The organism is Myxococcus virescens (assembly GCF_900101905.1).
Lineage (GTDB): Bacteria > Myxococcota > Myxococcia > Myxococcales > Myxococcaceae > Myxococcus > Myxococcus virescens.
Window position 1 is genome coordinate 227,321 of the sequence record NZ_FNAJ01000009.1, and the last position, 57,410, is coordinate 284,730.

Sequence of the window (57,410 nt, forward strand, 5' to 3'; positions counted from 1 at the left end):
GCAGAAGAGGCGCGTCTTGAAGAAGAACGCCGCCTTGAAGAAGAGCGTCGTCTGGCGGAGGAGGTTCGTCTCGCGGAAGAGGCGCGGCTGGCAGAGGAAGCGCGTCTCGAAGAGGAGCGTCGTCTCGCTGAAGAGGCCCGGCTAGAAGCGGAGCGTCTGGCGGAGGAAGCTCGTCTGGCAGAAGCGGCTCTACTTGAGGCGGCGCGCCTCGCCGAAGAAGCTCGCCTGGCTGAAGAGGCTCGGCTGGCGGAAGAAGCGCGGCTCGAAGAAGAGCGTCGTCTGGCCGAAGAGGCTCGGGCTGAAGAAGAACGCCGCCTTGCAGAAGAGGCTCGGCTCGCGGAAGAGGCTCGTCTCGCGGAAGAGGCTCGTCTCGCGGAAGAGGCTCGTCTCGCGGAAGAGGCTCGTCTCGCGGAAGAAGCGCGGCTCGAAGAAGAGCGTCGTCTGGCGGCAGAGGCCCGCGTAGCGGAAGAAGCGCGGCTCGAAGAGGAGCGTCGTCTCGCCGAAGAAGCTCGTCTCGAAGAGGAGCGCCGCCTCGCGGAAGAGGCACGTCTCGCCGAAGAAGCGCGCCTCGAAGAAGAGCGCCGCCTCGCGGAAGAGGCGCAGCGTGCGGAGGCCGCTCGGCTCGAGGCAGAACGCCTGGCGGAAGAGGCGGAGCGGCTTGCGGAGGAGGCCCGTCTCGCGGAAGAGGCTCGGCTCGAGGCGGAACGCCTTGCCGAAGAAGCCCGCCTCATCGAGGAGCGCCGTCTCGCGGAGTCCGCCCGCCTTGCGAGAGAAGCCCGCCGCGCGGAGGAGATCTGGGCCGCAGAGGAGGCCCGCCTCGCAGAGGTCGCGCGCGTCGAGGCAGAGGCCCGTCAGGCCGAAGAAGCCCGCCAGGCCGAAGAACTTCGCCTGGAGGTCGAACGCCGCCGCGCCGATGCCGTCCGTCGCGGCAAGGAAGCTCGCGCCGCCGAGCAGGCCCGTCAGGCAGACGAAGGCCGTCCCACCGAAGAGTCCACGCAGTCCGACTCCATCCCCGAACTCGCGGCCGAGGACGTCGAGGCCCTCACGCTCGATGTGGGCGACATCCTGCTCACCGAGCTTCCCGCTCAGCCCTCCGGGCCGGATTCCTGGGCGGACTCCGTCCAGAACACCGGTGCATCCGACCTGGACCTGGCCGCTCTGCCCGAAAGCGCGGACGCCCTGCGCGTGGCGCGGCAGAAGGCCCAGGCCGAGCTCCTCCACGACATGGAGGAGGCCCTCCGCCGCTCGAAGTCCCAGCCGCTCGAGCCATGGCTCGCGGACGAGCCGCCCCTGTCGACACCGCCCACGCGGACGCAGGACCGCGTCCCCGTCCAGGACGAGCAGTGGCACACCGAGGCCATCTCCCTCGGCACTGCGTCCGACACCGAGTCGGAACTCCCGCTGCTGGAAGTCGAACCCGAGCCCGAGCTTTGGGCCGTCGCCGAGCCACTGCCCGCGCCAGCGACCCGTCCCGCCGCGGGCGAACCTCCGGTCCTCACGCCTGTCGCCGAAGACGACGCGGACATCCTGCTGGAGGCGACCCCCGACGAGGAGGACGATGCCAGCTGGGCCACCCAGCCGTCCTCGCCATCGCCGCGCCCGGCCGCACCCAAGACAGGGGACGAGGACCTCTGGCGCATCGTCGCCTTCGACAAGGACGAGGGCGCAGACACCCTGACGGCGTCGTTCGAGGCCGCGCTCCTCCAGGTCGATACGCACCTGGAGTCGCTCGTCCGCTCGGATGTCAATCAGGCGAACGTCGATTTCGACGAGCCTCCTGTCGAGGCCATTGTCGAGGCGACCATCGAACCGGTAGCACCCGATTCATCGGGGGCCTTCCCCGGTGACAACTCATGGCCAACTGGCCAGACTGACTGGGACGAGCCGTCCGGAGACCTGGACGACTGGGACTTTGACGAGGACGACTTGGCGGCAGATCCCTCCAACCCCGACGAGGCAGCAAAGCTCCGGCGGCAGCGTCTCCTGCGCCGCGCCATGGAGAACATGGGGGTCCTCGGTGGGCGCCCGCCCTCCGCACCGGGCGCCACGCCCTCGCCCACGAGCGAACCCGCCGCCGCCCCGGCCCCCGCGGCCTCCGAGCCACCCAGGCCCGACGAGGCCCGCCTGGCCCAGCAGCTCGAGCAGCGCTTCGCGGACGTCCAGGCCAAGCGAGACCACTTCTACGTGCTCGGCGTTTCGCAGGACGCCTCGCGCGACCAGGTGAAGAGCGCCTTCCTCAACCTGGCCAAGATCTTCCATCCGGACCGCCTGCCGCCGTCGCTGCCCCACATGGCGCCGAAGATCACCGCCGTGTTCGAAGCCATCCGAGAGGCCTACGAGGTCCTCTACGACGACACCCGGCGCAAGACGTACCAGCAGAACCTCCAGGCCCAGCAGACCCTGCCCAAGGCGCCCGCGTCCGCGCCGACCGCTCCGGTGCTCCGCCCGCAGGGCCGCGCCGACAGCAACGCTGACGACCTCTACAAGATGGGCGAGGTCTTCTTCCGCAAGCGCGACTTCACCACGGCCTCCGACCACTACGACCGCGCCCACGCGCTGGAGCCCAAGCCCCTGTATCTGGCTGCTCGGGCCTGGGCCATCTACATGGACCCGGCGCGCAAGGCGGACATGGCCAAGGCCAAGCAGATGATGGTGGACGCGGTGCGCGCCGACCCGAATTGTGATCGGGCGCACTACCAGCTCGGCGTCATCGCCCGGGTCGAAGGCGACATGGACCGCGCGGAGCGTTGCTTCCGCGAGGCCGTGCGCGCCAACCCCAAGCACCTGGAGGCGAACCAGGAGCTGCGGCTCATCGACATGCGCAAGAAGAACCCTCCGAAGAAGGGAGGCTTCTTCCGCTGACGCGGCAGGCCTCACGCTGGGTACGGGTGCTTCAGCCCGGCCCGTTTTGACTCTCCCCCGCACCTGACTCGAGCCGCCTGTCCAGCAGGAGGCCAGTCAGGTTCCCCACCGGCCCCAGCCATTGACATGCCTGGAAAGCGGGCAGGATGCTCCCGCGTCAGGCTCCCTGGGCCGTCTGCAGTGACGAAAGGCATGGAACGTGGCCAAGCAGCACCTGCTCCTGGTCGATGGTGACGCGAAGAGCCTCCGGGTCATGGAGGTCAGCCTGAAGAAGGCCGGCTTCTCCGTGACGACGGCCATTCACGGCAAGGATGCGCTCGAGAAGGTCCAGATCAGCCCTCCGGACCTCGTGCTCGCGGACACGAAGATGCCGGAGATGGACGGCTTCGAGCTGTGCAAGACACTCAAGTCCGACGAGCGCTTCAAGTTCATCCCGTTCGTCTTCCTGACGAGTCAGAAGTCGGTCGAGTTCAAGGTGCGCGGCCTGGAGCTTGGCGGTGACGACTACCTGACCAAGCCGATCTACATCAAAGAGATCGTCACCCGCGTGAAGATGATCCTCCAGAAGGCGGAGAAGGAGAGGATCGAGAAGCGGGAGACGACGAAGGGCGGTTTCGCCGGCAGCCTCGCCGACATGGGCGTGGTGGACCTGGTGCAGACCTTCGAGATTGGCCGCAAGACGGGTCTCATCAACATCCAGGGCGAGCGCACCGGCACCGTCTACTTCAAGGACGGACGCGTCATCGACGCGGAGCTGGGGCGGCTCAAGGGCGAGAACGCCTTCTACCGGATGCTGAACACCTTCGAGGGCCAGTTCGAGGTGCAGTTCAGCGCGCTGGACCGTCCGGAGCGCATCGAAATCTCCACGCAGGGCCTGCTGATGGAGGGCATGCGCCGCCTCGACGAGTGGGGCCGCATGCTCGAGCAGCTGCCCCCGCTCGAGACGGTGTTCGAGATTGACTACCACCAGCTCGCCGACCGCCTGTCGGAGATTCCGGACGAGGTGAACGGACTCCTGCGGCTCTTCGACGGCAAGCGCGCGTTGAGCCGCGTGGTGGAGGACTCGGACTTCGAGGACCTGGCCGCGCTGGGCATCATCAGCAAGCTGTACTTCGAGGGCCTCATCCGCGAGCTGGGCAACGCGCCGCAGGAGCCGGTGCAGAGCAGCAAGCCCGGCATCGAGCAGTGGCTCAACACCGCGCCGCCCGCCAGCGCGACCGTGGAGCCCGCGCCTCCCGCGCCGGAGAGCCCACCGCAGCCCGTTCCCGAAGCCGCCGTTCCCGAAGCGGCCCCCGAGCCCGTGGCCGCCGCGCCGGAGCCTTCTCCGCGGCCCATGCCGCAGAGCGTGCTCGCGCCTCCCGCGGGCGTGGAGGACGAGCCGGCCGCGCCGCCGCCCGCCGCGCCTGCGCAGCCCGCCAACGTGGTCGTCTTCCACGCGCGGCCCAAGCGCTCGGACACGCCTGAGTACACGCCCGAAGTTCCGGTGACCGAGCCGGTCCCGGAGGTCCCCGCGCAGGAGGCTTCGGCGTTCCTGGTCGAGCCGCCGCCGGCCCACCGCGCCGTGGAGCACGCACGCCGCAGCCTGCTGCTGGACTGGAGCCGGGTGGACACCGAGGGCATCAGCGCGCCCACCACGTGGGGGCCGGGCTCTGGCTGGTCGCACACGCCGCGGGCCCATGGCGCCGCCTCCTCCGCCTTCGCCGCGAGCGCGCCCGCCTTCGAGCCCGCGCCCTCGCCGCGTGCCCCCATCTTCGGTGGCGCGGCCGTGGCACCCAATCCGTTCCCGCCCGTGCCCCCGCCGACGCCGGCACCGCCGTCATCCGAGGTGACGCTGGTGAGTGGCAGCGGCTACGTGACGCCGCCCATCCCGTCGGTGCAGGTCGATGCGGAGTTCGTGGCCGAAGAGGTCCCCGCCACGCCCCAGCTCGCGCTGCCGCCCTATTCGGGCCACGGCGTGCCCGAACTGTCCGCCGAGCCGCCCACGCCCAGCGCGCCACTGGCCAGCACGGTCGAACCGTCTCTCGCATCCCCGGTGCCGGCTGTCGTGGAGACGCAGCCCGCCGAGCCGGCCGCCACCGCGTCCGCGACGCCCGGGGAGATTGCCCCGGATGCCTCCGCGACGCCCGCGGACGCCGGAGTCGTCACGTCCGTGAAGGCAGCGGACGCCGCCCCGGTTGCGCCCGCGACGCCCGTTTCTTCCGTGCAGTCGGCCGAAAGGAAGCCGGCGGCCACTCACACCAGCGACGCAGCCGTGGCCAATGCGGGGCGCTCCAGTCGCACCGGGCTCATCATCGGCGCGGCGGTGGTCCTCATCGGCGCGGTCGCGGCCGTTGTCGCGGGGACGGGCAGCGGTCCGTCGGAGACGCCTCCGTCGAAGCCTCCCGTGGTGGAGACGCAGGCGCCCGTGAACGACGCCGCCAGGCCGACGCCACCTCCGGAGAAGGCGCCACCGCTGGAAGAGGCCACGGCCAAGGCCCCCGAGGCTCCGCCGGAGCCGCCCGCCGCTACACCGGATGCGGGCACGGCCATTGCCGAGGCGCCGAAGCCGCCCGAAGCGACCCCCACCGAGACCACCACTCCGTCTGCGCCCGCCGTGGATCCGGAGGTCGAGTTCGCCACGTTGGTGAAGCAGGCGAAGGCGGCCATCGTCAGTCAGCGGTTCCGGTCGGCGGCAGGAAGCTATCGCAAGGCGCTGGCGCTCAAGCCGACGGCCACGGAGGCGAAGGCGGGCCTGGGCATCGCGCTGGTGAACGGCTTCACCACGGACGGGGCCTACCGTGAGGCGGCCAAGCTGTTGCAAGAGGTCGTCAAGGAAGAGGGCTCCAACGCCCGTGCCTGGCTGTCGCTGGGCATGGCGCTACAGTTCACCGGCAAGAATTCCCAGGCGGCCGACGCCTACAAGCAGTACTTGTTGCTGGAACCGACGGGGTCTTCCGCCGAAGAGGTCCGCACGTTGCTCAGGGGGCTGGGCAACTGAGCGGGGGCGGCCCCACTTCCTTCATTGGCCCCCTGAGAAGTGAGCCGCCTTGCTCGTCCTAGGACTGGAAACCTCGTGTGATGAGACTGCTGCCGCCGTCGTGGAGGACGGCCGCCGCGCGTTGTCGGATGTCGTCTCCACGCAGGTGGACATCCACCGGCGGTGGGGTGGGGTGGTGCCGGAGCTGGCCAGCCGCAACCACATCGTCCAGGTGCTGCCCGTCGTCCACGAGGCGCTGACGCGGGCGAACAAGACGCTCGACGACGTGGACCTCATCGCCGTCACGTCCGGCCCGGGCCTCATCGGCGCGCTGCTGGTGGGCGTGCAGGTGGCCAAGGGCCTGAGCTTGGCGACGGGCAAGCCCTTCGTGGGCGCCAACCACCTGGAGGGCCACCTGCTGGCCATCCGACTGCTGGAGGTGGCGCCGGAGCCGCCGTTCCTCGGGCTCGTTGTCTCTGGTGGGCACACCAGCCTCTACGAGGTGCAGGCCTACGGGCAGTACCGGCTGGTGGGCAGCACGCGCGACGACGCGGCCGGCGAGGCGTATGACAAGACCGCTCGCATCCTCGGCCTGCCATATCCGGGTGGGCAGCCCATCGACCAGCTGGCGCAGCAGGGGAACCCGGAGGCCATCCGCTTCCCGCGCGCGCTGCCGGGCGACAACTTCGACGTGTCCTTCTCCGGGCTGAAGACGGCGGTGCTGCACCACGTGCAGAAGCACGGCGTGCCGCAGGGGCAGGCGCTGGCGGATTTGTGCGCGTCCTTCCAGGAGGCCGTGGCGGACGTGCTGTCGAAGAAGCTGGTGGCCGCCGCGCGCCGGTTGGGCCACAAGCAGCTGGTGCTGTGCGGCGGCGTCGCCGCGAACTCACGGCTGCGGGCACTGTGTCAGGCGCGGGCCGAGGAGCGGGGGTTGAACATGTTCCTGCCCCCGGTGCGGCTGTGCACGGACAATGGCGCCATGATTGCGGTGGCGGGGTATGAGGCGTACCGCCGCGGCCTGCGCGGAGATTTCCGCCTCGCCGCCGACCCGGCCTGGCGCATGTAGAGGGGAGCAGACGGGTGGAATCGCCTAGAGACATCCTCAAGCGGCATGGCCTGCGCGCCAAGTACAGCTGGGGGCAGAACTTCCTCGGAGACGAGGACGCGCTGGAGGCCATCGCCGACGCGCTGAACCTGCGCGCCGATGAGCCGGTGGTGGAGCTGGGCCCGGGCCTGGGCCACCTCACGCGCTTCCTGGCCGCCACCGGGGCTCGCGTCACCGCCGTGGAGCGGGACCGGGACATGGTGATGGTGCTGGAGAAGGAAGCCATCCCCGGCGTGCGTGTGGTGTCCGGCAACGCGGCCACGGTGGACTTCGCCCAGGTGGCTGGCGCGCCCGACGTCGCGGTGGCGGGAAACCTCCCGTACCACCTCACCAGCCCCATTCTCTTCCGAGTGTTGGAGCAGCGGGCCCATGTCTCGCGGGCGGTCTTCACGCTCCAGAAGGAAGTGGTGGAGCGGCTCGCCGCGGAGCCCGGCAACCGAGACTACGGCCTGCTGACGGTGCTGCTGGGCATGCACTACGACGCGGACAACGTCCTCACGCTGGAGGCCTGGCGCTTCCATCCGCCCCCGAAGGTGGACTCCGCGGTGCTGCGGCTCACCCGCCGCAAGTCGCCGCGCGCGCCCATCATCGACGAGGCCCGCTTCACCCGCGTGGTGAAGGCGTCCTTCGCGCACCGGCGCAAGACGCTCATCAACTCCATCAAGTCGGACCCGACGCTCGGGACGACGGAGACGCTCATCGCCGCCCTGGAGGCCGCGGGGGTGGATCCGCAGCGCCGCGCGGAGACGCTGACTCCCGAGGAGTTCGCCGCCATCGAGCGCGCGCTCGGCCCCGTGACGCCGGCTTCGGCCACGCCCGCGGAGTAGGGCGCCGCTAGCGTCCGCGCATGCCCAGTGCCTGGAGCAGGCCGCCTTGCTGCTCCAGGTAGGCGAAGAACTCGGCTTCGGGGATGCGCATCCGGGCGAGCACGCCGCGGAGGATGTCCTCCACGGTGCCGTCCTGCCGGCGCTTCAGCTCCATGGCCGTCTTGAGCAACACCACGCCATAGAGCGGATCCGGCTCCACGGGAGGTGTGGGCGCTCGCTGGGTGGGCGTGCTCTGGCGGGCCTCTTCCAGCCGCACCACTGTCTTCGCCCGCTGTCTGCCGCTCATGTCCGGAGACCACCCCGCGCACACGCCAAGAAGTCGCGCGGACCGTAGGAGATGCGTCTCGGAGCGTCAAGGGACGCGGGACGCCGTGGAAAATTGCCGGATTCCAGCGGCCGTGTTGTGTTATCCGCCCGCGTGCGTGGCCGCGCCTTCGCGCGATGTCTCGCGCGCGCGGTCTCAAAGCGCATTCCGCGGGCGGGAGGCCTCGGGCGGATGGACTACCGGTATATCGTGGTGGAAGGGCCCATTGGCGTGGGCAAGACGAGCCTCTCCAACATCCTCGCGGAGCGTCTGGCGGGACGGCGCATCCTCGAAGTGGTGGAGGAGAACCCCTTCCTTTCCAGCTTCTACACGGACCGGCAGAAGTTCGCGTTCCAGACGCAGATCTTCTTCCTGCTGTCGCGCTTCCGTCAGCAGCAGGAGCTGTTCCAGCAGGACCTCTTCAGCTCGATGACGGTCAGCGACTACCTGTTCGCCAAGGACCGCATCTTCGCGCACCTCAACCTGGACGCGCACGAGCTGGCCCTCTACGAGCGCGTCTTCGAGGCGCTGGGGCCCCGCGTGGCCAAGCCGGACCTGGTCATCTACCTCCAGGCCCGCCTGGACGTGCTCCTGCACCGCATCAAGAAGCGCGGCCGGGAGTTCGAGCGCAAGTTCGACCCCACGTACCTGGAGGGGCTCGTCCACTCCTACAACAACTTCTTCTTCCACTACACGGACACCCCGCTCCTCGTCGTGGATACCTCGGACATCGACTTCGTGAATGTCGAGGCAGACAGGGAAGACCTGCTTGCCACCATCCGGAAGGCGAAGCCGGGCACGCAGCATTACGTTCCGAAGGCTTCCCGCCGGGGCTGAAAGTCAGGCTCCTGGTGGGACGTCCGCCTTCAATGCCCCCACGACAGGCGCGGGGGCGTTAGAGTGCGGTGGCGGGCCCAGGGCTCCCGGCGATCCCCAGTGGGGACGGCGAGGCGCGAATGGGCCCGTCAGGCCGTTCAACCCGTAGCCAATAGGAGGTGAACCGTGAAGGACAAGGTCACCATCCACACGCTGAAGCGCTTCAAGCAGATCGGTCAGAAGATCTGCATGGTCACCGCTTACGACGCCACGTTCGCCCACATCCTCGAAGAGGCCGGCGCGGACGTGCTGCTGATAGGCGACTCGCTGGGCATGGTCATCCAGGGGCATGACTCCACGCTGCCGGTGACGATGGACCAGATGGTCTACCACACGGCCGCCGTGGCCCGTGGCGCGCGCCGGGCGCACGTCGTGGCCGACCTGCCGTTCATGAGCTACCAGGTGTCGAACCAGGAAGCGGTCCGCAACGCGGGCCGGCTGGTGGCGGAAGGCGGCGCGGGCAGCATCAAGCTGGAGGGCGGCGCTGAGTTCGCGGACACGGTGCGGGCCATCGTCCGCGCGAGCATCCCCGTCATGGGACACCTGGGGCTGACGCCGCAGTCCGTCCACAAGATGGGCGGCTACGTCGTCCAGGGCCGCGGCGAGGACCAGGCGCGGCAGATTCTGGAGGACGCGCTGGCGCTGGAGCAGGCCGGGGCCTACGCGCTGGTGCTGGAAGGCGTGCCCATGGACCTGGCGCGCACCGTGACGCAGCGCCTGTCCATCCCCACCATCGGCATTGGCGCCGGCGTGGACTGCGATGGCCAGGTGCTCGTCTGCTACGACCTGCTGGGCATGAACCCGGACTTCAAGCCGAAGTTCGTGAAGCGCTACGCCAACCTCCACGGCTCGATTACCGAGGCCGCGGGCGCGTACTTCGCGGAGGTCCGCCAGGGCGCGTTCCCGGACGAGGAGCACTCCTTCAAGGCGACCAAGAACATCCGGCTGGCGCCGGGGGCTCCGGCTCCGGCGGCCCGGGTGGAGCCGTCCGCGCCCGCCGAGGCGGGCGACAAGCTGGGCCCCGTCTACGGGAGACCCGCCTAGTCATGGCTCCCGCCGTCCTGAAAACCATTGCGGACGTGAAGGACTGGACGGCGGGGCTGCGCCGGGAGGGGCACCGGCTCGCGCTGGTGCCCACCATGGGCTTCCTGCATGAAGGTCACCTCTCGCTCATTCGCGAGGGGCGGCGCCGCGCGGACGTGGTGGCCGTGTCCATCTTCGTGAACCCCACGCAGTTCGGGCCGAAGGAGGACTTGTCCCGCTACCCCCGCGACTTCGAGGGTGACGTCGCCAAGTGCATCAGCGCGGGCGCGCAGGTCATCTTCGCGCCCGCGGGCCCGGAGGTGATGTACCCGCAGGGCTACCAGACGTATGTGGAGGTGACGGACGTCAGCCAGGGCCTGTGCGGGGCCCGGCGTCCGGGGCACTTCCGCGGGGTGGCCACCGTCGTCACGAAGCTGCTGACGCTGTTCCGCCCGGAGGTGGCGCTCTTCGGGGAGAAGGACTACCAGCAGCTCCAGGTCATCCGGGCGCTCAACCAGGACCTGCACCTGGGCGCGGACATCGTCGGCATGCCGACGGTGCGCGAGCCGGACGGCCTGGCGATGAGCAGCCGCAATGCCTACTTGTCCCCCGAGGAGCGGCAGCGGGCGCTGGCCCTGTCCCGGGGGCTCAAGGCCGCCCAGGCGCTGCTGCGCGAGGGCACGCGGGAGTCGGAGCCCCTGGTGGCGGCCGTCCGGCGCGAATTGGAGGCGGCGGGGCTCCAGGAAGACTACGTGGAACTGGTGGATGCGGAACGGCTGACGCCTCTGGCTTCGGTGGCGCCCGGGCAGCCTGCCCGGTTGCTCGTCGCGGCCTTCAGTGGCACGACGCGCCTCATCGACAACATGCAGTTGGGTGGTGAGGAGAACGCGGGACGCGTATGACATCCGGAGGGAAGTCAAAGGGAGTGGGCAGTGAGCCCGGCGTGAGGGTCATCGCGGAAAACCGTCGTGCGCGTTTCGACTACACGGTCGACGAAAAGCTGGAGGCCGGGCTGGCGCTCACGGGGAGCGAGGTGAAGTCTCTGCGAGACGGAATCGCCAATCTGTCGGACGCCTACGCGCTCCCCAAGGGGGACGAGCTCTTCCTGCTCAACGCGAACATCGGCTCCTACAAGGCGGCGAGCTTCTTCGACCACCTTCCCACTCGGGGCCGCAAGTTGTTGATGCACCGAGGAGAAATCGACCGTTGGACGGCGAAGGTGCGTGAGCGGGGTTATTCGATCATCCCGCTTGTGCTGTACTTCAGGAACGGCCGTGCCAAGGTGGAGCTGGGGCTCTGCCGGGGCAAGACGCACGAGGACCGGCGCCACGACATCAAGGAGCGGGAGACGAAGCGGGAGATGGACCGGGCGATGCGCCGACGTTGAGAGGGGCGCCCGAAGTTCTTTCGCCGTACACCGATGGACGACAAGAAGGTTCTCGACAAGAAGGAGCGGCTGCTGGCCGCGCTCGACCAGGGCATGGTGATGATTCACCTGGACGCGCGTCGTCCGGGCGTGCTCGTCCCAGCCTCCGTCAAGACGGAGGCGCACCTGCGCCTCAATCTCTCGTACCGGTTCGACCCACCGGACCTCACGGTGGGCGAGTGGGGCGTGCGCTCCACGCTGAGCTTCTCCGGCTCGCGCTTCACCATCGCGGTGCCGTGGTCGGCGTTGTTCGCCATCGCCAGCCACGTGACGAAGGAGTTCTGGATGTACCCGGAGGACATGCCGCCGGAGTTGCTCCAGCAGACGGCCGCGTCACGTCCGGCGCAGCCCCTGCCCGTCGCTCCCGTGCCGGTGGCGGCGGAGCGCCCGCGCACCTTCCTCCGGGAAGTGCAGGGCGAGCGGCGCGATGAGCCGCCCGCGGATGTTCCGCCCGCGGACGGACCGCCGGACGAGCCGCCGCCGCGTCGTGGCCACCTGCGCCTGGTGAAGTGAGGCGCGTTCAGCGCTTCAGCTTCGCCTCGATGTGGGCGGCCTCGCCGCCGGAGAACGTCCCCTTCCATGTACGGTGGCCTTTGAGCCGGACCTGGATGGGGACGCGTCCCGCTGGAAAGCGGTTCTCGAGCAGCAGCGGCGTCGTCCCCAGCTCCGCGTCTCGGACCCAGACGGTGGCTCCAGGCGGGTCGCTGTCGATGCGCAGCATCGGGGCCGACAGGCGGAGCCCCGTCGCCGACATCACCCGAATGAGCAGGGTGGAGCGCTGAGGCCACAGCCAGATGCCGGTGCCCACCAGCAGCGCCACGAGCAGCAGTCCCAGTGCCCGTTTCAGGCGCGAGCGCCGGAGGAGGGCGGCCTCATCGGGCCAGTCGCTCGCTGGTGAGGGCGGCCGCTCCGCCAGCTCCAGTGCATCGGCGTCGGTCTGGAGCACGCTCTTCGCTCCCGGCGTGACGTGTGTCTGGGGGACACTCTCCGCGAGCGTCTGATGCGCGGTGAGCTCGAGGCCCGCGGATGGCGCGAAGGCGCCCGGAGCGGTGGGCGTGCGAGGCGTTGCCGCCGCGCCCGTCGAGGCATCCGGCCACATCGCGCAGTGTGAGCACCGCGCTCGGGGCGAGGAGAGCACGTGGTTGCATCGAGGGCAGCGATGCACCATCCGCCCACTGACGCTGAGCGCCGCGCCGCCCGGCATGGAGAGAGGCTCTTCTTCCGGCGCAGCGGCCTCGGCGGGCGACGGCGTCTGCACGGCCATCGCCAGCGAACCCGCGTCAGCCTGTGCCTGCGTCACGGGGGGCCTGGCCGCCGTTGCCTGTTCACTCAGGGGCGGCGGCAATCCCAGCCCGCGAAGGAACGCGGCCAGCGTCTGCGACGTCGCGGGCTCGCCGGCTTGGGCCAACCACCGGGCAAAGCCTTGGGCCAGTGACTCCGGCGAGTGGAAGCGCTCCTGGGGCGCCCTCGCCAGCATGCGAATGACGGCGCCCGCCAGGGGTGTGGGCACGCCCGGCGGTGGCTCCACGGGCCGCGTCAGGATGGCGTAGGCCACCGCGCTCGCGTCCTGCTCGGTGTGGAACGGATGCCGCCCCGTGAGCAGCTCGTAGAACACGATGCCCAGGGAGAACTGGTCGCTCGCGGCGGTGGCGGGAGCGCCTTGCAGCACCTCGGGCGCGGTGTACGCCTCCTTCCCTCGGAAGACGCCGGGCGCGGTGTGGGCCGGGCCGGCCATCCGCGCGATGCCGAAGTCCGTCAGCTTCACCTCGCCCTCGCGAGACACCAGCACGTTGGAGGGCGACACGTCGCGGTGGGCCACCATCACCGGCCGCCCGTCATGCACCTTCCGGTAGGCATGGCCGAGCCCCGCCAGGGCCTGATGGACGATGAAGGCGGCCAGGTGCGGAGGGAAGCGCACGCCCCGGAGCGCGGCCGAGCGCAGCAGCACGCCCAAGTCCCACCCGTCCACCAGTTCCATCACCAGGAAGAGCCCTTCGGGGCCCTGGCCCACGTCATGGACGGTGGCGATGTTCTGGTGTTGCAGCAGCGTGGCCAGCCGGGCCTCTGCCAGGAACATGCGCGCGATGTCCGGCTCGCGAGCCAGGTGGGGGAGCACCCGCTTGATGGCCACCGGCCGCTCGAACCCCTCCGCGCCGCGCGCGACGCCGAGGAAGAGCTCCGCCATGCCTCCAGAGGCCAGCGGGCGAACGAGCCGGTAGCGTTCGTTCACGGAGCGCTCAGGCGGCGGGCTGGGTGATGTCGCGCAGCAGCTTCCAGGGATAGATGCCGGTGGTGTGGCCGTCGCTGAAGCTGAAGGCCAGCGCGTAGTTGCCCACGGGCTGCACCTGCTTGATGCGCAGGTCGGCGGGGACCTTCGACGGGTCCAGCGTCCGCTTGTTCGTCCATTCGTCCACGCACGCGGCGCAGGGGCACTGCTGGCGCAGCACCTGTGCGGTGGCGCCCGTCTTCACCCCGTCGTCCCACGTCAGGTCCAGGCGCGCGCCATCCGAGGACAGCTGTGCGTCCGTCGCGGTGACGGCTTGGGGGGCGGGCTTGATGCGGTCCCAGAAGCTCAACGTTTCACCTTCCAGAGTCTCAACAGTCTTGCGCCCTCCCTACCATCCTTCGGCCCTCAGGAGGCGAGCTTCACGGGCAGCCGGTGGCCCTCCAGCCGCACGCCCTGCTTCGCCAGCACCTGCTTCAGGGCCTGGACGACCTTCGGGTCCAACTGGGCGCCGCTGAGGTTGTCGAGGATTTCCATCGCCTTCTCCAACGGCATGGCCTTCTGGTACGGGCGGGTGGAGGTGCAGGCGTCGAAGGTGTCCGCGCACGCGACGATGCGGGCCAGCAGGGGAATGTCCTCGCCCTTGAGCTTGTCCGGGTAGCCGGTGCCGTCCCAGCGCTCATGGTGGTGGCGGACGCACGCGCGCACCGCGCCCAGGAAGCTCACCGGACCGATGATGGCGTCACCGATGGCGGGGTGCTCGCGCATGATGGCCATCTCCTGGTCCGTGAGCTTCGTCTGCTTGCAGAGGATGGACTCCACGATGCCAATCTTCCCGATGTCGTGGAGGATGCCGCCGTACTGCAGCTGCCGCAGCTCGCGCTCGGTGAGGCTCAGCTCCCGGCCAATCTGCACGGAGACGTCGCCCACGCGCTGGCTGTGGCCGCGGGTGTACGCGTCCTTCGAATCGATGGAGTTCGCCAGCGCGACGATGGTCTCCAGGTAGCCCTTCTCCAGGCTCTCATAGAGGCCGCGGTTCTCCATGTCGTACGCGAGCAGCTGCTTGCTCATGTAGTTGAACGTCTGCGCCAGCTCGCCCAGCTCGTTCTTCTGCTGGATGTCCACCTCGACGCCGAACTTGCCGTGCGCCAGCTCCAGCGCGCCGCTGATGAAGCCCTTGAGCGGCCGGGTGAGGTTCCGCGAGAAGAGCGCCGCCAGCACCACCGCCACCAGGATGGCCGCCCCCAGACCCAGGAGGATGCGCTGCTCCATGGTGTCCACCTGACGGTAGGCGTGCTCCACGGGTTGTTCGGAGACGATGGCCCAGCCCGTCTCGGGCAGCACCGTGTACGCGGCCACCACCGCGTCCCGGCCCTCGCCGAAGTTGCCGACGTGGAACAGCTCCATGTCCGACTTGCCCACCAACTGCTTCAGCAGGTGCGCCACCGGGCCGCGCTGCGCCACGTCCTCGCCCAGGCCGGCGACGCCGCCACCGCCCGCCACGAGGTGTCCGTGCCGGTCCGCCAGATAGGCGAAGCCGGTGCTGCCCACGCGCTCCTGCTCCAGCATCTTCCGCAGGTCGGCCAGGGACAGGTCCGCCGCGATGTACCCCCGGACGGGCTCGCCCAGGGGGAAGGCCAGCGTCAGCACCGGCTCGCTGCCCTGCGGGTCCTTCACCACGTCCGCGTAGCGCACGCCCTCGATGTTCTCGAGCAGCGCCCGCGCGCGCTCCTCATGTCCGGCCAGCGCGGTGGGCGGCACGTCGTGCTTGGAGAAGGCCTGGAGTCCCGGCAGCCGCTGGCGGTTGGCGTCGAACACGGTGAGCGCCAGCACATCGCGCCGCTGGTTGAGCACCGAGGCCAGGTGCGTCTGCTGCGCTTCCAGGGGCAGGCCGAAGAAGCCGGGCACGCGGGCCAGGCCCAGCACCGCGTCGGTGGGCTCGCCGAGGAAGATTTCGGCCTTGAGGCGCAGCTGCTTCACGCGCTCCTGTGCCAGTTCCTGGGCGTCGCGCACCAGGAGCTCCCGGGTGTGGGAGACGGAGAGCCACCCCACCATCAGCGTGGGGACGACGCCCACCACCAGCATCAACAGGAGGATGGCTTTGAACAGGCGCACGGCGTGGCTCCTCCAGGGGTTACTGCCACTGGCCCTTCTTCACTTCGAGTTTGAGGCGCTCGGACACCAGCTCGAAGTGCCTGGGCGCGCTGGGCTCGGACGGGCCCGCGGGTCCCACCGCGCGCACCGTCCACCGGTAGCTTCCCGCGGGTAGCACTGGCAGCTTCGCTTCCAGGCTGGTGACTGTCTGGGTGAAGACGGCGCGTTGCTCCTGCGCGCGCGACACTTCCACTTCATAACGTTCCGCGCCCCGAACAGCCTCCCAGGTCAGCTTCACCGGGCCCAGGTGCCCGTCCCGGTCGGGGCGCCGCTTCAGGCGCGCGGAGTCCTCCGGTTGCCCGGGGCTGGGAGCCACCAGCGGCCGAAGGGGCGCGGGGGGCGGATGGCCCTTCTCCACGCGGATGGATTCACCCTTGGCGACGGGCTGGGTGACGCCCTCGGCCTCCACGCGGACCGGCGGGCCGTGCTTCACGGTGACGGTGGTGCTGTCGCCGTCGCCCACTTCCACGGAGAACGCGGAGGACTGCGGTGAGCGGTCCGCCGCCACCAGCTTCCCCACGGCATTGGCCTCTGAGGCCGCCTGCGTGTAGCGCGCCTCGCGGAAATGGGACTCCGCGACCTTCAATCGGGAGGAAACCGCAGGGGGGACGCTCGCATCCTTCAAGCTGGCCACCAGCGTGCGCGCCGTCTCCAGGGCCTTCTGCGCCAGCACGCGCTCATGGCCGGGCACCTTCAGCCGGGTCCCCGCCGCCACGTCGTCCGAGGAAAGTCCGTTGAGTGCGCGCAGCTCCCCCGCGGCGCGCGCGTCGCCCAGGGTGCGCTGGGCCACCTGGCGCAGGGATTCGTTGGGGCCCACCACCACGGTGCCCGGGGGCGTCGTGCCCAGCCATGTGAGGAGGAGGAGCGCCGCCTTCATTGGAAGACAATCTCCCTTCCCGCCTGGATGGTGGCGGACGGCGTGGTGACGGACAGGGACTGGGTGGCGGGCTTCTCCAGCTCCGCGTCGATGCGGCCCCGCAACACGGTGAGGTCCGTGCGCTGCTGGCCGGGGCGGGTGCGCGTCTCCGCGATGCTGATGAGCGAGTCCCCGGTGAGGTGCACCGTGCTGCCGTTGGCGGCGAAGACGATGTCGGTGCCGGCGCCCGCCTCGGTGCGGACCTTGTCATTCTCGTAGAGCGGCTGGCCTTCCCGGGCGGGGCTCCACTCGTCGGCCGTGGCGCGCTTGATTTGGACGCCGCCCTTCATGGCTCGCAGGTGTGCGCGGTGCGTGGCCACCGCGGGAGGCGTTGCCGCGTCGGGCGCGGACGGACGCTCATCGGCGGTGCAGCCGGCGGGGAGGGCCGAAAGCGCGAGGGCAAGCAACATGGGAGACCAGCGTCGTCCGTTCACGAGAGGAGTTCCGGGGGACCCGAAGTCTATCGAAGGTGGACCCGAGGGGGGGCGGGCCTGGGTACACGCACGCTAGTCCAAACGGCGGTGCTCCAGGCAGGGGAGGTTGCGTCGGATGCGTGCTTGCAGCTCCGGGTCCACCGGCGCCAGCGCCAGCCCCTCGCCCTCGGAGGCTCGCGCCGTCACCAGTCCCCACGGGTCCACCACCAGGGCGTGGCCATAGGTGACGCGGTTGGCGGAGTGCCGGCCTCCCTGGGCGGGCGCCAGCACGTACGCCTGGTTCTCGATGGCGCGGGCCCGCAGGAGCACTTCCCAGTGGTCCTTGCCCGTCATGAGGGTGAAGGCCGCCGGGACCGCCAGCAGTGTGGCGCCTTCGCGGGACAGCCGCCGGTACAGTTCGGGGAATCGCAGGTCGTAGCAGACGGACAGCCCCAGCCGGCCGACCTCCGTCTCCGCGGAGACCACCTCCGTCCCCGGCGCCACCGCCACGGACTCCTGATAGGTCGCACCATCTCCCACCTCGACGTCGAAGAGGTGGATTTTCCGGTACACGGCCAGCCGCTCGCCGCCGGGGCCGAAGAGGACGCTGGTGTTGTAGAGGCGCCTACCCGGCGCGCCCGTCTCCAGCACGCTACCGGCCAGCAGCGTCACCTTCAGCTCCCGGGCCAAGCCGGCCATCCGGGACAGCGTCGGACCGTCGAGCCCCTCGGCGGCGTCCTGCCGCTCGGGTTCCGGCCCCATCCAGGAGAAGTTCTCGGGGAGGCCCACCAGCCGGGCACCCAGTGCGGCGGCGCGCCGGACGAGCCGGGTCGCGGCTTCCAGGTTATGGGCCTTGTCGGCGGTGGACACCATCTGCGCGGCGGCGATGAGGTGCATGGGCGCGTTATAACCCCCATGGGGCCTCGGAACCCCTGGGAATTCCTCGCCCTGCCGGGCGGGTTTCACCCGGAGCAGGAGGGCGCGTCCTTCCTTTACACCCCGACGGGGCGTGTGCTACGGACGCCCCCGACATTTTTCGATGAAGCACTTCGAAAAGTGGGCCGCGTGCCCGCTTTTCGTGTTTTTGGAGACTGGTTTCCCGCTTATGTCGGAGAAGAACCTCAAGCAGACGGTGGAGGAGCGGGCCTTGGCCCTGCTCGAGCCCATTGTCGCGGGTGAAGGCCTGGAGCTCGTGGACCTGGAATTCCTCCGGGAGCGCGAGGGCTGGGTGCTCCGGTTGTTCATCGACAAGCCGGGTGGCCGCGTAGGGCTGGACGAGTGCACCCAGGTGTCGCGCGCGGTGGATCCGTCGCTCGACGTGGAGGACTTCATCCCCCACGAGTACAACCTGGAGGTTTCCAGCCCCGGAGTGGACCGTCCGCTGAGGAAGCCGGCGCACTTCGAGCGGGTGAAGGGACAGAAGGTGAAGGTGAAGACGTTCGGCCCGGTGGGAGAGCCCCCGCGCAAGAACTTCACCGGCACGCTGACCGAGGTGGCAGGCGACGGAATCTCGGTGGAGGTGGAAGGGGCCGGAACCTTCCACATCCTCTTCAAGGACATCGCCAAGGCGAACCTGGAGTTCCAGTTCTAGACGTCGACATACAGGGTGCCCCTCCGCGCGAGGGCGCCCGTGGACCCTTTTAGGAGAAGACCATGCCCACGCAGCAAGCCAACCCGAGTGTCAACCTCAACCTCGTCCTGGACCAGGTCGCCAAGGACAAGGGCATCGACCGGGCTGTGCTGATTGCCACGCTCGAAGACGCGATGAAGACCGCGGCCAAGAAGCACTTTGGCCAGGACCGCGAGCTCGAGGCGAAGTACGACCCGGACAAGGGCGTCGTGGAGCTGTTCCAGGCCATCACCGTGGTCGAGGAGATTGTCGACCCGGTCCAGGCGGTGAATCAGATCTCCCTGGTCGAGGCCCACAAGAAGGGCATGGAAGTGGAGCCGGGCGACGAGCTCGTGTTCCAGATCTTCTACCGGGATGAGGACGCCGCCGAGGCCAAGGCCCAGGACGACCAGTACGGTGACATCCTCCGCCTGAAGACCTTCCGCCGCGGCTTCGGCCGCATCGCCGCGCAGACGGCCAAGCAGGTCATCCTGCAGCGCACGCGCGACGCGGAGCGGGAGAACGTCTTCAACGAGTACCGCGACCGGAAGAACGAAATCGTCACCGGCATCGCCCGCCGCTTCGAGCGCGGCAACATCATCGTGGATCTGGGCCGCGCGGAGGCCGTGCTGCCGGTGCGCGAGCAGGTCCCGCGTGAGACGTACCGCCCCGGCGACCGCGTCCAGGCCTACGTGCTGGACGTGCTCCGTGAGTCCAAGGGCCCCCAGATTGTCCTCAGCCGCGCGTCCGTCAACCTGCTCACCAAGCTGTTCGAGATGGAGGTGCCGGAAATCGCCGAAGGCATCGTCGTCATCGAGGCGGCGGCGCGTGAGCCGGGCGGCCGGGCGAAGATTGCCGTGTCCAGCCGGGACTCGGACGTGGACCCCGTGGGCGCCTGCGTCGGTATGAAGGGCAGCCGTGTCCAGGCGGTGGTGCAGGAGCTGCGCGGCGAGAAGATCGACATCGTCCCGTTCGACGAGGATCCGGCCCGCTTCGTGTGCTCGGCGCTGGCCCCGGCGGAGGTCAGCCGCGTCATCATCGACGAGGCCAACCACGCCATGGAGCTCATCGTCCCGGACGACCAGCTCAGCCTGGCCATTGGCCGTCGCGGTCAGAACGTCCGCCTGGCCGCCCAGCTGACCGGTTGGAAGCTCGACATCAACAGCGAGAGCCGGGTCCGGGAGCTGCGCGAGTTCGCCAACCGCTCCCTGGGCTCGCTGCCCGGCGTCAACGAGATGCTGGTGGAGACGCTCTACGCGCACGGCTTCCGTCAGGCCCGGGACATCGCCGAGGCCAACGCGGAGTTGCTGGCGCAGCTGCCCGGCATCGACCCGGCCCGCATCCCCTCCATGCAGGAAGCCGCCCGGACCCGAATGGTCGAGGATCAGGCGGAACTGTCGCGCATGGATTATGAAAGAGAGCAGGCCCGCATCGCGGAGGCTCGGCGGCATCCGGACGAACTCAGCCAGCCCGAGCGCATGGCGCGCGTGCGTGGCGTCGGTGAGAAGACCATCGAGCAGCTCATCCTCGCGGGGTACCGCTCGGTGGAGGACATCGCCAATGAGAAGGATCTGGCGAAGCTGGGCGATGTTCCGGGTGTGGGTATCAAGAAGGCCCGCCAGCTGAAGAGCGCGGCGGAAAACTATCTGGTGGAGGAAGCCAAGCTGCGCGCGGAGCTGAATGCCGAGCGCGGCGCCATGACGGTGGCACTTGAGGGTGGCGCAGAAGCCACCAAGTCACCGTAAGCTAAGCGAGCAAGGGAGGGGACGTGCGGCGCCCGGCTGGCCGGCCCAAGCCGGAAGTTCAGAACGTGGGGTCAGGTCCGGTCCGGACGTGCGTCGGATGCGGTTCGCGGCGACTACAGGCGGAACTGACCCGATTCGTGATAGGGCCCGGAGGCGCCATCGAGGTGGACAGGAAGAGGCGGCTGCCAGGACGGGGCGCCTACCTGTGCGGTGCCGGTTGTCTGACGGCAGCGCTGAAGCGGAAGGCGTTTGGTAGGGCCTTTCGCGGAAAGGCGGGCCAGGTTGACCCGTCGCAGCTCGGACAGGCATGGGAGCAGGGGGACGGTGAGCGGAGGGGTGCGGGGGGGAGTGGGTGTTAGTCACCACTCGCACACATTTTCGGGTTTGGACTAGGGTGCTGCGCCCCGGAGTCGGCGGAGCAGAAGGCCATCAAGGGCAATATGTCGAAGAAGCGCGTCCACGAAATCGCCAAGGAACTCAAGAGCCACGGGATTGAGCTCGACAACAAGGAGGTCGTCACCGAGCTGTCGAGCCTCGGTTACGACGTCAAGAGCCACTCGTCGTCTCTCGATGACGACCAGGCGACCGCTGCCGTCCAGAAGATTCTGGACAAGCGCAAGCCGAAGCAGGCCACGCCGCCCGTGACGGCGAAGGGCTTCGTCGTGCGCCGCAAGGTGGGTCCGCCCGCCGGTGCGACCGCGGACAGCGGGGCCGAGGCTTCACAGGCCGCCGAGCCCGCCTACGAGCCGCCGCCGTCGGCGCCCGAGGCCGCCACGTTCGCCGCAGAGGAGCCGGTGCAGGCGCCTCCGCCCGTCGAGGCGCCCCGCGCGCCCGCCGAGCCGCCGAGCGCCCCGGAGCCCCAGCGCGTCGAGGCTCCGGTCGCCGCCGCGGCGGAGCCGTCGGCTCCGGCTGCTGTCACGTCTACGCCCCCCGCGCAGGTCGCCGAGGCCCCCAAGGCCCCTGCCGCCGCCGAGGTGGCTTCACCCCCGCCCGCCGCCGAGGCCCCTCAGGCCCCGGTGGAGGCTCCCCGCGCTGCCGTGCCGGCTCCCGCCGCCGCGCAGCCTCGTCCCTCTGTTCAGGAGAGCACCACCTTGCCCCAACCCCCCCCACGCTCACCGGTACCGCCGGCAGTCCGGACGCCTTCGAGCACTTCTTCGTCCGCGACCGTCGTCTCCCGGGGCCCCGCGCCTGGCTACCAGCAGCGTGGTGGGCCCGGTGGTGGTCGCCCCGGTGGTCCGGGTGGCCCGGGTGGTCGTCCCGGTGGTCCGGGCGGCCCGGGTGGTCGTCCCGGTGGTCCGGGTGGCCCGGGTGGTCGTCCCGGTGGTCCGGGTGGCCCGGGTGGTCGTCCCGGTGGTCCGGGTGGGCGTCCGTCCTACCAGGGACCGGGTTCGTATCAGGGCGCCGGCCGTCCCGGTCAGGGACCGGTGCGTCCGACCTCGGCGCCCGGCACGGGGGTGCAGGCCTCGGCCTCGGCCTCTCCGACGCCGCAGGGCCCCACCATCATGGTCGGCGGCGTGCCGCACGCCCAGGTGTCGCCCACGGGCACGGCCCGTCCCACGGCGACCCAGGCCGTCGTCATCTCGCGCCCGCTCATCCAGGTGCGCCGCGTGACGCCCACGGCCGGTCAGGCCAAGCAGTACCCCATGGCGCCGGGCCGCACGGGCATCCCCGAGCGGCGTGAGTACAAGGTGGTCCCGGACCACCTGGGCCGTGGCCGCGAGCTGGTGGACGTCTCCAAGAACAAGGAGCGTGGCCAGCGCAAGCGCACCAGCGGTGATACGCAGAGCGTGTCCAAGCAGGAACTGACGGACATGGTCTGGGGCCGCGTCACCATCCCCATCCGTGGCAAGAAGCGCAAGCCCACGAAGAAGGGCGCCAAGACGCAGATCACCCAGATGGCCGAGGAGAAGAAGGTCATCAAGCTGCAGGAGGGCATCTCCGTGTCCGACCTGGGCCAGCGCATGGGTGTGCGCAGCGCCGAGCTCATCAAGAAGCTGATGGGCCTGGGGAAGATGGCCACCGCGAACCAGCTGGTGGACGCGGACACGGCGGAGATGATCGCCGGCGACTACGGCTGGAAGATCGACCGCGTGGGCTTCGAGGTGGAGGACTACCTGCCCGAGGTGGAGGCCCGTCCCGAGGACGAGCGTCCCCGTCCGCCGGTCGTCGCCATCATGGGCCACGTCGACCACGGCAAGACGAGCCTCCTGGACGCCATCCGGAAGGCCAGCGTCGCGCAGGGCGAGGCGGGTGGCATCACCCAGCACATCGGCGCGTACAGCATCACCACCGCGCGCGGTGACGTGACGTTCCTCGACACGCCGGGCCACGAGGCCTTCACGTCCATGCGCGCCCGCGGCGCCGACGTGACGGACATCGTGGTGCTGGTGGTGGCCTCGGACGACGGCGTGATGCCCCAGACGGTGGAGGCCATCAAGCACGCGAAGGCGGCGGAGGTGCCCATCGTCGTCGCCATCAACAAGATGGACCTGCCGACCGCGAACCTGGACCGCGTGAAGAAGGACCTGGCCACTCACGAGCTCGTGCCGGAAGAGTGGGGCGGGGACACCATCATGGTGCCCGTCTCCGCGAAGACGAAGGAGAACCTGGAGCTCCTGCTGGAGAACCTGGCCCTCCAGGCGGAGGTGCTCGAGCTGACCTCCAACCCGAACCGTCCGTCGGTGGGCGCCATCATCGAGGCCAAGCTGGACCGCGGCCGTGGCCCCGTCGCCACGGTGCTGGTGCAGGAAGGCACGCTGAAGCTGGGTGACGCCGTCGTCACCGGCTCGCACTACGGCCGCGTCCGCGCGATGACGAACAGCCGCGGCGAGCAGGTGAAGGAAGTGAAGCCGGGCTACTGCGCCGAGGTCATCGGTCTGTCCGGCGTGCCGGGCGCGGGTGACGCCATCAACGTGGTGGCGGACGAGAAGGCGGCCAAGCAGATCGCCGAGCACCGCAACATGAAGGAGCGGCAGACCGAGCTGTCCAAGGTCAGCCGCGAGTCCCTGGAGCAGCTGTTCGCCAAGACGAAGGCGGGCGGTGGTCCCAAGGAGCTGCGCGTCGTCATCAAGGCGGACGTGCAGGGCTCGGCGGAGGCCGTCAGGCAGGCCGTCCAGAAGCTCTCCACGCACAAGGTCAAGGTGGAGGTGGTCCACTCCGGCGTGGGCGCCATCACCGAGGGCGACGTGATGCGGGCGGCGGCCTCTAAGGGCGTCGTGCTGGGCTTCAACGTCAACCCGGAGTCCGGGGCGGAGGCCGCGGCCAAGGCCCAGGAAGTGGTGCTCAAGAGCTACTCCATCATCTACGAGCTCATCGACGGGGTTCGGACGGAGATGGAGGGCCTGCTGGAGCCCATCCGCACCGAGCGCAAGCTGGGCCGTGCGGAGGTGCGCAACACCTTCAACGTGCCGCGTCTGGGCACCATCGCCGGTGCGGCGGTGCTGGATGGCGTCATGAAGCGCGGAGCCTTCGTCCGCCTCATGCGCGAGAACAAGCAGCTGTTCTCCGGGAAGATGGCGTCGCTGCGGCGCTTCAAGGACGACGTCAAGGAAGTCGCTCAGGGCTTCGAGTGCGGTATCGGCATCGAGAGCTTCAACGACCTCAAGCCCGGTGACATCATCGAGGCGTACGAGATCGAAGAGACTCGGCAGAGCCTCACCTAGTTGCAGGAGAGCCCCGGCGCCTCCCTGAAACCCTGGGAAGACCCCATCTTCCCAGGGTGCTGATGCCCGGGTTGCCACCGCCTTCGGGCGTGGCCACCCGTGGCAAGGGGGACATTCATGTTCGTAGGTGTCGCACGCCTCACCCTGCAGATTCCGGACAGTGGCTCGCTGAAGTCCAAGCGGCAGGTGCTCCGCCGGGTGATGGACCGGCTCAAGGCCCGCTTCAACGTGGCGGTGGCCGAGGTCGAGGACCAGGATCTCTGGCAGAAGGCGTCATTGGCGCTCGCGGTGGTGGGCAACGAGCGACGCCACGTGGACGAGCAGCTGGAGAAAATCATCCACTCCGTCGAGGAGATGTACGTCGCCCCGCTGTTGTCGCGGGAGACGGAAATCCTCGGCTTCGGGGACCAGCTCTTCGCGAGCGGCCAGGCGGCCTCGCGAGGTTCCTTTTCGGCGCAGGCCGTGGATGAGGACGCGGAGGAGTTGGACCTTTCCCCGGAGCAGGCGGCGGCGCATTCGGAGGCCGCCATTGCCCGCTTCCTGCGCGGCGAGCGCGGCTCGCTCGCGGAGGCGGAGGGGTTGGGAGAGTGGGAAAGCCGCCATGAAGGTGGCATGGATGGCGGCACGGGCCGCCCGTCTCCGTCGAGCGGTGGACGGATGACGTTCGACGAGGCACGGGCTCGGGCCCGTTCCCTGCGCAACCCGCGAGACTGGGAGAAGAAATGACGACGCATTCCCGACCGGAGCGCGTGGGGCAGGAAATCCAGGCGGCCATCGGTGACTTGCTCACCCGGGGCATGCTGAGGGATCCGCGCATCGGCTACATCACGATTACAGGCGTGAAGGTCTCCCCGGACCTTCGCGTGGCCCGTGTCTTCTATTCGATGATGGGCAACGAGCAGGAGCGGGCGGACACGCAGAAGGGCCTGGAAGCCGCCAAGGGCTTCGTGCGCCGCGAGGTGACGTCCGCCGTCAACCTGCGCGTGTCGCCGGAAATCTTCTTCTCCTTCGACGAATCGGTGGGCGAAGGTGACAAGATTGACCGGCTGCTGCGCGAAGTCCGCAACAAGGAAGGCTGGTAGGTCCAGCTCCGGGCCTCCACGATTGGCGTGCCATGGACGGCGTCCTCGTCATTGACAAGCCCACCGGTCCCACGTCGTTCGACGTGGTCCGCCAGGTGCGTTCGCTGCTTCGCCTGAAGAAGGTGGGCCACACGGGGACGCTGGACCCGCTGGCCACGGGAGTGCTGCCGCTCTGCCTGGGGGAAGCCACCAAGGTCGCGGGCTTCATCACCGAGGGCGACAAGGCCTACGACGCCACGGTGCGTCTGGGCTCGGAGACGGACACCCTGGACGCGGAAGGGCAGGTGACGGCGCAGGCGCCCGTACCCGCCCTGACGCCCGCGCTGATTGAATCCGCGCTGGCGCGCTTCCGGGGCACTTTCGACCAGGTCCCCCCCATGTATTCGGCCGTCAAGGTGGGCGGGAAGCGGCTCTACGAATTGGCCCGTGCGGGCGAGGAAGTGGAGCGCGCCGCCCGCCAGGTGACGGTGTACGAGCTGGTGCTGCGGGACTTCTCCGCCGAGCGGCTGCAGCTGTCGGTGCGCTGCTCCAAGGGCTTCTTCGTGCGCACCCTGGCCCAGGACGTGGGCCGGGCGCTGGGTTGTGGTGCCCACCTGGAGGCCCTGCGGCGCACCGCCAGTGGCCCCTTCACCCTGGCGCAGGCGCTGCCGCTGGCGGACGTGCCGGCGCTGCTGAAGGAGGGCGCGCTGGCCAGCCGGCTGATGACCATGTCGCATGCGCTGGTGGAGCTGCCGGAGGTCCGGGTGGGCGCCGCCGATGCCAAGCGCGTCTCCCACGGTGTCCCGGTGGAGGTCCCCGCCGGGAAGGTGGGACGGGTGCGCGTCATGGGCCCGGACGACGCGCTGCTGGCGGTGGCCGAAGTGGCCGGTGGCCGCCTGCGCTATCTGCGCGTCCTGGTGTAACGCCGGGATTTTTCGCGGGGTTGTGGCTGTACGTCTTCTCGTGGTCCCGGACTTTCCGGGGCTGGCGGGCAGGCGTCGAAGGTTGACCCCACGGGGGGTGAAGCTTATAAGCCCCCCCGCTCGTCAGAAGGATGCACCCGGTCTGTACCCCTCCGCGGACCGTGGTGACGCGAGCAGCAACCTCCACCGGAGCGGGCAAGGAAGAGTCTCATGTCGCTGCACCAGGAGCGTAAGTCGGAGCTGGTGTCGAAGTTCCGGACCCACGAGTCGGACACGGGTTCCCCCGAGGTCCAGGTGGCGCTGCTGTCCGAGCGCATCACCATGCTCACCGAGCACTTCAAGACGCACAAGAAGGACCACCACTCCCGCCGCGGTCTGCTGAAGCTGGTCGGTCAGCGCCGCCGCCTGCTGGACTACCTGAAGTCCAAGGACGTCGCGCGGTACAAGAAGCTCATCGACGGCCTCGGCATCCGCAAGTAGGCAGTTGAGCAGGACCCGGGGCGCTGGCGGAAACCAGCGCCCCGCGCGTTTAGGACATAAGCCGTAATGCAGTGACGTGAAGCAGTCGAAGCGCGGTGGGAGGAGGCGGGCAAGGGAGTGGTGGCTGCGGAGGTTTTGGTTTCCGTTCGGATGGGCTGACCTCGGTCGGCTCCTGCGACCAGGGATCAAAAGTTCCGAGACATCCCTCCGGCGCTCCGCAAGCGCCCTCCGCAGTACATGCTGGCGGTTGCCTCAACTGGCGCCTGTTCCAGGCCCTGGTGACCGCTCAAACACCCCGAGGGCCCTCCCGGGGTGCCGGGTCCATTTCTCGGACCGGGTGCGCGCGGTGGGGTCTTCGCCCCTGAAGGATCCAGAGGCACGGACATGTTGAAGAAGAGCGTCAAGATTGGCGAGAGCGAGCTGAGCATCGAAGTGGGTCGTCTGGCGAAGCAGGCCGACGGTTCCGTGGTGGTCCGCTATGGCGACACCATGCTGCTGGTGACGGCGGTGAGCGCCCGGGAGAAGAAGGACATCGACTTCCTCCCCCTGACGGTGGAGTACCAGGAGAAGCTGTATTCGGCCGGCCGCATCCCCGGCAGCTACTTCAAGCGCGAGGGCCGTCTCACGGAGAAGGAGACGCTGGCCAGCCGCCTGGTCGACCGCTCCTGCCGCCCGCTGTTCCCGGAAGGCTACGCGTACGAGACGCAGATCATCGCGAGCGTCATCTCCTCCGACCCGGAGAACGAGGGTGACATCCACGGCATCACCGGCGCCTCCGCGGCGCTGTGGGTGTCGGACATCCCGTTCGACGGCCCCATCGCCGGCATCCGCGTGGGCCGCGTCGGCGGTCAGCTGGTGGCCAACCCCACCGCGAAGCAGCGCGAGCAGAGCGACCTGGACCTGGTCATGGCGGTGAGCCGCAAGGCCATCGTCATGGTGGAAGGTGGCGCGGAGGAGGTCTCCGAGGCTGACATGGTCGCGGCGCTCGACTTCGGCTTCAAGACGGCGCAGCCCGCGCTGGACCTGCAGGACGAGCTGCGGCGCGAGCTGAACAAGCAGGTTCGCTCCTTCGAGAAGCCCGCCGCCGTGGACGAGGGCCTGCGCGCCAAGGTGCGCGAGCTGGCCATGGACGGCATCAAGGCGGGCTACGGCATCAAGGAGAAGGGCGCGCGCTACGAGGCGCTCGGCAAGACGAAGAAGGAGACGCTCGCCAAGCTCAAGGAGCAGCTGGGCGACGGCTACACCCCGCTGGTGGAGAAGCACGCCAAGTCGGTGGTGGAGGACCTGAAGTACGAGCACATGCGCGAGATGACGGTCAACGGTGGCCGCATCGGCGACCGTGGCCACGACGTGGTCCGTCCGATTACGTGCGAGGTGGGCGTGCTCCCGCGCACCCACGGCAGCGCCGTCTTCACGCGCGGCGAGACGCAGGCGCTCGTGGTCACCACGCTGGGCACCAGCGATGACGAGCAGCGCCTGGAGATGCTGGGCGGCATGGCCTTCAAGCGCTTCATGCTGCACTACAACTTCCCGCCGTTCAGCGTGAACGAGACGAAGCCGCTGCGTGGCCCAGGCCGCCGTGAAGTCGGCCACGGGGCGCTGGCGGAGCGCGCGCTGCGCAACATGGTGCCGAAGAGCGAGTCCTTCCCGTACACGGTGCGCCTGGTGTCGGACATCCTGGAGTCCAACGGCTCCTCGTCCATGGCCTCCGTCTGCGGCGGCACGCTGGCGCTGATGGACGCGGGTGTTCCGCTCAAGGCCCCGGTGGCGGGTATCGCCATGGGTCTGGTGAAGGAGGGCGACAAGATTGCCATCCTCTCCGACATCCTCGGTGACGAGGACCACCTGGGCGACATGGACTTCAAGGTGTGCGGCACCTCGAAGGGCATCACGTCCATCCAGATGGACATCAAGATCACCGGCCTCACGACGGAAATCATGAGCCGCGCGCTGGAGCAGGCGCGTCAGGGCCGCCTCCACATCCTGGGGGAGATGCTCAAGACGCTGGCCGAGTCCCGCAAGGAGATCAGCCAGTACGCGCCGCGCATCACCACCATCCAGATTCGTCCCGAGTTCATCAAGAACGTCATCGGGCCGGGCGGCAAGGTCATCAAGGACATCATCGCCCGCACGGGTGCCGCGATTAACATCGAGGACTCGGGCCGCGTGGACATCGCCAGCGCGAACGGCGAGGCCGTGAAGGCCGCCATCGCGATGATTCAGGCGCTGACCCGCGAGGCGGAGATTGGGAAGATCTACACGGGCACGGTGCGCAAGATTGCCGAGTTCGGCGCCTTCGTGGAGCTGTTCCCGGGCACCGACGGCCTCATCCACATCTCCGAGCTGTCCGACAAGCGCGTCAAGAGCGTCTCCGACGTGCTGAACGAGGGCGACGAGGTGTTGGTGAAGGTCGTCAGCATCGACAAGACGGGCAAGATTCGCCTGTCGCGCAAGGAGGCCATGGCGGAGCGCGCCGCGCAGCAGGGCGCCGCCGTCGGTGAGGCCGCCGCGCAGCCGGCGCCCGCGCCCACGCAGCCTGACGCCAAGGCCTGATTCGCGCCCGAAAGCCCGGGCTCCTTCATTGGGAGCCCGGCGCCCATGACGCCCCCTTCCGCCACCGCGCGGGAGGGGGTGTTTTCGTTTCGGGCCGGGGTGGCTTAGACACTTCCGGGAGGGCCGTGCGTTGAGGTGCGAGCCCCATCCGCACGGAGGCTGTTTGCCACCTCGACCACCGCCTGCTTCGTCGTCCACGCCTTTCCTGGCGGACGTCTCCCGTTTCCTGGGGGCCTTCCGCTGGGCGTTCATGCCGCTGGGACTGGTCGCGCTGGTGGCGGTGGGGGTGCACTCGGCGGCGGACACGTTGGACGAACGGTTGCTGGCGCTGGTGGACCGGGTGGACGCGGGCTTCGACGCGCTCGTGGGCCGCTACGCGCTGACGGCGCCCTTGGTGGAGTGGGTGTCACTGGAGCAGCGCACCCGGATTGCGCGCTTCCTCGCGCTCGCGTGGGAACTGGCCGCGGACGTGGTGCTGGCGCTGCCCGCGCTGGGCTACCGGGAGTCCGCCGCCCCGGTTCCGGCGGAGGCATGGCGCGTGGTGCTGGAGCCCCAGAAGGCCGCGCGTCCGACGTGGCGTCAGCTGTGGTCGCGGTGCCTGCGCAAGCCCACGCCCATGCGGTGGCTGCGGCCCCTGGCGACGGCGGCCGTGGTGCTGGCGGGCGCGTGCGCGGTGGCCAGGCTCATCCAGGGCTCGGTGTACCTCTCCTGGCGTGAGCTCTTCGGGGACGGTGCCGCGGACCTGGCGGCGCGGGCACTGGCGGTGGCCTCGCTGGTGGGCGTCCTGGTTTCGCTCGGGTGGCGTGCGGTGCTGCGCAACCTGCAACACGCGGACGCGGTGTGTGAGGAAGCCGGGGGCAGAGCCGCCTTGCGGCGCGGACTGCTGGGCTGCGCGGTGGTGGTGCCCCTGGCCGTGGCGGCGGTGGTGGATGCGACGCCCGTGCTGTCCTTCTTCCGGTAGGTGCCCATGTTCCCGCGCCAAGCGAAAGGACTGCTGGACTTCTTCATGGCGACGCTGTGCTTGTGGGCGGCGTACCACCACACGCCCGCGGGCGCGCTGGTGCGCAAGGCCACGGCATGGGCCACGGGGACGCGCAGCAGCGCGCGGCCCTTGCTCGCGTACTACGACGGCGTCAGTGGCACCTCGCTGTCACCGCCATGGATGGCTCCCGACGTGCCCCTGTCCCGGGCCCTCACGGACGCGGAGGCCCTGGCCTGGGGTACCCACCTGGCGCTCAAGGGAGCCCAGGTGCGAGCCCGCCAGCCCGCGCTGGAGCTGGCCGCGGAGCTGGGCGTCCCCGCAGCGTCGCTGTTGGATCCGCAGACGGGCCCGGCGGCCGCGCGCAGCCTGCACACCGCGCTGTCCAAGGACTTTCCAGGAGAGGAGGCCCGGCTCACGGCGCTTTTCGCGGGCCGCGTCCCCGCGCGCTATGCGCTGGAGCGGGTGGTGGCGGAGGGCGGGGCGCCCACGCTGGAGCGCCTGTCGAGTCAGCTCCCGCCAGGCTTCGAGGACGCGTCCGTGGGCGCCGCGCAGGCCCTGGCGCTGGCCACCGCCTTCGGGCTCGCGTGGCCCGTTCATGAGAGCGCGCGTGTAACGAGTCCCTTCGGCGAGCGGTTCCACCCGGTGCTGGGGCGCCGGAAGATGCACACCGGTGTGGACCTGGGCGTGCCGGTGGGGACGCCCGTGGTGGCGGTAGCCGATGGCGTCGTCCGGCGTGCCAGCGAGGACGCCGTGAATGGCCGCGTGCTCGTGGTGGACCACGGGCGGGGCGTCACGACGGCGTACTGTCACAACTCGGAGCTGCTGGTGAAGGTGGGACAGCGCGTGAGCCGGGGAGAACGGGTGGCGCACTCAGGGAACACGGGGCGCTCCACCGGTCCCCACCTGCACTACCAGTTGGAGCTGGCGGCGCGGCCCATGGACCCGCTGAAGTTCCGCACCGCCTTGCGGCCCGTGGCGAAGGACCCCGCGCCCTGAGGGGCCGACGCGCGAGGTTGTCACGCCGCCGTGGCACGAAGCGGCGGCAGCTGTGTTAGTCCCAGCGCATGTCTTCCCCCCTCACGGTGAAGGTGCGCCGCGTGCGCACCCATGCGGAGCCCCTGCCACTTCCCCGCTACGAAACGGCACAGGCCGCGGGCCTGGACCTGCGCGCGGACATCGACGGGGAGCGGGTGCTGGGGCCCCTGGAGCGGCTGGCGGTGCCCACCGGGCTCGCGCTCGCGCTACCCCCTGGGTACGAAGGGCAGGTGCGCCCGCGCTCGGGCCTGGCGCTGCGGCATGGCGTCACGCTCCTCAACTCGCCGGGGACGGTGGACGCGGACTACCGAGGGGAGGTGCAGGTCATCCTCATCAACCTCTCCCATGAGCCCTTCACCCTGCGCCGGGGCGACCGCGTGGCCCAACTGGTGGTGGCCGCCGTGCCGCCGGTCTCCCTCCAGGAGGTGGAGCTACTGGAGGAAACCTCCCGGGGTGGAAATGGCTTCGGGTCCACGGGGCGCTAGTTGCTGACTTCCTCGCTCGGCGTTCCTTGATGACAGGGGAGCGTGCAGAATAAGAGGCTGGGCCTTCCCCCGAGGTGGCCCCCCGACTGCCTCCTGGAGTACGCCAGCTTTGCTCTGCTACCGCTGCGGCAGCCTCGTTCCTGCCTCCCAAGACACCTGCCCCACCTGTGGGCTGAAGCACGATGCCTCGGCGCGTCCTCCCGCCGGGGCGGCTCGCCGGCGCGGCGCGGACGGCGCACCCTACAAGCCAGGGGACGTCGTCGCCGGCCGCTACGCCATCCGGGAAGTGGTGGGCTCCGGGCCCATGGGCTTCGTCTTCCGAGCCCAGGACGAGGAGATTGACGTCGAAGTGGCGCTCAAGGCGGTGCACCCGCGCCTGGTGCAGCAGCCCGAGGAGCGCATGCAGTTCGCGCTGTCCATGCGCGTGGCCAAGAAGCTCAATCATCCGAACCTCCTGCGCGTGTACGAGGAGGGCGTGGATGGGGACCGGCCCTTCATCACCATGCAGCTGCTGGAGGGCATGACGCTGCGCCGGATGATGGAGCAGCGCACCGCGCGGGGGCAGCTCTTCTCGCTGAAGGAAGTGGAGCCGCTGCTGTCGCAGATGGCGGCGGCCCTGGATGCGGCGCACCGCTTCGGACCGCACTCCGACGTCAAGCCGGAGAACGTCATCGTCCTGCCGGACCTGCTCAAGGTGACGGACTACGGCCTGGGCCTGGCCGTGCCGCACCTGCCCTTCGTGCAGGCGCAGAAGGGGCAGCGCGCGGACGTCTACATCGCGCCGGAGTACGTGGGCGGGGGCGAACTGGACACGCGCATGGACGTGTACTCGCTCGCGGCCATCGTGGGGGAGATGCTCACCGGGCTCGTGCCCGAGGACGGCGTCATCCCCGGTCTGACGATGCACCACCCGGACCTGCCGACCTCCATCGAGGCGCTGTACCGGCGCGCGCTCAACTTCAACCCGCTGGCCCGTCCGAAGACGGCAGGTGAGTTCCTCACCGAGTTCTCCAACATCCTGGCGCGCACGCCGGCCGCGGTGGTGTCGCGCACGCGGAGCCTCCCGGCGCCTCCGGGCTCGTCGGCCGCGAACACCGCGAGGCAGGCGGCGAGGCCTCCGCCCCCGGTGCCCACGGGCATGCTCCCGGCCGTGCAGGAGGAGGACCTGCCTCCGCCGCCCGGTGTCGCCGCGCCCAAGCCGCCCGCGCCCGTTCCGGACCTGCCGCCGCCGGTGGATGCCACGCAGCCGCTGGACGCGGTGTCGCTGGCCGCCATCATGGGACGGGGCAAGCCCGCGGCCTCGCCCGCGCCGCAGCACCTGACGGAGCAGGCGCTGCCCTTCATCGCGCCACCCGTCGTCGCCGCGAAGGGGGCACCCTCGGCGCAGGGCAGCGCTTCGCGGCCTGCGTCATCTCCGCCCGTGCCCTCTCGCGCCGCGCCAGCGCGGAAGGATTCCGAGGACGCCAGTGAGCGTGGCGCCGCGTCCGAGGCGGCGCTGAGCCGCTCCGCCGCGCCCACGCAGGTGGACGCCCCCGCGGTGACGGATGGCCGCTCCAGCGCGATGACCCTGGACGAGGCGCCCGCGGTGCCCGCGCCCCGCCCCGCCCCGCCCACGCTGGACTCGGCGCCCGCGGTGGGCCGTTCCCGGTCGCGTGCTCGCGACGGCGCGCAGGACGAGGCGTCGTCTCGTTCGCGCGAAGGCGGCGCCGAGGACACTGGCAGCCGTGCTCGCGGCCGTGCCTCCGAGGACTCAGGTGTTCGCACCCGCCGCCGGGGTTCGGAGGTGTCGGACCCGGGCGCTCGTTCCGGCGCGAAGCGGAGCGAACCGTCGGAAGGCTCCAGTTCTCGCGCCGCGCCTCGCGGAGCGGTGCTCACCAGGTCCGCCACGCGCGCGGCGAAGCCCCAGCGTTCCATGTTGAAGTTGGTGTTGCTCGTCCTCGGCTGCCTGGCGTTGGGCGCGGGCGGGGGCTTCCTGGCCATCAAGGCGCTGCAGAAGTCCAGAGGGCAGGGGACGGCGCCTGTTGCCGGACCCGGTGGCGCGGCAGCGCTGGCGGCGCCCGTGGGCGGCTGTCCCGCGGGAATGCGGCTGGTGAGTGGCGGAGCCTTCAAGATGGGCCGGAGCGACGACGACGCACTGGCCAGCCCGGACGAGCGTCCTGTCGCGAGCATCCAGGTGTCTTCGTTCTGCGTGGATGAGTACGAATTCCCCAACCGGGCTGGCGCGATGCCGAAGGTGGCCGTGGCCTGGGAAGAGGCGCGGGGCACGTGCGAGCGCGAGGGCAAGCGGCTCTGCACGGAAGAGGAATGGGAGAAGGCATGCAAGGGCCCCGGCAACTCGCGGTTCCCCTTCGGCGAGGCGCAGTCCGTGGGCGCGTGCAACACCGCGGCGAGCCCGGGTGGACTGGCGGCCTCCGGGCGCTTCGAGCGCTGCAAGTCGGGCTACGCGGTGATGGACCTGGCGGGCAACGCGGCGGAGTGGACGGCCACCCGCGTCGGCGCCCAGGCCTACGCCCTGAAGGGCGGCGCCTTCGACCAGCCGGACCCGGCGTCACGTTGCTCGGCGCGGAGCAACGGCGTGCCCACCGTGCGCTCGAACGCGGTGGGCTTCCGCTGCTGCGCGAGCGTGCGGCAATGAAGGGCTGCGTCGCCGCGCTCCTCGTCGCGCTGCTTCCGGCGGCGGTCGTGGCGCAGCAGCCAGCCCGTCCCCGCGTGGTGGCGGTGAAGTCCGCCCACCTGGCGCCGTATGCCTCCGTCATCGCCGGCTTCGCGGCGGAGGCCCGGGCCGAGGTGCAGGAGGTCATGCTGGACGAAAGCGCGGGCGCGGCCGCGCGGCTCTTCAAGAAGCTGGCGGCGCAGAAGCCCGCGCTGGTGCTGGCCCTGGGGCCCCTGGCCGCCAACGCCGCTCGGCGCTCGCTGGGCGAGGACGTGCCCGTCCTCTTCGCCATGGTGCCCTACTACGAGAAGTACGGCCTGGATGGCGCCAACGTCACCGGCATCTCCCTCACCAGCGACATGGGGCCGGAGCTGGAGGCGTTGAAGGCCGTGTCGCCGAAGGTGAAGCGCGTGGGCATCCTGCATGACCCGCGGTTCTCCGCGGGGACGGTGACGCAGGCCCGCGCGGCGGCGGCCTCGAGGGGCATGTCCATCCTCCCGCTGGAATTGGAGGCGGGGGGCCGGGCGGAGAAGGCGTTGGACGGCGCGGTGGGCAAGGTGGACGCGCTGCTGATGGTGGCGGACAAGACGGTGGGCAACGCGGCGGTCGTCCAGGCGCTCATCGCCTTCGCGGCGGTGCACCGCGTACCGTTGGCCGCGCTAACGCCCAGCCAGGTGAAGGAAGGGGCCACGTTGGCGCTGTCGCCCAGTCCCACGGCCATCGGCCAGCAGGCCGGGCGGCTGGCCAACCGCATCATCCACGAGAAGGTGAATCCAGGAGCGCTGGCGGTGGTTCAGCCTGAGGGGTTGGACTTGTCTCTCAATCTCACCGCCGCCAGGAAGTTGGGTCCGTCCTCCGACGCCGTGCTGGAACTCCTCCGGCTCGCGGCGCGGCGGGACTTTGCCGTGAAGGTCTACGAGTGATTCCGCGATACAGCCGTCAGGAGATGTCCTCCCTCTGGTCCGACGAGGCCCGTTACAGCCGTTGGCGCGACGTGGAGCTCGCCGCCCTGGAGGGCATGGTGGAGGCCGGGCTGGCGCCCCGCGAGGCGCTGCAGGACTGCCTGGCTCGCGCCGGAGACTTCACGCCCGAGGACGCGGCGAAAATCGAGGAGATTGAGCGCACCACCAAGCACGACGTCATCGCGTTCCTCACCTTCATGGAAGAGCGGGTGGGGCCCAGCGCGCGCTGGCTGCACCTGGGCATGACGTCGTCGGACGTCCTGGACACGTCGCTGGCGCTCACCCTGCGTGACGCGCTGGACCTCATCCTGAAGGATGTGGACCGCGTCATGGCCGCGGTGGAGAAGCGCGCCTTCGAGCACAAGCACACGCTGCAGATGGGCCGCAGCCACGGCATCCACGCGGAGCCCATCACCTTCGGCCACAAGCTGGCCATCTGGTACGACGAGCTGCGCCGCGCCCGGACGCGCCTGGAGCACGCGCGGGACGTCATCGCCGTGGGGAAGATTTCCGGCGCGGTGGGCACCTTCGCGCACCTGCCGCCCGCGGTGGAGGAGCACGTCTGCCGCAAGCTGGGCCTCAAGCCCGCGCCGGCCTCCAGCCAGGTGGTGCAGCGAGACAGGCACGCGGAGTTCTTCACCGCGCTGGCGCTGCTGGGCTCGAGCATCGAGAAGTTCGCCGTGGAGATTCGCCACCTCCAGCGCACCGAGGTGCGTGAGGCAGAGGAGCCCTTTACCGCGGGACAGAAGGGCTCCAGCGCCATGCCGCACAAGCGCAACCCGATTCTGTCGGAGAACCTCACTGGCCTGGCGCGCCTGTTGCGTGGCTACGCGGTGAGCGCCATGGAGGACGTGGCGCTGTGGCATGAGCGGGACATCTCCCACTCCTCGGTGGAGCGCGTCATCGGCCCGGACGCCACCATCCTCGCGGACTTCATGCTCATCCGCTTCGCGCGGCTGATGGAGGACCTGCGCGTCTACCCGGAGCAGATGAAGAAGAACCTGGACCTGCTGGGCGGCGTGGTGAACTCGCAGCGCCTCCTGTTGGAGCTGGCGCGCAAGGGCATGGACCGGCAGGCCGCGTACGTCATCGTCCAGCGCAACGCGATGAAGCTGTACGAGGAAGGGCTCGACTTCCGGCAGGCCCTGCTCGCGGACGAGGACCTGCGGAAGATGATGACGCCCGAGGAGATTTCCGACTGCTTCTCCCCGGGCTACCACACGCGCCACATGGACGACGTCTTCCAGCGCGTGTTCGGCCGGAGCGCGTAGGCACCCCGTGCCGGTGACGGAGGAGGGCTACTTCAGGTAGCCCTTCTCACGCAGGTTGCGCTCGATGCGGGTCTTCACGTCACCCGGCTCCAGCGTCAGGGGGGTGCCGGTGATGTGCTCGTAGGCCGCCACGTACTTCGCGGCCAGGTCCACGCGCACGTCGTCAGGGATGGGCGGCGGCGTGCCCTGGCCCGAGAAGTTCCGCTCGCGGATGAGCCACTGGCGGATGTTCTCCTTGTCCAGCATGCGCTGGTCCTCGCCCTTCGCGAAGCGCGCTTCGTACTCGTCGGCCATCCAGTAGCGGCTGGAGTCCGGGGTGTGCATCTCGTCGATGACGTAGAGCGTGTCGCCCACCTTGCCGAACTCGTACTTGGTATCCACGAGGATGAGGCCGCGCGAGCGCGCCCACTTCTGCCCTTCGGCGAAGAGGCCCAGCGCGGCCTCGGAGATGCGCGCCCAGTCACGCGGCGTGGCCAGGCCCCGCGCCAGAAGCTCCTTCTCCGAGATGGGCTCGTCGTGCAGGCCGTACTCCGCCTTGGTGGACGGGGTGATGAGGGGGGCGGGGAAGGCCTCGTCCTTGCGCAGGCCGTCCGGGAAGGGCAGGCCGTAGGCGGTGTGCGTGCCCTTCTGGTAGTCGCGCCACAGGCTGCCGGTGAGGTAGCCGCGCACCACCACTTCCACGGCGAAGGGCTGACAGGCACGCGCCACGGTGACGTTGGCGTCGGGCACGTCCAGCACGTGATTGGGGACGATGTGCTTCGTGCGCTCGAACCAGAACGCGGCCAGCCGGTTGAGCACCTCGCCCTTGAAGGGGAGGGTGGTGAGGATGTGGTCGAACGCGGACAGCCGGTCCGTCGTCACCAGGATGAGCCGGTCATCCTGCCGGTAGGTCTCGCGAACCTTGCCGCGGTAGTGCTGGCCGAGCGCGGGCAGGTCCATCTGCTGGAGGGTGAGGGGAAGCTGCGCGTGAAGTGCGGAGGTATTCACTGTCGCCTCGCGGCCCCTCTCTCTCGCGGGAAGGGCGAGAGGAAACGGGGCCAGACTTGAGGCGCGCGACTCTACTGGAGCGAAGCGGGCAGGGAAGAAGGACCGTACGCTGCTGCCAGGTAGAGGAAAGCTGGGTTGATGCGCAGGATTCCGTCCACGTAAGCGACCGCGTAAGGCGCGCCCGACGCCCGGTCCACCTGGACCGCGCTGTTCGGCGCGATGCCCCAGTGGGCGAGCAGCGTGCGGGCCACCAGCTCGGCGGCTTCACGCTCGGAGAGGCCCTGAAGGCCCTCGCGCCGGTCATCCGGCCAACGCTCTCCGCCGGACTCGAACACCAGCTCCAGCGGCGCACCTGCGTCGGGGGCCTGGAACAGGTCCATCTTCGGATCGAAGCCCGGCGCGGCGAGCAGCTCGCCCTGATGGCTGACCGGGAAGAGGACCAGGGCCTGGGCTGCCTGCCCGGCCTCAATGACGGACTGCCGGGCCACCTCGCGGAAGAGCTCCAGTCGCGTCGAGGGCGCCTCGAACTCGAGGAACTCCGGCGGGTTGGTGAGGGCCTGCCGCGCGCTCATCGTGGCACGGACAGGTGCACCCGCCTCACCACACGCGGTGAGGACCGTCACGAGAGAGAGGAGCAACCCAGGGAGCCAGCGACGCATCAACCGGGAATATACCGATCTGCTTCGGGATCAACCAGCTAAACTCAGCGCATGCGGCCAGGGGAGCAGCTTACCGTTGTCCTTCATCAGACGCGTTCAACCGACAACCTCGGCGCCGTGGCCAGAATCATGGCCAACTTCGGGTACTCACGGCTGATTCTGTCCGAGCCGGTGCTGAAGTCGATCGAGGGCGCGGAGCGTCTCGCGGTCAAGAGTGACTTCGTCCTGCGGGGCATGGAGGTGGCGTCCGACCTGGGCGAAGCGCTGAAGGACTGCGTGTACGCGGTGGGCACGACTTCTCGTACCCAGCTCAAGGGACGCACCGTGCTGACGCCGGAGGAGGCCATGCAGCGGCTGGCGGAGGAGAGCGTGCGCGGACGTGTGGCGCTCGTCTTCGGCGGCGAGCAGCGGGGCATGTCCGACGAGGACCTGGCGCGGTGCACGGACGTGCTCGCGATTCCCACGTCGGCGGTGCAGCCGTCCATGAACCTGGCGCAGTCGTCAGCGGTGCTGCTGTACCTCTGTCACCGTCAGGGGCTGACGCCCACGGCCGCGGTGGAGGCGGCGCCGGGCGCGAAGCTGGGCACGCTGGGCGCGCTGGCGAAGCGGATGCGGGACGTCATGCTGCGCGCGGAGTTCCTCAACCCGCAGGCGCCGCAGCACGTGCTGAACGAGCTGGAGCAGACGTTGATGCGTGCGCGGCTGACCCAGCGCGAGGCGGAGCTGTGGCTCACGGCCTTCAAGCACCTGGAGCGCGCGGTGACGCGGGGCGCCTCTACCTGAGGAAGAGGCCGCCCCGGCGCCGACGGCGAGTCGCGGTCTACGCCGCGTCCTTCTTGAAGGCCTCGCCGTGGTGCTTCTCGCACAGGCCGCCCTTGAACGTCTTCACGCGGCAATCCGGCTTGGAGCAGGTGCGGTAGCGGCTGTGCGGCAGGTCGCCCTGGCGCCACTGCTTGTAGTGGAAGTAGCAGTAGTTCTTGGCGCGGTACGGGCGCTTGCAGCCCTCCACGGTGCACGCCTTCTTGCCATTGCTCTTGGCGAAACGCGGCCAACTGGTGCGCTTCTGGGTCGTCTGGGCCTCGGCCATTGCGAAACTCTCCTGCGAAACGATGCGAAGTCGCGGCGCCACACCGAGGTGGACCCGCCGCAAGGGTACGGAAAAAGGCGCACTGTCTAGCGCCCATGACCCCCGAACGCAAGGAGCCCGGGAAACCAGGGTTCAGCACGGCCCAGTCCGGACTTCAGGGCGCGGGGGCGTCTTGGCCAGAACCCCCCGTCCCAGGGGCTGCTTCCCCGGGGGGCGGAGTCGCCCGGCGGCCCTTCGAGCGAGGCACCGGGGACAGCAGGTCGTCCACCACCGGCTGAGGGGCCCCCGCGTGCCGCCCGGGCGCGGTGCTGGCCACGGTGGGCAGGGGCGTCTCCTCGGAGGGCATCTCGTCCAGCTTCAGGGTCAGCTTCATCGGGCGCCCCAGCCGGTGGACCTGGAACTTCACGTCGCGGCCCACGCCCCGGGCGGCCACCTGCCAGCGCAGCGCATGCGCCCGGCGCACACGCCGCTGGTCCACGCGGACGATGACGTCGCCCACCTGCAGGCCCGCGCGCTCGGCCGGGCCGCCTTCGACGATGTCCGTCACCACCACCCCGCGGCCTCGCCGCAGGTTGAAGGCCTCGGCCACCTCTGGAGAGAAGTCCTGCACGCTCATGCCCAGCCATCCGCGGCGCACGCGGCCGTGGGACTTGAGGTGCGGAATCACCGTCTTCGCGATGTCGATGGGGATGGCGAAGCCGATGCCCTGGCCCGCGACGTTGACCGCGTTGGCCACCGCCACGACGTCACCGTGCAGGTCCAACACCGGCCCGCCGGAGTTGCCCGGGTTGATGGAGGCGTCCATCTGCATGTAGTCGAAGTCGCCGTCGCGCCCGTTGGGCGTCACGTCCGTGCGGCCCATGTAGCTGACCACGCCCACCGTCACCGAGTGGGCCAGCCCGAACGGGTTGCCGATGACGACAATCCAGTCCGCCGAGCGCACGTGCGACGCGGAGGCCAGTTTCAGCACGGGCAGCTTGCGGGGCGCGGCGATTTTCAGCAGCGCGCAGTCGGTGCGGGCGTCCTCGCCCACCACGATGGCCTCGAACTCCTCCACGTAGCCGCGCGGGTGCAGGACGGAGACGATGACCTCCGCCGCGCCCTCCACCACGTGCGCGCTGGTGAGGATGTAGCCGTCCGGATGGATGATGAAGCCGGAGCCGATGCCCTTCTGCGCTTCTTCTCCAGCGGCGGCGGCCTGTACGTCGGCGGCCTGCTGTGTGGTGATGGACACCACGGCGGGCATGGCGCGCCGGGCGATGTCGCTCAGCGTGGAGCGTTGCTTCTGGAGGGCGCGGTTCTGTGACTCCACCCACAACCGGTTTCGCTCGCGGCCGGTGGCTTGCGCTGGCAGCGCCAGCGCGCACACCAGCGCGGCGAACAGGATGACACTCTTGCCTCGCGCCCTGCCCATGGCCCCGCCTCCACCCCGACCAGCCGCCTCCCGTGCAACCTAAGGAGGAGGGGAGGCCAGGGGAAGCGGACCCGGAGGCGAACTACTTCTTCTTCGCGATGATGCGGTTCACCGCTTCACGGTCCTCGGCGCTGATGCGCTCACGAGGCGACGAATCCTTGTTTCCGGCGACGGCGTCCTTGGCGTCCTCGTACGCGTCCTCCAGCCCGTCCTTGAGCCGATCCACCGTGGAAGGGCTCACCGAGCGGCTCCACGCTCGCTCCATGTGGTTCAAGGGCGTGCGCCCATCCACCTTGCCCGAAGCCAGGAAGACGCCGAGCCCCACCGCACAGCACGTCCAGACGATGAACTTCAATGCGTTCACGCTCACAGCCTCCTACCTATTCGTACACCAAGGGAGAGGGCGTGGCCAGTTTCCGACCGCCGCGGTGTCCAATGCGCTGACAGCGCGGGGTGGGGCCTTTAATGTCCGCGCGCTTGCAACCCGAAGAACTCTTTCAGGCGGCCCGTGAGCGGGCGGCGCAGTTGGACGTAGGGCGTGGCGACGCGGCGGTGGAGCGGGTGCGCGCGGCGGCCTCGGCCCTCTTCGTCCGTATCCCCGAACCGCCGGTGTACCGCCGCGCGGAGGACCCTTCCCGCAAGGCGGCCCAGGCCTTGCTCCCCGAAGTCGAGCGGGTGCTGGCGGAGGCGCTGGCCGCGGGGCGGGATGCCTCGGCGGTGGCCCCGCTGGAGAAGCTGGTGGCCGCGCTGCTGGCCCACGGCGAGGCGCTCTGCCACACAGCGGCCGGACGTCTGGAGGCCGCGGAGACGGCCTGGCGCCGGGCGCAGGAGCTGGAGCGCGCCGCGCACCCGACGCGCCACCTGGTGACGTCGCCGCCGCGTCCGCCGCCGGTGTTCGACAAGGGCTCGCGTGTGTCGCGCTATGACCCGCGGCCCGCGCCTCAGGCGAGCGTGAAGCTGGTGTGTCCGAACATGGGCTGCAAGCGGGTGGGGGACTACGCGTTCCTCACCAGCCACGCCTACAACCGCTTCATCTGTCCGGTCTGCCGCACGCCTTTCCTGGCGTACTTCGGCGAGCTGCGCGGGCTGGAGGTGGAGGTCGGCCGCAGCTCCAAGCGGTACTTCTTCACGGTGGACGAGGTCGGCACCACGGGCAGCACGCGCATCGAGTTCGAGGAGGCCAGCGGCCAGGAGTTCCCCTCCGCGCGGCGCGACTTGCTGGCGTTCGTCTACACGGAGGCGCGCGAGCTGAAGGCGGTGGTGAACCTCACCAACCAGCGGCTCATGTGGGTGAGCCCGGCGTCCTCGTGCTTCGTGGCCACGGTGGCGTTCGGCGAGGGCGCGCCGGAGCTCGTGGCCTTCCGCGCCTACCGCGACGACGTGCTGCGGAAGAGCGCGCCGGGTCGGGTGTTCATCCGGGGCTACTATCGGTGGGGCCCTGACGTGGCGGCGTGGGTGTCGAGGCGCCCGGCGGCGCGTGAGGGTGTGCGGTGGGTGCTGCGGCGGGTGCATGGCCGCCTGACCAGGAGTGGATTCGAGTGACGGATAGCATCGGAGCTCCGCCTCCGGCCCCGAAGAAGGTGGGCCGTGGAACGAAGCTGGTACTGGGACTGCTGGGGGCGCTCGGCGTGGGCGGCGTGGTGTTCCTGGGCGTCCTGGAAGCGCAGCGAGCCCGGCTGGTGCCGGATGGGACGACCGCGCCGACCATGGAGATGGCACGCCATGGCGGCGGCACGATGAAGCTGGAGGACCTGAAGGGCCAGGTGGTGATGCTGGACTTCTGGGCCACCTGGTGCCCGCCGTGCCGTGAGGAGATGCCGGCGCTGGTGAAGCTGGCCAAGGAGTACGAGCCGCAGGGGCTCGTCTTCGTGGCGGCCAGCCGGGATGACGGCGACCGCGCGCCCAAGCTGGTGGAGGCCTTCATGCGCAACCACCTACCGGAACTGGCGCCGTACGTGGTGTACGCGGACGACAACGTGGCGCGGGCCTTCCAGGTCAGTGCGCTGCCGACACTCTACTTCCTGGATCGCGACGGCAAGGTGATCGACGCGCAGCGCGGCGCGCTGTCCGAGGACGGCATCCGCCGCCGCATCGAGCGCGCGCTGAAGCAGCCCTGACGCCTGAGTACGGGGGGGATTTCACATGTCCTGGTTCCTGGCGCTGTCCCTGCTCGCGGCCACGCCGGAGGGCGGCGCCGCGAAGAAGGCGGAGGACGCCGAATCGCTGCGTCTGCGCGCCACGAAGCTCTACCGCGCGAAGAAGCTCGGCGAGGCCTGTCCTTTGTTCGAGCGCGCCGCGAAGCTCGCGCCGGAGCACGGCCCGACGCTGGCGGACCTGGGGCTGTGTCTCCAGAAGCAGGGCCGGAAAGAGCAGGCCCTGGCCGTCTACCTGCGCGCGCTCAAGGCGAGCGGCGCGGACGCCAAGACGCGCGCCAACGTCTACTTCAACCTCGCCGCGTTCCATGACGTGACGCCTGAAGCCCTGACGCTGGAGTACCAGCCGACGCCCAGGGGCCACTACCTGGCCATCCGCGGCGCCGGGCCGTGCGCGGACCTGCCCTCCTCGGAGCCGAGCTGTGGCACCGTGCTGCAGGCGTGCCTCAGCGAATGGGTGACGCCCGTCGAGGCCGTCTACGCGGAGACACCCCCGATGTTCTACGCGGAGACGGGCTTCAACATGCACGTCAACGGGGCCGGAGCGCGGGAGGACGCGTCCGCCCCCACGCGGCGTGGCGAGGCAGGGTACTGCCCCAACGCGCCTTCGCCGGCGGATGGGGGCTCCCCGGCGGGGCGGCACTGCCTCTATTGGGAGAGCAACGAGCTGCTCGACGAGTGCCACTACAAGGAACACGTCTGCGAGGCGCAGCGGGAGCCGTGGCTGAAGAACGCAGGCAGCTGCAAGTTCGTCTACGTGAACCCTTGCGAGGGCCGCGTCGCCGTCGCGTGTGAAGGCGCCCGCTTTTCACCCAAGCAGGTCTGGGTCGGCGAGGTGCGGGTGGCGCCCGTCCGCTGAGTGGGGCGGGCGCCTCACGGGCGCTCCGCCCCTGCTCGCGTGGACTACGGCTTGCCGTCCTTGCCCGGGGCCGCGTTGGCCGGCGTCGTTCCCGGCGGCGGCGGCTGGCCCGCTGGGACGACGGTCTCCTTCTTCTCCGTCTCCAGCTCGGCGCGCACGAGCCGGAAGTCGACGCGCCGGTTCTTCGCGCGGCCCAGCGCCGTGTCGTTGGTGGCAATCGGGTTGTCGAAGCCGAAGCCCTTGGAGCTGAGGCGCTTGCGCGCGATGCCCTTGGCCACCAGGTACTCGAGCACGGACTTCGCGCGGCGGTCGGACAGGCCCATGTTGAGGGCGCGCGAGCCGCGATTGTCGGTGTGGCCTTCGATGAGGACCGGACCCAGCGTCGGGTTCTTCCGCAGCACCGTCGCCACCTCGTCCAGCAGCGGGTACGACTGCTTCTGGATGACGGCGGAGCCCGTCTCGAAGAGCACGTTGCCCTTGATGCGGATGCGGTCGGACTCGACGACGACATACGGCGGCGAGTCGTACGGGCAGCCGTTGTTCTCCGGCGGACCGAACTGCTCGGGGCAGTCGTCCTCGTTGTCGGGCACCTCGTCACCGTCGGTGTCCGGGCAGCCGTCGTAGTCCTTCGGGCCGGGCTTGTCCGGGCACTTGTCGAGCTTGTCGGCGATGCCGTCGCCGTCCGCGTCGTTCTCGTCCTCCGGGCAGCCCTTGTTGGACTTGGGGCCCGGCTTGTCGACGCAGGCGTCCTCGCCGTCGACGACGCCGTCGCCGTCCGTGTCGTAGTTCGGGTCCGGGCAGCCCTTGGTGTGCTTGGGGCCCTTCTCGTTGGCGCAGCCGTCCTCGCCGTCGGGGATGCCGTCACCGTCGTTGTCCGGGTCGGGGCAGCCGTCGCCGTCCTGGAAGCCGTCGATGTCCTCGGGCTCGTTGGGGCAGCGGTCGCGGATGTCGGGCACGCCGTCGCCGTCCGAGTCGATGAACGTCTCGTCGTAGCGCACCGCGAACATCACCCGCAGGGCCTCACGGCCGTAGCCGCTGGACAGGTTGATGCCGCGGCCGACGTTGAGCTCCATGCCCCAGTTGCCCCAGACCTTGGCGCGGGCGCCCACCAGCGCCTCCCACGGCGTCTTGAGCGTGTCGGCCTGGTCGAAGTTGAAGGGGCGCACCAGCGGGGTGCCCAGGTGCATTTCCGCCACGGCCTCCACGTCCGTGAAGCGGCCCATGTTGGGCAGCTCCGCGATGGCGCCCGCCCCCAGCGTCAGCTCGTCATCCACGAGCAGGTTGAGGTACTGCGCGTGGGGCCGCAGCCGCACGCCCACGTTGCCGAGCACGCGGATGGGCACGGGGAGGGCGGTGAATCGCTGCTCCAGCGCGATGCGAGGCGCCCAGAGCACGCCGCGCTCGCCGGTGAAGCTGGAGGCGCTGCCGGTGGGCAGCCGGACCTCGGCGACGAGCGACACGCCCACTGGGAACGTCTCGCGGTCCAGCAGGTGGACGCGCGGCAGCAGGCGGATGTCGCCCAGCGTGGTGCGGCCCACGCCCGCGGCGCCCGGGAAGTTGGGCGCGTTCAGCGCGTCGCGCAGCAACTGGAAGTTGTCACCCTGGAGCAACGTGACGGGCAGGTCCACCGCCAGCTCCAAGCGCTCATGGAGCTGATAGGCGAACAGCAGGTGCGCATCGAGCCGGTAGGGCAAGAGGTCGCCCAGCTTCTCGTCGCCCAGCTTCAGGGCGAGGATGCGCCAGTTGAAGTCGAACAAGAGCGCCGCGCGGAAGCTCCCAGCGGGCAGCGCGTTGCTCGTGCCTTCCAGCGCGATGCCGCTGTGCTGAGCCGCGGTGGCCTTGACGGGAACGGCGTCGAATCCGCGGGCGAACGGGTCGTGGTCGGCGTGCGCAGCCACCGAGGCCAGAAGCAGGCCCAGGACGACGAGTCGGGTGGCTGAACCACGCAAGCTGAAGCCTTGCATGTCTCAGGCTCATAGCACCCGACTCCGGAGGGTGGAAGGAAATGACCCACCCCCCGGCACTGCTGATTACAGCCGTGTGTTATTTCTCCATGAACTGCTGCGCGGGGATGACCTGGATGGCCTCCGGGCGCAGGGGCAGCTTGGACGAGGAGATGGCCTGGTCCTGCGTCAGCAGTTCCTCTGACTTGGGTGACGCGTAGGTGATGGGCGACGGCGCACCGGAGCGCAGCGCCTGGGCGAGCCCGTCGGCGTCCTCGGTGACGAAGACGAAGTTGAGGGCCTCGGGCTGCACGCGGCGGCGGAGCGCCTCCTGGACGGACTGCGGCGTCATCTTCGCCATGGCCTGGCGGTACTGCTCCAGGAAGTCGGGCGTGCCGTAGAAGCGTCCGTCAATGGCGTAGCCCAGCCGGCGCTGGTCCGTCTGTTCCCACAGGCGGGTGTAGCCCTGGAGGAAGCCGCGCATCAGCTCGAAGCGCTCCTGCGGGATGCCCTCCTTCACCATCTGGTCCAGGAAGAACACCGCGCCGCGCGTGGCGAACACGCCGTTGGTGGGCACCACGGGCCGAATCCACAGGGACATGTCCTGCTGCGTGCGCGCGATGTTGGTGCGGTTGTACGTGGTGCCGGGCGACTCGATGAAGTGCTCGGCGTAGGCGTAGTCGCCGTAGTTGAGGCCGCGCTTCTCGCGCAGCTCGGTGAAGAGCACGCCAATGGACTGGCGGTGCTCGCCCAGGTTGGACATGGCGAAGGCCACCGGGAAGAAGTCCGGGTCGCCGCGGCGGATGGTGCTGACAAAGCCCATGCTGACGGCGGTGGAGAGCGTGGGCTTCTGGATGATGACGGTGCGGCCGGCCGTCGTCGGCACGGCGGGCAGCTCCACGCGCGGAGCGCCCTTCGCGGGCAGCGCGGACAGGCGCGAGCTGAGCGCCTGTGCGAGCGCGTCATCCACCGCGCCCGCCAGGCCGATGACGAGCCGGTCCTGCGTGAAGACGCGCTGGGCGTGGGCCTTCACGTCGTCCAGCGTAATCGCCTTCAACCCCTGCACGGTGCCGCCCGTGAAGTGCGCGTAGGGGTGGCCCTGGTAGAGCAGGGCGTCCAACGCGACCTTGCCCAGGGCCTCGTCATTGGCGCTGCGCAGGCCGTTCTCCACGTCGCTGATGGCGTTGGCGCGCAGGCGCTCCAACTCGGCGGCGTCCAGGCGCGGGGCCAGGAGCACGTCGGTGAAGATGTCCTGGAAGCGCGCCAGGAAGTCCTTGTGGACGCGGCCGGAGAGCGTCGTGAACTCCTTGTCCACGAAGACGTCCAGCTCCGCGGCCATGGGGTACAGGGCCTCCAGCAGTTGCGAGGCGGTGAGCTTCTGCGTGCCGCCCTCCGCCATGAGCTGCGCGGTGAGGGCGGTGAGGCCCTCCTTGCCCTTCGGGTCGTCCACGGAGCCGGTGTGGAACACGAGCCGGAAGGAGACGATGGGCGAGTCCGGACGTGCCAGGACGACCTGCTCCATGGGCTTGGGCTGGCGCAGCGGCGTCGCGGGCACGGCCTCCGGGCGCGCGGGCTGCGGAGCGGGCTCGGGCGCCGCCGCCTGGGCGGGCACCGCGGGAGGCGGCGCGTTCTCGTCGGGAGGCGGCTTCGGCGTGGTGGCGCAGCCGACGAGCCCCAGGAGGGCGGTGAGGGACATGAGCGCTCGGGTCTTCATCACTTCGTCCCTCCCTGGGCGTCCGTCTTGGGGGTGAGGCTGAGCAGGATGAGCTTGTTGGCGGTGAGGTAGCGCTTGGTGAAGTCGGAGAGCTGCGCGGGCGTCACCTTGGGCAGGCTCTGCAGGTGGCGCTGGAAGCCGTCGGGCGAGCCCGTGACGCCGGCGTACCAGCCGAGCTGGATGCCCACGTCGCGAGGCGTCTCCAGGGCCATGAGCGCGCCGTAGCGGGCGTGGTCCTGGATGGCCTTGAGGCGCGCGGCGTCCACGCGGCCAGCGGCGAGCCGGCTGACCTCCTGGAGCAGCGTCTTGCGGACGGTGTCGCGGTGGCGCTCGTCCTTGAGGGTGGCGGTGAGGGTGAAGAGGTGCGGGTCGCGGTGCTCGGAGTAGTCACTGCCAATGGACTCCACGAGCTGCTTGTCCAGGACCAGCGTCTTGTAGGCGGGGCTGGTGGGGCCGGCGAGGTAGTCCACGAGGAGCGTCTGGATGGCGGCGTCGACCGGGCTGGTGCCGGCGCCGGGCGTGCGCCACGCAATCACCTGCCGGGGCTGCGTGGGTTGAGGCCAGTCGATGTGGGCGGTGCGAGGGCCCTTCTGGGGCGGCTCGGCGGGGACGGAGACCTGGGCGGCCTTGCGGTCCCAGGGGCCGTAGTGCTGGCGCACGAGCTCCATGACCTTGGCGTCGTCGAAGTCGCCGATGATGAAGAGCAGGGTGTTGTCGGGCGTGTACCAGCGCTCGAAGAAGGTGCGGCTGTAGTCATAGGCCTGGGGCATCGCCTGGATGTCCTTGTAGAAGCCCATGGTGGTGTGTTGGTACGTGTGGCGGGTGAAGGCCGCGGCGTTGAGCTCCTCCTCCATCTTGAGGAAGGGGGCGGCGGCGTTCTTGTGGTACTCGCCGAGCACGGCGAGCGCCTCCGTCTGGAAGGACGGCTGGCTGTACTCCAGGTTCCGGAAGCGGTCCGCCTCGATTTCGATGAGCTGGGGCAGGCCGGCGGTGGGGCCGTAGGAGTAGTAGAGGGTGATGTCGTCGGTGGTGAAGGCGTTGTCGTCGAAGCCGAAGTTCCCGAGGATGCGCTCGCGGTCGCCCTCCGGGTGCGTCTTCGTGCCCTTGAACATCATGTGCTCGAAGAAGTGGGCGAAGCCGGTGCGGCCGGGTTCCACCTCGTTGCGCGAGCCCACGCGGACCACGGTGACGTAGGCGATGATGCCGCGCGACGGGTAGGGCACGCGGACCACGGTGAGGCCGTTGGGCAGGGTGTCCGTGTGGAGGGTGTACGGGAACGCGTCCGACGCCGGGGTGGGCGCGGCGGCGGCCGGCAGGGCGGTGCCCAGCAGGAGCAGAAGGAGGGGGAGCAGTCGTCTCATTCAGGTGCCTCGTGGCCGGGACGGAAGAAGCGGGACCCGGCGGGTAGGCGACCCTACGACGGCTGGCTCGGTGGGGGAGGGGCTTGTGCGCGGAGTGTCTACGGCCGTGCGCCCAGATGTGCCCGCGGCCATTCAGGAGGATTGACGCGCCCCCGTCAGCGGTTAATCTGAGGAAGACGCGGCGCAGTGAGTGGCCGCGTGACGTGCAGTGAACCTACCGGGGGCGACCTGGTTTCGACGGGGGCAATGAAGTTCGAGACGCGTGCCGAGCTTGTCAGGTAGCTCGTAAATTCAACCCGGCAAAGACACAAAAGCCAACGACAACGTTGAGCTCGCGCTGGCTGCCTAAAAACAGCCCATAGTGCGCGGTCCCCCCGCCCTCGGCCTGTGGGGTTGGGACAGACCGTCATAATGCAGGCTGGCTGCCGAGGGCGCCTGGACCCGAGGTGGCGAGACCTTTCCAGGACCGGCTCTGAGTATCCCGTCCGTGGGAGCCTCAGGGACGTAGCAAATCGCGGACTACGCACGTAGGGTCGAAGAACGGACGGCTTTCGGACGCGGGTTCGATTCCCGCCGCCTCCACTGAATTCCCCAGCAATCCTACGGGGTTGCTGGGGGTGTAGTAACCCCGTAGTGACTCGCCCTTTTCGGGGCCCTCACCAGGGGCGTCGGGGAAGGGCAGCTTGAGCAGGGCCACCTGCTCGCAGAGTACCGGCCAGGACGGCGAAGTGTAGGTGTCCACGATGTCTCCTTCGGGGCCGTGAGTCACCCAGCGCAGCAGCTCCTTCCGGGCCCCGTCTTCCAACGCGCAGGTGATGAAGGTGCGCCGGGCGTCGTGCTGACGCCGGGGGCGCAGGCCGAGCTGCTCCAGGTCCTCGAGGAGCCGCTTGTAGGCCGAGGTCGAATTGAGGATGCCGGTGTCCGCCGCCGGCACGATGAAGTCCTCCGGCGTCGGCTGGCGGCCGTAGCACCGGGCCCAGCCCTCCGCCTGCCAGTCCTGGAGGATGCGCGCGAGCACCGGGTGGACGGGCACCTCTCGCACCACCCCTGTCTTCGTGGCGGCCTTCAGGAGCTTCTTCTTGACGTCGTAGCTGCTCGCGATGAGCAGCTTGCCCAGGGGCAGGAGGCGGGGCTGGTGGTGCGAGAAGCGCCGGGGTGTCGCTTCGTTGATGCGCATGCCCCCGAGGAAGAGGAGGGCGTAGAGCACCCGGCGGTTCTCCGGGATGTGCCGGGTGGTGATGAGCTGCACGGCCTCCTCGCGGGTGAAAATGGCGGTGTGGCGCCAGGCCAAGTCTTTGTCCCGCTTCTTCGGCAATTCGCCGCGGCGAGCGGTGAGGACGCACGGCGTCGCGCTCACCAGTTCCTCTCGCAGTGCGTCCGCGAACATGACGCGCAGCACCCCGTAGATATGCAGGATGGAGCGCGGCGCGAAGTACGGCTTGCCCTCCTCGTCCTTCAACGCCTGGAGGGCGCGGACGGCGGCGAGGATGTGGCGCGGACGCACGTCGGCCAGCACCAGGTCCTTCAGGTACGGCATGGCGTGGCTGATACGCACCTCGTCGTCGTTGATGGAGGCGATGCCGCGCGCTCGCCGCTCCTTCAGCCAGTGCTGGGTGTAGCGCCCCACGGTGATAGGGCCCAGGTCCGGAGCGGCGAGCCCACTCTCCCGCTCAGCCGCCACCTTCCGCTCGATGGCCGCCAGCAGCTTCTCGGCGCTCGCCTTGTGCATCGTCTTGGCGGACTTGCACTTCTGCTTGCCGTCCAAGCCCGTCCAGCCAATCCAGTAGAACTTCGAGTCGGCGCGTAGGTAGACGGTGCCCATCACCCACCCCTCGCGTACTGCGCGGCACGGGCCTCGATGGCGTCGTCGGGCACTTCGGCGTCGTCAGCCAGCGCGGGGGGCTGGTGGCGCAGCACCTCCAGTAGCTGCCGGCGGCTCACGAGAATCCGCCGCACCGTGCCGTACCGCGTGAGCTGCCCGCTCTTGAGCCACGCCTGGATGGCGGCGCTGCTGGTGCGCGCGAGCGTCGCCGCCTCCACCAGCGTGAGCATGTCCACGTCCCTGCCCGGAACGCTCGCGCCCATCTCCTCGCGAATGACTCGCCGGACCATCCCTTCAAAGGCCGCCAGTGTTGTTGCATCCATCTTCGACTTCCCCCACTCGGACAAAGGTGAACAACTTCTGAGGTATGACGCGCGGTGACTACGTATTGAGTCACCCTAGTGCCCGAGGCCGACTGGCCCGGCTGGCGCCGGCATCGACCGCGAGGATGTAGAGCAAGGTGTGCGCCAGCTTAGGGCGGCCCGGCCGCATGCAGCACAGCCGCGGGCAGGCGCGCACCGCTGGTGCGCCGGGTGTTGGTGGGCGCGCACGTCGCGCGTGGGGCGTGCGTGCCGTTCGTGGACGCACCGTCCACCCATGCGGAGTGCTGCGGGCACGGCCGCCACGCGGGGCGACCTGCCGCCGAAAGACGGGTTCCGCATGTGCTAGCGAACACATGCGAAAGCCCGCGGGCGCGAGCGCTAGGACTGCGACGCGCAGCCACGAAAGGCGCGGTGGGGATGGCGGGGTGTCGTGCTGGATGCCTCATGCCGCCTCCCGAAAGACAGGTCCCGCTGGTGGCTCTGAGGCACCAGCGGAATCCTGCGGACACGCCCGGCGCACCATGAGGTGTTCCGGGGCCCTAACGGCAGCCGGACAAGGAGTCTAGCTACCGTATCTCGAATGGATGCGTGAGGTAACCCGCCGCTCAGAGCACAGCGGGATACTGCGAACTTCAAAGCTACTACGTGCTTCGGAAAGCTAGCTGCGACTGTGGGGCGATTGCAAGCCCCTCAACGAGAAATCGACTTCGGCTCGCCGGCTGTCCCGTTGGGTGGCACCAGCACGGGTACCCAGCACTTGCCCTTGTACTCGTACTGATCGTCGGGACAGGCGCCATCCTCGGCGGCAGTCTGCACCCAGCAGCCGCCCTTGATGTCCTTCTGGCTGCCACGGCAGGGCGGGCGCTTGTGGTTCCGGAAGGGACTGTCCGGGATGGCCGGAGCGAGCAGCATCGGAGGCGGAACGATGCCGCCCACGTCATAGACGGCTGTCGGAGGAAATTCGAGCGCCGCCCTGGCGACGCCGGAGGTGAGTGCGGCCTCGTCCTGCTCCGTGGCGGGCAGGGCGAGCGCGAAGCGCTGCAGCTCGGGCGGAGGTGGGGGCGCGTCCCGGTGCGTGGCGAGGAGGTAACTCGTGCCCAGGTAGCCTCCGCCGAGCACGTAGCCGCCAACCAGGAGGCCTAGGGCGGCATTCTTCCCGTGCCGCGAGGCGAGTTGCGTGGCGCGGCGCTTCATGCGCAGCCACCAGCGCGTCAGGCGCGACGGGGGCGGCGTCAGCAGGTGGTCCAGCACGTTGGGGCTGCGCAGCAGCGACTCCAGCACCCCCGACACGTCGCGCATCGTCACGGCCATCTCCTCGCAGAGCTCGGCCGCGGAGACAGACACGGGGGCCGTGGCGGACAGCACCTCGAAGGTGGCGCGTCCCTGCATGGAGCCGACGCGGGCGGACCAGGCGCACGGGCTGTTCCCGTCCAGCTGCTCCTCGGTCGGTCGAAACACGAACGACGGGTTGCCGGTACGGACGTTGTGCGCGAGGTACGCGTCTCCCAGTTCGGTCCCGCGGGCGACGCACCGGCCCACGTGGTACTGCCCGACTCTCCCTGTCTGCTGCGGGCCTTCGTCGTCGCGCGGCCCAGTGCCGCGCGTGGCCTCTGACGTACCACCACCGCGCTTATTCACGCCTGCACGCATGCCCCTCTCCCGTTCGGCTGCCTGGGGGACCACCAGCCGTTCAATCTACCTGGACTGCTTGGAATCCTGTCCTACGACTTACGCTTGGAGCTGCGAGGCCGCGACGGCGCAGGCGCGGCATGCACCGCTTCCTTCTTCACGTCTTCGAGGTGCTGCTGGTAGCTGTCCCGCTTCTCTTGCGGTTGCTCCCGGTGCCACTGCTCCTCTGCCCACGTCAGCATCTGCTCGATGATGTCGTTGCGGCTCCTGTTGACCGTCCGGGCAATGGCCTCCAGGCGTTGCCAGTGCTGCTCCCGCAGGCGGAGCGGCACCCCGCGGATGGGGTTGTTGCTGTGGTCTTCTAGAACCGGCGCCACTTCGAGGACTCCTCGCGTGAGTGCATGCTGCACGGGGGACCTCCCTCTTACGTGGGAACCATTCATTGCGGCAAGAATGGTATCGGACTTGGTATCTGTCAAGTCGAATTTGGTATCTTATTTGGTATCGCTTTGTCCGGGCGGAGCAGGCCTCTCCGAGGGGGCATCGGCCTAACCCCCCTCGAAGGGTCTGCGTGCTGCGCAGCCCCTTCGGGGACAACACCCAAATTCTGGGTAGCGGAGGGTCAAGAGGGAGTTGACCCTGCCGGGTGACACCCCGGACCTGGGTATCGAGGGGCCTACAGTGGTTCCGCACCGAGTCCAAAGAGGGTGCTCGTGCTGGTGAGCTTCCCTTCCACTTCGTAGACTGCCCCCTTCTGAAGCTCCATTACGGTGGCTCGTGCGTGCTTCGAGAAGGACATCTGGATGTCCTGGATGAGCGATGGAGAGTTCCGGCCGCACTTGAATTGGACGGTGTACCCGCCCAACATGCCTTCGCTCACCTCTACGACCTCCAGGTTCCAGGCAAACCCTTTGCCCTTGTATGACTTCCAGAGTTCGTCCTTCTGGATGTCCGAGAGCTTCGAGCTGGGCCCAAATGTCCTTGAGACCTGTGCGCAAGACTCCTTGATGTAGTCCGCGCGCCGTTTGGCACTAGCCTGCTTCTCCTCTTCCTTCTCGACCTTTTGAGTGAGGTCTTCAAGACGTTGCTGCAGTGCCGCCAGTGGCTTGTCATTGGGCTCGGACTGAAGCGCAGTGGCAATGCGCTTGTGTGCAGCATTTAGGGTTGCGCGGGCGCTCGTTATGTCCTTGGCGGCTAGTTGGGCCTGAGCGTCCTTTAGCGATGCGTTCGTGTCGTCACGAAGTGCATCCCTTTCGGTCTTGGCTGCAAGCGCCACTGCGTCCGCGCGCTTCGACGATTCAATCTGCCCGGCGAGAGCCAAGTACCTGAGTCCCTCACTGCGTTCCTTGCTAAGCCGCGCTTGCCCTTGCGCATAGAGCAGGGTTCCGCAGCGCTCCTTGTGGTTGGCTGGAATTCCGCCCGCTGACACTGCTTGCTCGCACAACGCCAGCACGTCTTCATTCTTGCTGCTGGCGGCAAGGTCCTCGAACTTCAATGCGAGTTCAGTCGCCCTGGCTTCAGCCTCCAGGCGCCTCTTCTTCGCTTCGTCCATGTTGGCTTGGGCGCGCGCTTGGGCGGTCTCTTCTGCGCCGACTGCGCCGAGGCCGAGCAGTGTAAGCACTACTCCCCCGATGGCTCCAAAGCTCGCGAGGACGCGCAGGCGCGGGACTTTGACAATGGCGAAGATGCTGCCTGCGACTGCCAGCACCCCCAGGATGATTCCGGGAGTGCCTGTCATTCCAATGGCCGTGATAATGCCGAGGCCGAAGCATGAGCCGATGAGATACGCGAGAACTTGGACGCCCATGCTGGTCTTCTTCTTGGGCCCAAGCGAGTTCTGCTGTGACGGACCGTTCGACTGCATCGTCATGTACTCCCCCTGTGATGACGGGGACGTACATCGGAGAATCGCGAAGAACAATGGGGCAGTCCCTCCCTATGGGCGGGTTTGGCTCGACCCCCATTGCCCCGTCAGGACTCCCAGCGCCGCTCATTCCGCGCCCCTGAATGACACGCCGTCGAGGCTGACGAACGACGCGCTTCCTGTGGTTAACGTGACAGTTCCGTCCGTTCCGATGGCGAGCGCCCCTATCACTACCACTCCGCTGCCGCACACCACTGGATGGTCCACGACCGACAGCGGGCGGTACTGCTCGGGAAGGGTAAACGCAACGGTGTTGACAGTGGTTCCGGCCATCGCGCCCTGAAGTCGCACGCGGCCCGTGCTGTCACGGAAGAACGTTGGCGCCGCGCGGCCATTGGCCGCGTATGGGCCCCATCCATTTGCGAAGACTACGACCGACCTGGGGGCCTGTTGAGGCGTGGTGTAGGGATCGACGGAAGCATTGTCGATGTTCACCGCTACCGTGTCGCTCGCCCTGCCTGCAAATAGCCGGGCGTACCGAGCCCTAGCCGGGGCAACCGCATGGTTCACCAGGTGGGTCCACGAACCAACAGAGGTGCCTTGGCTCAACGCTGCTCCCGTGGTGATTTCGGTGAACGTTGCGTCGTACCACCTCAACTCCAGTCGCGCTCCGCCCGTCCCTGGTGTCCCTGTCGGCTTCAGGTAGCGAAGCCGCGCCACATACGTCTGCCCAGGCATAACGGCGAAATATTGGGACACGAGCAACTTCGCGCCCGCCGTCGTCGCCGGAAACGACACTGCATAGGTGGCTGTGTCCGCTTCCGTCGTTCGGACTGCATCGACGCCAAACGTACCAGACGCCATCTGCCAGCCATCCGGTGGCTCGCTCCCGCCTCGCGTCCACGCCTCGAAGGAGGGGTTCGGGGTCAGGCTGGAGAAGATGACGAGCGGAGCCAAGTCGTTCGGTGCCACGTACCGCGGCGCCAGCTCCACCTGCGCGGAGGCGGGCCCGACGTTGCCGTGGATGTCGCGCCCGCGCACCATGGCGTAGTGGGTGACGCCTGGGGGTAGGTCTGCCACCTCGAAGCGCGTGGCGCTCGCCGCGGCCTTGAGGGTGGCGTTGCTCGGGGTGAAGCCGGGCGAGGTGGATACGTGGAGCTCGTAGGTGTCCCAGGCCGGGCCGGAGGTGCTGGGCCTGAAGGACAGTGCGAAGCCGTTGACGGTGGGCGTAGGCTGCAAGTCGCCGGGCGCGTCGGGACCCTTGAGCTTCGTGGTGACCTGAATGCTCTTGAGCGCGGCGTTGTGGGCAGTCAGGGGCGCGGCGTCACGCGCGCGCCATTCCAGCACGGAGGTAGCGGGCCGGCCGCGCAGCTGCAGCTTCGTCTTGGCGACGCCGCCCGCGAAGGTGTGGTCGAGGTTGACGACAGCCAGCTCCACGGGGGCGCCCAGGGTGACTCCGTCCGGGAGGACGCGCACCATGTCATTCACCTCCAACGGCCAGAAGTAGGGCACCTCGAATTCGAGCGTGAGCGACGAGTCGGACAGGTCGGCAATGGCCGCGTCGGCCAGCCTCTGGGCCTCGGCCTGCGTGTTGATGTTGGAGGCCGAGGCCTCCGCCACCTGCATGTACCGACGCCCGTACTCGGCGATGCTGGTGGGGTTGGTGGCCGTCACCGTCTTACGCTTCTCGTTGCCCAGGGCATCCCGGTCGTCCTTGTCGGTGTAGAGGACCTCCACGACGTTGCGGATGTCGCGCAGGGCCCGCTTGGCCTGCTTCAACTCGCCGTAGTGCGCCGGGCCGAACGTCCAGACGGGCTCGCCGGCCAGGCGCTCCGGACACTGGAGGGTGAAGGCCCAACCGTGGCCCTCGCGCCAGCGCAGGCGCACCTCCCAGCCGAGTTGCTCGGCCAGGGCGCGCACTGCGTCCCAGACGGGCTCGCGCTGCTGCGTGTACTTGCCGAGCTGCCACATTGGGTCCACTGGCACGTACAGCCCGGGGCCCGTGCCAGTGGGGATGTTGTCACCGATGATTTGGGCCATCACCGTCTGCACGGCGACGCCCACGGTGTCGTTGCCGTAGTCGCGCTCGACTTCAATGAACCAGTCCTGAAATACGCCGGCGAAGTCCCGGCCGTTGAAGGAGAGCTCCTCGGGGCCAGGGTCCACCTCGTCGATGCGGCCGAGGAACACCTGCCGCCAGGCGTCTGGCCGGGCGCGTCCGCTGCTCGTCTGCACCTCAATCCGGAAGCGCCGGCCCTCCTTCAACAGCGGCATGAGGAGTCCACCGGGCCCGCGGTTGGCCACGCTCGAGTCCACCATGGGGGAGAGGGAGGTGACGCCGCCGGGCCCGCTGCGGCGCACGCTTACCGTGGCCACGCACACCGTCGCGTCCTGCGTCTCGGACCACTGCGCGCCCATCACCCAGTCGCGGCCGAGCAGGGTGCTCAAGTCCACCTCGGAGTTGTCGGGGCGTACCACCACCACGCGCAGGTGGGTGCCGTAGTTGCCAGCGAGCAGCGTGGCCCGCTCCTGGTTCGTCAATGTCCTCATGGTGCCTCCTGAAGCGTGAAGGCGAAGTCCTCGCCCTGCACGCGCTGGGCGCCCTCCCACCACTCCATGGCGTCACCCTGGCCGGCATCGCCCAGGACGAGGGCGGGCCGGTGCAGGCCGGCCCCGGTGGCCCGGTGGTACGGCAACGGCCCAAAAGGGGCGCCCGAGTCACGCCAAGGCGCAAGCCACGCGTCGGGGGCGCGGTAGGGCAGCGCCACCAGGTCGCTCACCAGCAGGGAGTAGTTGAAGGGGTTGATGACGCCACCTGCCACGCCGGCACGGTGGCGCACGGTGAGCGCGCCGTTGTCGTCCACCTCGGCCAGGCCCGTGGTGCCGGGCAGCCGAAACGGCGCGGTGGACGCGAACCACGGCGCCACCCACGAGTCGGGCACCGTGTAGGGCAGGACGACCAGGTCGTCGATAAGGAGCGGGACTCCGCCCACGTTGGGGATGCCGGGGCCTGTGGTCCCCCGGCGGTTGAGCAGATACACGGCGCCATCGGGCAACTGCGTGTAGTTGCCATTGGTCGCGATGAGGG

The 57,410-nt window shown here is 69.3% G+C and carries 50 protein-coding genes and 1 other RNA gene (1 of these 51 cut by a window edge); 29 read left to right on the forward strand and 22 right to left on the reverse strand.

The window, feature by feature from the left end; translation table 11 throughout:
- Window positions 1-189: 189 nt before the first annotated feature.
- Window positions 190-1,221, reverse strand: a complete 1,032-nt coding sequence (locus BLU09_RS25035) for a hypothetical protein (RefSeq protein WP_244172009.1) — start codon at window positions 1,219-1,221, stop codon at window positions 190-192.
- On the opposite strand from BLU09_RS25035, the gene BLU09_RS25040 reads away from it, so the two are divergent.
- From BLU09_RS25040 to rsmA, 4 genes are all read left to right on the forward strand, one after another.
- Window positions 1,186-2,862 carry a J domain-containing protein gene (locus BLU09_RS25040; protein ID WP_244172010.1) on the forward strand — a complete coding sequence of 559 codons (1,677 nt, stop codon included), beginning with the start codon at window positions 1,186-1,188 and terminating at the stop codon, window positions 2,860-2,862. The genes BLU09_RS25035 and BLU09_RS25040 overlap by 36 nt on opposite strands.
- 199 nt (window positions 2,863-3,061) lie before the next feature.
- Window positions 3,062-5,839 carry a response regulator gene (locus tag BLU09_RS25045; RefSeq protein ID WP_090491998.1) on the forward strand — a complete coding sequence of 926 codons (2,778 nt, stop codon included), beginning with the start codon at window positions 3,062-3,064 and terminating at the stop codon, window positions 5,837-5,839.
- 49 nt (window positions 5,840-5,888) lie between these two features.
- Window positions 5,889-6,884 carry a tRNA (adenosine(37)-N6)-threonylcarbamoyltransferase complex transferase subunit TsaD gene (gene tsaD / locus BLU09_RS25050; RefSeq protein WP_011552135.1) on the forward strand — a complete coding sequence of 332 codons (996 nt, stop codon included), beginning with the start codon at window positions 5,889-5,891 and terminating at the stop codon, window positions 6,882-6,884.
- 14 nt (window positions 6,885-6,898) lie between these two features.
- A complete protein-coding gene (rsmA, locus tag BLU09_RS25055; RefSeq protein ID WP_090491999.1) occupies window positions 6,899-7,750 on the forward strand; it encodes a 16S rRNA (adenine(1518)-N(6)/adenine(1519)-N(6))-dimethyltransferase RsmA in 852 nt (283 codons plus the stop codon).
- A gap of 7 nt (window positions 7,751-7,757) precedes the next feature.
- On the opposite strand, the gene BLU09_RS25060 is transcribed toward rsmA, so the two are convergent.
- Complete coding sequence (locus tag BLU09_RS25060) at window positions 7,758-8,036, reverse strand: hypothetical protein (protein ID WP_026114296.1); 279 nt, start codon at window positions 8,034-8,036, stop codon at window positions 7,758-7,760.
- A 210-nt stretch (window positions 8,037-8,246) separates the two neighbouring features.
- Between BLU09_RS25060 and BLU09_RS25065 the strand changes: the two genes are divergently transcribed.
- From BLU09_RS25065 to BLU09_RS25085, 5 genes are all read left to right on the forward strand, one after another.
- Window positions 8,247-8,891 (forward strand): deoxynucleoside kinase, encoded by a 645-nt coding sequence (locus tag BLU09_RS25065; protein ID WP_011552138.1) that lies wholly within the window; start codon window positions 8,247-8,249, stop codon window positions 8,889-8,891.
- Between the two features lie 165 nt (window positions 8,892-9,056).
- On the forward strand, window positions 9,057-9,974 hold the full coding sequence (gene panB, locus BLU09_RS25070) for a 3-methyl-2-oxobutanoate hydroxymethyltransferase (RefSeq protein WP_090492000.1): 918 nt from the start codon (window positions 9,057-9,059) through the stop codon (window positions 9,972-9,974).
- 2 nt (window positions 9,975-9,976) lie between these two features.
- Entirely contained in the window at window positions 9,977-10,855 is an 879-nt protein-coding gene (panC, locus tag BLU09_RS25075; protein ID WP_090492001.1) for a pantoate--beta-alanine ligase, read from the forward strand.
- On the forward strand, window positions 10,852-11,340 hold the full coding sequence (gene smpB, locus BLU09_RS25080; RefSeq protein WP_090492002.1) for an SsrA-binding protein SmpB: 489 nt from the start codon (window positions 10,852-10,854) through the stop codon (window positions 11,338-11,340). The genes panC and smpB overlap by 4 nt, the downstream gene beginning before the upstream one ends.
- Before the next feature lie 33 nt (window positions 11,341-11,373).
- Window positions 11,374-11,892, forward strand: a complete 519-nt coding sequence (locus BLU09_RS25085) for a ClpXP protease specificity-enhancing factor SspB (RefSeq protein ID WP_011552142.1) — start codon at window positions 11,374-11,376, stop codon at window positions 11,890-11,892.
- A 7-nt stretch (window positions 11,893-11,899) separates the two neighbouring features.
- On the opposite strand, the gene BLU09_RS25090 is transcribed toward BLU09_RS25085, so the two are convergent.
- From BLU09_RS25090 to BLU09_RS25115, 6 genes are all read right to left on the reverse strand, one after another.
- Window positions 11,900-13,609, reverse strand: coding sequence for a serine/threonine-protein kinase (locus tag BLU09_RS25090; RefSeq protein ID WP_090492003.1), 1,710 nt, complete (start codon window positions 13,607-13,609; stop codon window positions 11,900-11,902).
- 7 nt (window positions 13,610-13,616) lie between these two features.
- Window positions 13,617-13,955 carry a DUF971 domain-containing protein gene (locus BLU09_RS25095; protein WP_090492004.1) on the reverse strand — a complete coding sequence of 113 codons (339 nt, stop codon included), beginning with the start codon at window positions 13,953-13,955 and terminating at the stop codon, window positions 13,617-13,619.
- 56 nt (window positions 13,956-14,011) lie between these two features.
- Window positions 14,012-15,718: an HD domain-containing phosphohydrolase gene (locus BLU09_RS25100; protein ID WP_090492005.1), complete on the reverse strand. Its 1,707-nt coding sequence runs from the start codon at window positions 15,716-15,718 to the stop codon at window positions 14,012-14,014.
- A 19-nt stretch (window positions 15,719-15,737) separates the two neighbouring features.
- Complete coding sequence (locus tag BLU09_RS25105; RefSeq protein WP_090492006.1) at window positions 15,738-16,634, reverse strand: LysM peptidoglycan-binding domain-containing protein; 897 nt, start codon at window positions 16,632-16,634, stop codon at window positions 15,738-15,740.
- Window positions 16,631-17,083, reverse strand: coding sequence for a FecR domain-containing protein (locus BLU09_RS25110; RefSeq protein ID WP_186818007.1), 453 nt, complete (start codon window positions 17,081-17,083; stop codon window positions 16,631-16,633). Before BLU09_RS25110 ends, BLU09_RS25105 begins: the two co-directional genes overlap by 4 nt.
- 96 nt (window positions 17,084-17,179) lie before the next feature.
- Window positions 17,180-17,983 (reverse strand): carbon-nitrogen hydrolase family protein, encoded by an 804-nt coding sequence (locus BLU09_RS25115; protein WP_090492008.1) that lies wholly within the window; start codon window positions 17,981-17,983, stop codon window positions 17,180-17,182.
- A 208-nt stretch (window positions 17,984-18,191) separates the two neighbouring features.
- Between BLU09_RS25115 and BLU09_RS25120 the strand changes: the two genes are divergently transcribed.
- The 15 genes from BLU09_RS25120 (at window position 18,192) to purB (ending at window position 36,507) form a co-directional block, all read left to right on the forward strand.
- Complete coding sequence (locus BLU09_RS25120) at window positions 18,192-18,677, forward strand: ribosome maturation factor RimP (protein WP_090492009.1); 486 nt, start codon at window positions 18,192-18,194, stop codon at window positions 18,675-18,677.
- Window positions 18,678-18,739: 62 nt separating this feature from the next.
- Entirely contained in the window at window positions 18,740-20,440 is a 1,701-nt protein-coding gene (gene nusA, locus BLU09_RS25125; protein WP_090492010.1) for a transcription termination factor NusA, read from the forward strand.
- Between the two features lie 65 nt (window positions 20,441-20,505).
- Window positions 20,506-20,799, forward strand: a complete 294-nt coding sequence (locus BLU09_RS25130) for a YlxR family protein (protein WP_225888696.1) — start codon at window positions 20,506-20,508, stop codon at window positions 20,797-20,799.
- Window positions 20,800-20,880: 81 nt separating this feature from the next.
- Window positions 20,881-24,102 (forward strand): translation initiation factor IF-2, encoded by a 3,222-nt coding sequence (infB, locus tag BLU09_RS25135; RefSeq protein WP_090492012.1) that lies wholly within the window; start codon window positions 20,881-20,883, stop codon window positions 24,100-24,102.
- Between the two features lie 117 nt (window positions 24,103-24,219).
- Window positions 24,220-24,828: a DUF503 domain-containing protein gene (locus BLU09_RS25140; RefSeq protein WP_090492013.1), complete on the forward strand. Its 609-nt coding sequence runs from the start codon at window positions 24,220-24,222 to the stop codon at window positions 24,826-24,828.
- Window positions 24,825-25,184, forward strand: coding sequence for a 30S ribosome-binding factor RbfA (rbfA, locus tag BLU09_RS25145; protein WP_011552154.1), 360 nt, complete (start codon window positions 24,825-24,827; stop codon window positions 25,182-25,184). The genes BLU09_RS25140 and rbfA overlap by 4 nt, the downstream gene beginning before the upstream one ends.
- 32 nt (window positions 25,185-25,216) lie before the next feature.
- The gene (truB, locus tag BLU09_RS25150; protein ID WP_090492014.1) at window positions 25,217-26,086 is read left to right on the forward strand and encodes a tRNA pseudouridine(55) synthase TruB; all 870 of its coding nucleotides are present in this window, start codon (window positions 25,217-25,219) and stop codon (window positions 26,084-26,086) included.
- A 210-nt stretch (window positions 26,087-26,296) separates the two neighbouring features.
- Window positions 26,297-26,566 carry a 30S ribosomal protein S15 gene (rpsO, locus tag BLU09_RS25155; protein WP_011552156.1) on the forward strand — a complete coding sequence of 90 codons (270 nt, stop codon included), beginning with the start codon at window positions 26,297-26,299 and terminating at the stop codon, window positions 26,564-26,566.
- Window positions 26,567-26,950: 384 nt separating this feature from the next.
- Window positions 26,951-29,119, forward strand: a complete 2,169-nt coding sequence (gene pnp, locus BLU09_RS25160; RefSeq protein WP_090492015.1) for a polyribonucleotide nucleotidyltransferase — start codon at window positions 26,951-26,953, stop codon at window positions 29,117-29,119.
- A gap of 163 nt (window positions 29,120-29,282) precedes the next feature.
- Window positions 29,283-30,080, forward strand: coding sequence for a hypothetical protein (locus BLU09_RS25165; RefSeq protein ID WP_090492016.1), 798 nt, complete (start codon window positions 29,283-29,285; stop codon window positions 30,078-30,080).
- A 6-nt stretch (window positions 30,081-30,086) separates the two neighbouring features.
- Complete coding sequence (locus tag BLU09_RS25170; RefSeq protein ID WP_186818008.1) at window positions 30,087-31,097, forward strand: M23 family metallopeptidase; 1,011 nt, start codon at window positions 30,087-30,089, stop codon at window positions 31,095-31,097.
- Window positions 31,098-31,165: 68 nt separating this feature from the next.
- Entirely contained in the window at window positions 31,166-31,621 is a 456-nt protein-coding gene (dut, locus tag BLU09_RS25175) for a dUTP diphosphatase (RefSeq protein WP_090492018.1), read from the forward strand.
- A gap of 109 nt (window positions 31,622-31,730) precedes the next feature.
- Window positions 31,731-34,256, forward strand: coding sequence for a bifunctional serine/threonine-protein kinase/formylglycine-generating enzyme family protein (locus BLU09_RS25180; RefSeq protein WP_090492019.1), 2,526 nt, complete (start codon window positions 31,731-31,733; stop codon window positions 34,254-34,256).
- A complete protein-coding gene (locus tag BLU09_RS25185; protein WP_186818009.1) occupies window positions 34,253-35,197 on the forward strand; it encodes an ABC transporter substrate-binding protein in 945 nt (314 codons plus the stop codon). Before BLU09_RS25180 ends, BLU09_RS25185 begins: the two co-directional genes overlap by 4 nt.
- Complete coding sequence (purB, locus tag BLU09_RS25190) at window positions 35,194-36,507, forward strand: adenylosuccinate lyase (RefSeq protein ID WP_090492021.1); 1,314 nt, start codon at window positions 35,194-35,196, stop codon at window positions 36,505-36,507. Before BLU09_RS25185 ends, purB begins: the two co-directional genes overlap by 4 nt.
- 27 nt (window positions 36,508-36,534) lie before the next feature.
- On the opposite strand, the gene BLU09_RS25195 is transcribed toward purB, so the two are convergent.
- Window positions 36,535-37,494, reverse strand: a complete 960-nt coding sequence (locus tag BLU09_RS25195) for a phosphoribosylaminoimidazolesuccinocarboxamide synthase (protein ID WP_090492022.1) — start codon at window positions 37,492-37,494, stop codon at window positions 36,535-36,537.
- A gap of 71 nt (window positions 37,495-37,565) precedes the next feature.
- The gene (locus tag BLU09_RS25200) at window positions 37,566-38,156 is read right to left on the reverse strand and encodes a hypothetical protein (protein WP_011552165.1); all 591 of its coding nucleotides are present in this window, start codon (window positions 38,154-38,156) and stop codon (window positions 37,566-37,568) included.
- Between the two features lie 48 nt (window positions 38,157-38,204).
- Between BLU09_RS25200 and BLU09_RS25205 the strand changes: the two genes are divergently transcribed.
- Complete coding sequence (locus BLU09_RS25205) at window positions 38,205-38,936, forward strand: RNA methyltransferase (protein WP_090492023.1); 732 nt, start codon at window positions 38,205-38,207, stop codon at window positions 38,934-38,936.
- A 37-nt stretch (window positions 38,937-38,973) separates the two neighbouring features.
- On the opposite strand, the gene BLU09_RS25210 is transcribed toward BLU09_RS25205, so the two are convergent.
- The 3 genes from BLU09_RS25210 to BLU09_RS25220 all read right to left on the reverse strand — a co-directional run bounded on the left by BLU09_RS25210 (window position 38,974) and on the right by BLU09_RS25220 (window position 41,024).
- Window positions 38,974-39,240 (reverse strand): vegetative protein, encoded by a 267-nt coding sequence (locus BLU09_RS25210; protein WP_090492024.1) that lies wholly within the window; start codon window positions 39,238-39,240, stop codon window positions 38,974-38,976.
- Between the two features lie 154 nt (window positions 39,241-39,394).
- Entirely contained in the window at window positions 39,395-40,654 is a 1,260-nt protein-coding gene (locus BLU09_RS25215) for a S1C family serine protease (protein WP_090492025.1), read from the reverse strand.
- An 82-nt stretch (window positions 40,655-40,736) separates the two neighbouring features.
- A complete protein-coding gene (locus tag BLU09_RS25220) occupies window positions 40,737-41,024 on the reverse strand; it encodes a hypothetical protein (RefSeq protein ID WP_090492026.1) in 288 nt (95 codons plus the stop codon).
- 95 nt (window positions 41,025-41,119) lie between these two features.
- Between BLU09_RS25220 and BLU09_RS25225 the strand changes: the two genes are divergently transcribed.
- Genes BLU09_RS25225 through BLU09_RS25235 form a run of 3 tightly spaced genes read left to right on the forward strand, consistent with a single transcriptional unit; the run spans window position 41,120 to window position 43,666 of the window.
- Window positions 41,120-42,196 (forward strand): CFI-box-CTERM domain-containing protein, encoded by a 1,077-nt coding sequence (locus BLU09_RS25225; protein WP_090492027.1) that lies wholly within the window; start codon window positions 41,120-41,122, stop codon window positions 42,194-42,196.
- Entirely contained in the window at window positions 42,193-42,771 is a 579-nt protein-coding gene (locus BLU09_RS25230) for a TlpA family protein disulfide reductase (RefSeq protein ID WP_090492028.1), read from the forward strand. The genes BLU09_RS25225 and BLU09_RS25230 overlap by 4 nt, the downstream gene beginning before the upstream one ends.
- 25 nt (window positions 42,772-42,796) lie before the next feature.
- Complete coding sequence (locus tag BLU09_RS25235; protein WP_090492029.1) at window positions 42,797-43,666, forward strand: tetratricopeptide repeat protein; 870 nt, start codon at window positions 42,797-42,799, stop codon at window positions 43,664-43,666.
- A gap of 44 nt (window positions 43,667-43,710) precedes the next feature.
- On the opposite strand, the gene BLU09_RS25240 is transcribed toward BLU09_RS25235, so the two are convergent.
- From BLU09_RS25240 to BLU09_RS25250, 3 genes are all read right to left on the reverse strand, one after another.
- Complete coding sequence (locus BLU09_RS25240; protein ID WP_090492030.1) at window positions 43,711-45,630, reverse strand: OmpA family protein; 1,920 nt, start codon at window positions 45,628-45,630, stop codon at window positions 43,711-43,713.
- Between the two features lie 79 nt (window positions 45,631-45,709).
- A complete protein-coding gene (locus BLU09_RS25245) occupies window positions 45,710-47,323 on the reverse strand; it encodes a M16 family metallopeptidase (protein ID WP_090492031.1) in 1,614 nt (537 codons plus the stop codon).
- Window positions 47,323-48,684, reverse strand: coding sequence for a M16 family metallopeptidase (locus tag BLU09_RS25250; RefSeq protein ID WP_090492032.1), 1,362 nt, complete (start codon window positions 48,682-48,684; stop codon window positions 47,323-47,325). Before BLU09_RS25250 ends, BLU09_RS25245 begins: the two co-directional genes overlap by 1 nt.
- Window positions 48,685-48,903: 219 nt before the next feature.
- On the opposite strand from BLU09_RS25250, the gene ssrA reads away from it, so the two are divergent.
- Window positions 48,904-49,269, forward strand: a transfer-messenger RNA (tmRNA) gene (gene ssrA, locus BLU09_RS25255).
- Between the two features lie 1,236 nt (window positions 49,270-50,505).
- Here the strand turns inward: ssrA and BLU09_RS25270 are convergent.
- From BLU09_RS25270 to BLU09_RS25295, 6 genes are all read right to left on the reverse strand, one after another.
- Window positions 50,506-50,829, reverse strand: coding sequence for a helix-turn-helix domain-containing protein (locus tag BLU09_RS25270; RefSeq protein WP_143043195.1), 324 nt, complete (start codon window positions 50,827-50,829; stop codon window positions 50,506-50,508).
- A gap of 690 nt (window positions 50,830-51,519) precedes the next feature.
- The gene (locus BLU09_RS25275) at window positions 51,520-52,479 is read right to left on the reverse strand and encodes a hypothetical protein (protein ID WP_143043196.1); all 960 of its coding nucleotides are present in this window, start codon (window positions 52,477-52,479) and stop codon (window positions 51,520-51,522) included.
- A 71-nt stretch (window positions 52,480-52,550) separates the two neighbouring features.
- A complete protein-coding gene (locus BLU09_RS25280) occupies window positions 52,551-52,868 on the reverse strand; it encodes a hypothetical protein (RefSeq protein WP_143043197.1) in 318 nt (105 codons plus the stop codon).
- Between the two features lie 266 nt (window positions 52,869-53,134).
- Complete coding sequence (locus BLU09_RS25285; RefSeq protein WP_090492038.1) at window positions 53,135-54,328, reverse strand: hypothetical protein; 1,194 nt, start codon at window positions 54,326-54,328, stop codon at window positions 53,135-53,137.
- 120 nt (window positions 54,329-54,448) lie between these two features.
- Entirely contained in the window at window positions 54,449-56,872 is a 2,424-nt protein-coding gene (locus BLU09_RS25290) for a hypothetical protein (protein ID WP_090492039.1), read from the reverse strand.
- On the reverse strand, window positions 56,869-57,410 hold the end of the coding sequence (locus BLU09_RS25295; protein ID WP_167371151.1) for a hypothetical protein. The gene runs 775 nt beyond the window's last position; the window shows 542 of its 1,317 coding nt (coding positions 776-1,317); its start codon lies beyond the right edge, outside the window; its stop codon occupies window positions 56,869-56,871. The genes BLU09_RS25290 and BLU09_RS25295 overlap by 4 nt, the downstream gene beginning before the upstream one ends.

Bases quoted from the DNA above. Each gene is read 5' to 3' on its own strand.
- BLU09_RS25060 (WP_026114296.1), bottom strand. From the start codon at position 8,036: ATGAGCGGCAGACAGCGGGCGAAGACAGTGGTGCGGCTGGAAGAGGCC.
- BLU09_RS25065 (WP_011552138.1), top strand. From the start codon at position 8,247: ATGGACTACCGGTATATCGTGGTGGAAGGGCCCATTGGCGTGGGCAAG.
- panC (WP_090492001.1), top strand. From the start codon at position 9,977: ATGGCTCCCGCCGTCCTGAAAACCATTGCGGACGTGAAGGACTGGACG.
- smpB (WP_090492002.1), top strand. From the start codon at position 10,852: ATGACATCCGGAGGGAAGTCAAAGGGAGTGGGCAGTGAGCCCGGCGTG.
- BLU09_RS25085 (WP_011552142.1), top strand. From the start codon at position 11,374: ATGGACGACAAGAAGGTTCTCGACAAGAAGGAGCGGCTGCTGGCCGCG.
- BLU09_RS25105 (WP_090492006.1), bottom strand. From the start codon at position 16,634: ATGAAGGCGGCGCTCCTCCTCCTCACATGGCTGGGCACGACGCCCCCG.
- BLU09_RS25110 (WP_186818007.1), bottom strand. From the start codon at position 17,083: ATGTTGCTTGCCCTCGCGCTTTCGGCCCTCCCCGCCGGCTGCACCGCC.
- BLU09_RS25115 (WP_090492008.1), bottom strand. From the start codon at position 17,983: ATGCACCTCATCGCCGCCGCGCAGATGGTGTCCACCGCCGACAAGGCC.
- BLU09_RS25120 (WP_090492009.1), top strand. From the start codon at position 18,192: ATGTCGGAGAAGAACCTCAAGCAGACGGTGGAGGAGCGGGCCTTGGCC.
- nusA (WP_090492010.1), top strand. From the start codon at position 18,740: ATGCCCACGCAGCAAGCCAACCCGAGTGTCAACCTCAACCTCGTCCTG.
- infB (WP_090492012.1), top strand. From the start codon at position 20,881: ATGTCGAAGAAGCGCGTCCACGAAATCGCCAAGGAACTCAAGAGCCAC.
- BLU09_RS25140 (WP_090492013.1), top strand. From the start codon at position 24,220: ATGTTCGTAGGTGTCGCACGCCTCACCCTGCAGATTCCGGACAGTGGC.
- rbfA (WP_011552154.1), top strand. From the start codon at position 24,825: ATGACGACGCATTCCCGACCGGAGCGCGTGGGGCAGGAAATCCAGGCG.
- truB (WP_090492014.1), top strand. From the start codon at position 25,217: ATGGACGGCGTCCTCGTCATTGACAAGCCCACCGGTCCCACGTCGTTC.
- rpsO (WP_011552156.1), top strand. From the start codon at position 26,297: ATGTCGCTGCACCAGGAGCGTAAGTCGGAGCTGGTGTCGAAGTTCCGG.
- pnp (WP_090492015.1), top strand. From the start codon at position 26,951: ATGTTGAAGAAGAGCGTCAAGATTGGCGAGAGCGAGCTGAGCATCGAA.
- BLU09_RS25170 (WP_186818008.1), top strand. From the start codon at position 30,087: ATGTTCCCGCGCCAAGCGAAAGGACTGCTGGACTTCTTCATGGCGACG.
- dut (WP_090492018.1), top strand. From the start codon at position 31,166: ATGTCTTCCCCCCTCACGGTGAAGGTGCGCCGCGTGCGCACCCATGCG.
- BLU09_RS25185 (WP_186818009.1), top strand. From the start codon at position 34,253: ATGAAGGGCTGCGTCGCCGCGCTCCTCGTCGCGCTGCTTCCGGCGGCG.
- BLU09_RS25205 (WP_090492023.1), top strand. From the start codon at position 38,205: ATGCGGCCAGGGGAGCAGCTTACCGTTGTCCTTCATCAGACGCGTTCA.
- BLU09_RS25210 (WP_090492024.1), bottom strand. From the start codon at position 39,240: ATGGCCGAGGCCCAGACGACCCAGAAGCGCACCAGTTGGCCGCGTTTC.
- BLU09_RS25215 (WP_090492025.1), bottom strand. From the start codon at position 40,654: ATGGGCAGGGCGCGAGGCAAGAGTGTCATCCTGTTCGCCGCGCTGGTG.
- BLU09_RS25225 (WP_090492027.1), top strand. From the start codon at position 41,120: ATGTCCGCGCGCTTGCAACCCGAAGAACTCTTTCAGGCGGCCCGTGAG.
- BLU09_RS25235 (WP_090492029.1), top strand. From the start codon at position 42,797: ATGTCCTGGTTCCTGGCGCTGTCCCTGCTCGCGGCCACGCCGGAGGGC.
- BLU09_RS25240 (WP_090492030.1), bottom strand. From the start codon at position 45,630: ATGCAAGGCTTCAGCTTGCGTGGTTCAGCCACCCGACTCGTCGTCCTG.
- BLU09_RS25245 (WP_090492031.1), bottom strand. From the start codon at position 47,323: ATGAAGACCCGAGCGCTCATGTCCCTCACCGCCCTCCTGGGGCTCGTC.
- BLU09_RS25250 (WP_090492032.1), bottom strand. From the start codon at position 48,684: ATGAGACGACTGCTCCCCCTCCTTCTGCTCCTGCTGGGCACCGCCCTG.
- BLU09_RS25270 (WP_143043195.1), bottom strand. From the start codon at position 50,829: ATGGATGCAACAACACTGGCGGCCTTTGAAGGGATGGTCCGGCGAGTC.
- BLU09_RS25275 (WP_143043196.1), bottom strand. From the start codon at position 52,479: ATGCGTGCAGGCGTGAATAAGCGCGGTGGTGGTACGTCAGAGGCCACG.
- BLU09_RS25285 (WP_090492038.1), bottom strand. From the start codon at position 54,328: ATGACGATGCAGTCGAACGGTCCGTCACAGCAGAACTCGCTTGGGCCC.
- BLU09_RS25290 (WP_090492039.1), bottom strand. From the start codon at position 56,872: ATGAGGACATTGACGAACCAGGAGCGGGCCACGCTGCTCGCTGGCAAC.